This is a genomic window from Rhizobium album, from assembly GCF_003122325.1.
In the GTDB taxonomy this organism is placed as follows: domain Bacteria; phylum Pseudomonadota; class Alphaproteobacteria; order Rhizobiales; family Rhizobiaceae; genus Metarhizobium; species Metarhizobium album.
This window is the reverse complement of sequence record NZ_QFBC01000011.1, coordinates 1-56,990: the sequence shown is the minus strand read 5'-3', so window position 1 is coordinate 56,990 and position 56,990 is coordinate 1. Positions and strand designations below refer to the sequence as shown.

The following is a 56,990-nucleotide window of genomic DNA, read 5'->3' as shown; positions in this document are numbered from 1 at the left end:
GGATCGAGGTCGATCGCCAGCACGCGGTGCCCGGTCAAGGCCAAATGCTGGGCGAGATGGGCCGTCGTCGTCGTCTTGCCGGAGCCGCCCTTGAAGTTGACGACCGCGATCACCTGCAGGCGATCACCCGGCTTGCGATGCGGCACATATTTCTTGGCGTCGGACTTGCCGTTCTTGTCGAGGTAATGCCTGAGTTCCAGCATCTGCTCGGCCGTGTAGAACCGCCGCCCGCCGGTCGAGGTCACCGGCACCGGGCCTTTTCCGTCGAGATGCAGGCGCTTGAGATTGTTCGGGCTGACGCCGAGATAATGCGCCACCTCGGCCATAGCAAACAGCCGCAGGGTCTTCTTGGCGTTCGGCGGAAATTTCTCGACTCGCAGCTGATCCAGCTTGCGGGAGATCTCCGCTCCCTGCATGAGGATCTTGTCGTCAAACTCGAATGACGGCAAAGGTAACATCGCGTTCATCGTCACCAACCATAATAGCGCTAAATCGGTCCTAAACCGGAAATTAGCGTCATTATCCGCGATTCGGAATTGCTGACAAGGAAAATAAGGTTAACGACATACAAAGCCGTGTACGAACGCCTTGGCAAGCGGGCAGGGAGGCGTTCCGGTCGCGTCATTTCCCCCGTCCGCGACGCGGCGCTGCGCCGGGCAAAATGAACTCGTCCGAATGCCTTTTGACACAGTGCTGGATAAAGTCGATGACGGTGCGCACGCGTGGCGTATCCTTCAGGTCCCGGTGACTGAGCAGCCAGTAATGGCGCCGCAACTCCACCTCCCCGGGCAGCACCTTGACCAGATCGGGAAACTTGCTGGCGATGAAATGCGGCAGGACGCATAGCCCCAGCCCGTTGCGCACCGCCGTCAGTTGCGCAAAGATGCTGGAACTTTGGAAGTGCGGCTTGATGCCGGGATGTATGTCGCCGAGATAATCGAGCCCGGGTGCGAAGATCATGTCTTCGATATAACCGATGAACAGATGCTGCAGCAGGTCGCCGCGCTCGCTGATCGCCTCATGCGTCGCGAGATAGTCTTTAGTCGCATAGATGTGCAGGCTGTATTCGGCGACGATCTCGGAAAAATACGGGCCTGCCTTCGGCGGGTCGAGCGCGATGGCGATGTCGGCTTCCTTGCGCGACAGCGACATGATCTGCTGGATGGTCACCAGTTCCAGCGTCGTATTGGGATGGCGCGCATAATATTCGCCGAGATGGGCGGTGAAGAAGAAGTTCGAAAACCCCTCCGGCGCGCTCAGCCTCACGACACGACGCTGCGCGGTGATGCCGCCGGCGATATCGCGTTGCAGCCTTTCGGTTTCCGCCTCGATCTTTTCGGCTGCCTCGACGAAGCGCTGGCCGACGCCGGTCAGCACGTAGCCCCGCGGATTGCGTTCGAACAGCTTCACCTTCAGGGCGAATTCAAGCCGGTCGATACGGCGGGAAACCGTGGCATGGCTGGTGCGCAATTGTCGCGCGGCCGTGCTCAGTTGCCCCGTGCGTGCAACCGCCAGCAGAAAGAGCAGGTCATCCGTCGTGAAGTGCAGCTTGCCGGTCATATGCCCTCATGTTCAAAAATGAACAGACATTGTTTGCGATTAGTTTGCCCTCAGGCTTGCGTCAATACGAATTTTCCATGATCGTAGCGCTTGCAACGATCGGCTTGAGGAGGCCGACACGCCAAATCTGCACAGACCGACTCGCACCACGAACTCTCTGGGAGGAGACATCATGCGGAAGAACATCATCGCATCTCTGGCTTTCCTGCTGGCCGGCAGCACGGCCGCACTGGCCGACGCATCGGACGGCAAGATCAAGATCGGCATCCTGAACGACCAGTCCGGCGTCTATGCGGATTTCGGCGGCAAGTCGTCCTATGAAGCCGCCAAGATGGCGGTCGAGGATTTTGGCGGCAAGGTGCTGGATGTTCCCGTCGAAGTGGTCACGGCCGACCACCAGAACAAGCCGGACATCGCCTCCAACATCGCCCGCCAGTGGTACGATACCGAGCAGGTCGATGCGATCATGGAACTGACGACCTCCTCCGTCGCGCTCGCCGTGCAGGCGATCTCGAAGGAAAAGAAGAAGATCGACATCGTCACCGGTGCGGCGACCACCGAATTGACCGGAAAACAATGCTCGCCCTACGGCTTCCATTGGGCCTACGATACCCATTCCCTTGCAGTCGGCACGGGCGGGGCGCTGGTCAAGCAGGGCGGCGACAGCTGGTTCTTCCTGACCGCCGACTATGCCTTCGGTTATTCGCTGGAAGAAAACACCGCAAATTTCGTCAAGGAAAACGGCGGCACCGTCGTCGGCTCCGTGCGCCATCCGCTGGCAAGCACCGATTTCTCGTCCTTCCTGCTGCAGGCGCAGTCGTCCGGCGCCAAGGTGATTGGCCTTGCCAATGCCGGCCTCGATACGTCCAACGCCATCAAGCAGGCGTCGGAATTCGGTATCGTGCAAGGCGGCCAGCGGCTGGCGGCACTGCTCTTTACCCTGGCGGAGGTCCACGGTCTTGGCCTCGAAGCGGCCCAGGGGCTGACCCTGACCGAAGGGTTCTACTGGAATCGCGACGACGAAAGCCGCGCCTTCGCCAAGCGCTTCTTCGAGCGCACCGGCAAGATGCCGAACATGATCCACACCGGCACCTATTCCGCCGTGCTGCAGTACCTCAAGGCCGTGCAAAAGGCGGGGACGGATGAAACCGAGGCGGTTTCCAAGGCCCTCCACGAAATGCCCGTCGACGACGTCTTCGGCCGCGGCGGCACGGTTGCCGCCAACGGCCGCATGATCCACGACATGTACCTTCTGCAGGTGAAAAAGCCCGCCGACAGCAAGGAGCCCTGGGATTATTTCGACGTGCTCGACACCATCCCCGGCAAGGACGCTTATCTCGATCCCGCCAAGAGCGGCTGCGACCTCGTGAAGTAAGCGCCATGGCTGCCTCTGCAATGCCAGGCGAAAGCAATCCGCGGGTGGTTCTCTCCGCCCGCGGTCTGCGCCGGGATTTTGGCGCCTTCACCGCAGTGAAGAATGTCGATCTCGACGTCCACCATGCCCGTGTCCACGCACTGATCGGCCCCAACGGGGCCGGCAAGACGACGGTCTTCAATCTCCTGACCAAGTTCCTGCAGCCGACGCACGGGACGATCACTTTGCTCGGCACCGACATCACCAGAACGCCACCCGACAAGGTGGCGCGCATGGGCCTGGTGCGTTCGTTCCAGATCTCGGCGGTCTTCCCGCATCTGACGGTGCTGGACAATGTCCGCGTCGCCCTGCAGCGGCCGAACAATCTTGCCGTGCAGTTCTGGCGGCCGATGTCGGCGCTCGACCGGCTGAACGACCGCGCCGACGAACTGATCGCCGCCGTCGGCCTGACCAGGGAGCGCAACGCGCTGGCCGCCGACCTCTCCTACGGCCGCAAGCGGGTTCTCGAAATCGCCACGACGCTGGCGCTCGATCCGAAGGTGCTGCTGCTCGACGAGCCGATGGCCGGCATGGGGCAGGAGGATGTCGGTGTCGTCTCGGACATCATCCGCACCGTGGCGCTTGACCGCGCCGTGCTGATGGTCGAGCACAATCTCTCCGTCGTCGCCAACATCTGCCATCACGTCACCGTGCTGCAGCGTGGCGAGATCCTGGCCGAGGGCGACTACGCCGAAGTCAGCCAGGATCCGCGGGTACGCACGGCCTACATGGGCACGGAGGAGGCGTGAGATGAAACCTTTCCTCGAAATTGCCGATCTGCATGCCTGGTATGGCGAAAGCCACGTGCTGCACGGCGTTAACATGACGGTGGGCGAAGGCGAGATGGTCACCATTCTCGGCCGCAACGGCGTCGGTAAGACCACGACGCTACGCACCATCATCGGCATCCTGCGCGAGCGGCGCGGCCGCATCGTGCTCGGCGGCAAGGACATGATGGATGTGCCGCTGCACCGGACGGCGCATCACGGCATCGGTTTCGTTCCGGAGGAACGCGGCATCTTCTCGACGCTGACGGTGGAAGAGAACCTGATGCTGCCGCCCGTCGTCGCCTCCGGCGGCATGTCGCTGGACGAAATCTTCGAACTGTTTCCGAACCTGCACGAACGCCGCAGCAGCCCCGGCACGAAACTGTCCGGCGGCGAGCAGCAGATGCTCGCCATGGCGCGCATCCTGCGTACCGGCGTGCGCGTGCTGCTGCTCGATGAGCCGACGGAAGGCCTGGCGCCGGTCATCGTGCAGCGCATCGGCGAGGTCCTCAAGAAACTCAAGGAGCGGGGCATGACCGTGCTGCTCGTCGAACAGAATTTCCGCTTCGCCAGCAAGATCGCCGACCGTTTCTACCTGATGGATCACGGCCAGATCGTCGGCACCTTCCCGGTTTCCGAGCTGCCCGACCAGATGGGCATGCTCAACAAGGTTCTGGGGGTCTGAACGATGACGACGATTTTCGGAATCCCCCTGGCGGCCCTGTTCGGGCAATTGCTGATCGGCCTGATCAACGGTTCCTTCTATGCGCTGCTCAGCCTCGGCCTCGCCGTCATCTTCGGCCTGTTGCGCGTCATCAATTTTGCCCATGGCGCACAATATATGCTCGGCGCCTTCGTCGCTTACCTGCTGCTGCAATATATCGGCATCGGCTACTGGCCGGCGCTGATCGTCGCGCCGCTGATCGTCGGCGCCTTCGGGGCGCTGGTCGAGCGGTTTTTATTAAGCCGGCTATACAATCTCGATCCGCTCTACGGCCTCTTGTTCACCTTCGGCATGGCCCTGGCGATCGAAGGCACCTTCCGCTATTTCTACGGCGCCTCGGGGCAGCCCTACGCACCGCCGGCCTTGCTGACCGGCGGCACAAACCTCGGTTTCATGTTCCTCCCCAATTATCGCGGCTGGGTCGTCGTCGTCTCGCTGATCGTCTGCATCGGCACCTGGCTGTTGATCGAGAAGACAAAGATCGGCTCCTACCTGCGGGCGGCGACGGAGAATTCCACCCTGGTGCAATCCTTCGGCATCAACGTGCCGATGCTGCTGACACTGACCTACGGCCTCGGCGCCGCGCTCGCCGCCTTTGCCGGTGTGCTGGCGGCACCGATCTACCAGGTCTCGCCGCTGATGGGCTCGAACATCATCATCGTCGTCTTTGCCGTCGTCGTGGTCGGCGGCATGGGATCGATCATGGGCGCCATCATCACCGGCTACGTGCTCGGCGTCGCCGAAGGCCTCACCAAGGTCTTTTATCCCGAAGCCTCCAACATCGTGGTTTTCGTCATCATGGCAATCGTGTTGCTCCTGCGGCCCGCAGGTCTTTTCGGACGGGATGGCTGACATGACGCATGCAGCTCAACCGTCCCCCGTCGCCGAACCGGTTCGCAACACCAAAAATGCCGCGACGGTTCAGATCGCTTTCCTTCTGGCCGGCACGCTGCTGCTCGTCCTTGCACCGCTGTTCTTCTACCCGATCTTCCTGATGAAGATCCTGTGTTTCGCGCTGTTTGCCTGCGCGTTCAACCTGCTGCTCGGCTACACCGGCCTTCTCTCCTTCGGCCATGCGACGTTCTTCGGTGGGGCCGCCTATTTCACCGCCCATGCGGTGAAGGAATGGGGCCTGCCGGTCGAGCTCGGCATCCTGGTCGGGGTAGCCGGCGCGGCGGCGCTCGGCCTGATCATGGGTTTCTTCGCCATTCGCCGCCAGGGCATCTATTTCGCGATGATCACGCTGGCGCTGTCGCAGATGTTCTTCTTCTTCTGCCTGCAGGCGGGTTTCACCCATGGCGAGGATGGCATCCAGTCGGTGCCGCGCGGCGATCTCCTCGGTTTCATCGATCTCAACAGTTCCACCAACATGTATTATTTCGTGCTGGCGGTGTTCGTCATCGGCATGGTCGTCATCTGGCGTTTCATCAATTCGCCTTTCGGCATGATCCTGAAATCGATCCGCGAAAACGAGCAGCGCGCCATTTCGCTCGGTTATTCCGTCGCCCGTTACAAGCTCGGCGCCTTCGTGATGTCGGCCGCTCTTGCCGGCCTGGCGGGGGCGATGAAGGCCCTGGTCTTCCAGTTCGCCACGCTGACGGACGTCGCCTGGCAGATGTCCGGCGAAGTCATCCTGATGACGCTGCTCGGCGGCATCGGCACTTTGATCGGCCCGATCTTCGGGGCGGGCCTGGTGGTGACGCTGCAAAACTACCTGGCGACCTCGGATTTCCCGGTGACGATCATCACCGGCGTGGTCTTCATGGTCTGCGTGCTGGTGTTCCGCCGCGGCATCATCGGTGAATTCTATGCCTCGCGCCTCGGCCGCCGGCTTGGTTTCCAGCACAGGCGGTGACATGACTTCGCGGCGCGGTTGAAGCGCCGCCTCAGGAAAAGCTTGTTGCTATTGTTTTTCGATCTGTCGGCTTTCGCGCCGGCGGGAGGGATGTTTTATGGGACATGACATGGATCGTTACGACTACATCATCGTCGGCGCCGGCAGCGCCGGCTGCGTTCTCGCCAACCGCCTTTCGGAGGATCGCGCGCGCCGCGTCCTGCTGCTGGAGGCCGGCGGCAGCGACAACTACCACTGGATCCACATTCCGGTCGGCTACCTCTACTGCATCAACAATCCACGCACCGACTGGTGTTTTTCAACGGCGCCCGAGGAGGGTTTGAACGGCCGTTCCCTGTTCTACCCGCGTGGAAAAGTCCTCGGCGGCTGCTCGTCGATCAACGGCATGATCTACATGCGCGGCCAGGCACGCGATTACGACCTGTGGCGACAGGCCGGCTGCGACGGCTGGGGTTGGGACGATGTTTTGCCGTTCTTCCGCAAATCGGAGGATTTTTACCGCGGTGCCGACAAGATGCACGGCACGGGCGGCGAATGGCGCATCGAAAAGGCGCGGGTGCGCTGGGCCGTGCTCGACGCCTTCCAGCAGGCTGCGCGCGAGGCCGGTATCCCGGTGACCGAGGATTTCAACCGCGGCGACAACGAAGGCTCCAGCTATTTCGACGTCAACCAGCGCTCCGGCATTCGCTGGAACACCTCGAAAGCCTTCCTCAAGCCGGCCCGCAACCGCCCGAACCTGACCATCCTCACCAAGGCGCAGGTGCGCCGGCTGATCATCGAAGGCAGCGAGGTCAAGGGTGTCGAGTTCCAGTTCCAGGGCGAGGCGCGCAAGGCTTACGCCTCCCGTGAGACCGTGCTCTCCGCCGGCGCCATCGGCTCGCCGCATATCCTGCAGTTGTCCGGTGTCGGTCGCGGAGACGTGCTGAAGCAGGCCGGCATCGACGTGGTGCAGGATGTCCCTTCCGTCGGTGAAAACCTGCAGGATCACCTGCAACTGCGCATGGTCTACAAGGTGCGAGGCGTGCCGACGCTCAACGAAAAGGCAAGCACCCTGCGCGGCAAGGCGGCGATCGGCCTCGAATATCTGCTGAAACGCTCCGGTCCGATGGCGATGGCGCCGAGCCAGCTCGGCATCTTCACTCGCTCCGGCCCGGACAAGGAGACCGCGGACCTGCAATACCATATCCAGCCGGTCTCCCTCGACAAGTTCGGTGAACCTGTCCATACCTTCCCGGCCGTCACCGCCAGCGTCTGCAACCTGCGCCCGCAGAGCCGTGGCCACGTGCATGTCAAAAGTCCGGACTTCGCCCAGCAGCCACAGATCCAGCCGCGTTACCTCACCGAGCAGGCGGATCGCGACGTCGCCGTCAGGTCGATCCGGCTGACCCGCACGATCATAGAGCAGCCGGCCTTCAAGCGCTATCATCCGGAAGAATACAAGCCCGGCCCGTCCTACGATACGGATGCCGATCTCGAACGCGCCGCCGGCGATATCGGCACGACGATCTTCCATCCCACCGGCACCTGCCGCATGGGCGCCGACGAGGGCAGTGTCGTCGACCCGCGGCTCAAGGCCCGCGCCCTGCGCGGACTGCGCATCGCCGATGCCTCGATCATGCCGAACATCACCTCGGGCAACACCAACTCGCCGACGATCATGATCGCGGAAAAGGCAGCGGCGATGATTATTGCGGACAACAGGTGAGGGGAGGGCAACCCTCACTTCCGCCGTTTCCTCGGCGGGAGGAGGGTGCCCGGTCGCCCAGTCGCGACGCCATGCTCCGGCCTGTTCCCAGCATTTGCAACCAATTGATTTCGTAATGTATTATAGATCCTCGGCACGCGGCCGAGGATAACGAGCGTGTCCGCTCTGCGACGTCACCAGCAGGTCGGCGACCGTCTCTTACCGGTGTTTGAAATCCGCCTTGCGCTTCTCCACGAAGGCCGCCATGCCTTCCTTCTGATCCTCCAGCGCAAACATCGAGTGGAACAGCCGCCGCTCGAAACGCAGGCCTTCCGACAGCGGCACCTGATCGGCGCGGTTGACCGCTTCCTTGACCATCATCGCCGCCGGCAGGGACATGGCGGCGATAGTCGCCGCTGTCTTCAAGGCTTCATCCACCAGCTCGGTCGCCGGCACGATGCGCGAAACAAGGCCGGCGCGTTCGGCTTCCTGCGCATCCATCATCCGGCCGGTCAGGCACATTTCCATCGCTTTCGAACGACCGACGAGCTTCGTCAGGCGCTGGCTGCCGCCCATGCCGGGCATCACGCCGAGCTTGATTTCCGGCTGGCCGAATTTTGCCGTGTCGGCAGCCAGAATGAAATCGCACATCATCGCCAGTTCACAGCCGCCGCCCAGCGCAAAACCGGAGACGGCAGCGATGACCGGCGTGCGCACCGCAGCCATCCGCTCCCAGTTGCCGAACCAGTCGCCGGCATACATGGTGGCGAATTCCTGAGCCTGCATCTCCTTGATGTCGGCGCCGGCCGCGAAGGCCTTTTCCGAGCCGGTGATGACGATGCAGCCGATGCCGGCATCCTTGTCGAACCCATCGAGGGCGGACAGCAATTCTTCCGTCAACTGGCGGTTGATGGCATTCAGCGCCTGCGGCCGGTTCAGCCGGATCAGGCCGACGCGCTCATGGGTTTCGACGAGAATGGTCTGGTAAGTCATGGTGTCAGCCTGCCTGTTCGCCTCGGATGAAATTAATGATGGCGGAAAAATCCTCGCCGCCGTGCCCCAGTTTTTCGAACAATCCATAAAGCTGTGCCGCCTGCGCGCCAAGGGGGGTCGTCGCACCGCTCGACAATGCCGCCTCCTGCGCCAGCCTCAAATCCTTCAGCATCAGCGCCGCGGAAAAACCCGGCTTGTAGTCGTGGTTGGCGGGCGAGGTGGGAACCGGGCCAGGCACCGGGCAGTAGCTGTTGATCGACCAGCACTGGCCGGACGAGGTGGAAGCCACGTCGAACAGCGCCTGATGCGAAAGCCCGAGCTTCTCGCCGAGCACGAAAGCCTCGCTGACGGCGGCCATGGTGACGCCGAGGATCATGTTGTTGCAGATCTTCGCCGCCTGTCCGGCGCCGGCATCGCCACAATGGACGATGCGCTTGCCCATCAGCTTCAGGATCGGTTCCGATCGGGAGAACGCGTCAGCGCTGCCGCCGGCCATGAAGGTCAAGGTGCCTGCCGCCGCCCCGCCGGTGCCTCCGGAAACCGGCGCGTCGAGCGAAAGGCAACCATGTTCGGCAGCGAGCGCATGCGCCTTGCTGGCGCTATCGACGTCGATGGTCGAGCAATCGATCAAAAGGGTTCCGGGCGCGGCTTCGGCCAGAAGCTCCGTCCACACCGAAATCACGTGCCGGCCGGCCGGCAGCATGGTGACGATCACATCGGCGCCCTCGATGGCAGCACGCACGGAAGCACTGATCGTCACGCCACTGGCGGCAGCCGCCTTACAAGAAGCTTCCGAGAGATCGAAACCGGAAACGGTTTCGCCACCCTTGACCAGATTGGCGGCCATCGGCCCGCCCATGTTTCCAAGCCCGATAAAGGCGATCCTGCCTGCCATGTCTTCCTCCTGTCAGCGGGCGAAAAGCGGCCGCAGATGCGGCGTCAGATAGCGCGCTATGATATCCTGTCCGACATCCGGCAGTGCCGCCGGCGCCCAATGCGGATTGCGGTCCTTGTCGATGATGGCGGCGCGGATGCCCTCGTAGAAATCGTCGCTTTTCAGCACCGCTGCGCAAGCCGCAAATTCGTGCTCGAGGCATTGTTCGATGCTGTCGCTCGCCCGGCCGAGACGCAGCAGCGCCAGCGTTACCTTCAGGCTCGTCGGCGATTTGGCTTGCATCGTCTCCGATGTTTTTTGCGCGAAGTCGCTTCCCTCGTTCGCCAGCGCCGCCAGGATCGCTTCAACGCTGTCGAAAGAAAACAGCCGGTCGATGGCGTCACGGACTTCGGCAAACCGATCGGCGGACAGCGCGGCGGAAAAACCGGCAATCGTCTTCGAGACCGTTTCCGCGGAGCTTTCAACCGGCAAGGCTGCCAGCGCCGCAAGCAGGTCCGGCAGGCGGTCGGAGGCAACATAAAAATCGGCAAGGCCACCGGCTATGGCTTCACCGGCACCGATCTGCTCGCCGGTCAGCGCCAGGAAAGTGCCGAACGCGCCGGGCGATCGGGTCAGCAGCCAGGAGGCACCGACATCGGGAAAGAAGCCGATACCGGTCTCTGGCATGGCGAAACGCGTTCTTTCGGTGACGACCCGGTGGCTGCCATGCGCGGAAATGCCGACGCCGCCGCCCATGGTGATGCCATCCATGAAGGCGACATAGGGTTTCGGGAACCGGCTGATGCGGGCATTCAGGCAATATTCCTCGCGCCAGAACGTTTCGGCGAGATCCGTGCCCGTCCTGCCGCTCTCGTGCAGCACCCGGATATCGCCGCCGGCGCAGAGGCCGCGTTCACCGGCGCCGGAGATGACGACGGCCGCGATGCCCTTGTCGGCCTCGAACCGGTCGAGTGCCGCATCGATCACCCGCACCATGTCGAGGTTCAGGCTGTTCAGCACCTTCGGGCGATTGAGCAGGATATGCCCGACCGACCCTCTCTCCGTAACGACGACGGGTTGGTCCGCCTTGACCTCGACATCCATGGTCTTGCTCCTCATTCTCCGTTGACGACCGATCGCGCGATGATCAACTGCATGATTTCATTGGTACCTTCGAGGATCTGGTGCACCCTCAGGTCACGGACGATCTTTTCGATCCCGTATTCCCCGAGATAACCGTAGCCGCCATGCAGCTGCAAGGCTTCGTTTGCAATGCGGAAGGCCTCGTCGGTGACGAATTTTTTCGCCATGGCGCAGAGGTTGGTGGCCTCCGGCGCCCCCTGGTCCAAGGCGGAGGCTGCTCGCCAGAGGAAAGTGCGCGCCACCTCCAGCCCGATCTTCATGTCGGCAAGCCGGAACTGCAACGCCTGGAAATCGACCAGCGCCTGCCCGAAGGCTTTTCGCTCGCGCATATAGGCGACCGACTTCTCGTAGGCGGCCTGCGCGCCGCCGAGCGCCGAAGCGGCGATGTTCAGACGGCCGCCGTCGAGCCCGGCCATGGCGAAACGGAAACCCTGTCCCTCCTCGCCGAGACGGTTGACGACGGGGATGCGGGCATTGTCGAAGATGACGGCGCGGGTCGGCTGGGCATTCCAGCCCATCTTGCGTTCGTTGGCGCCAAAGCTGACGCCCGGCGTTCCGGCCGGCACGATCAGCGCGGAAATGCCCTTCGGCCCGTCACCGCCGGTTCGCACCATGACGACATAAACATCGCTCGCGCCGGCACCGGAGATGAACTGCTTCTGCCCACTGACGACATAATCATCGCCATCGCGCACCGCCCGAGTTCGCAGTGCCGCGGCATCCGAGCCCGATCCCGGCTCCGTCAGGCAGTAGCTTGCCAGCGTCTCCATGGTGACCAGCCCCGGCAGCCATCGCTGCCGCTGCGCTTTGTTTCCATAGCGATCGATCATCGCCGCAACCATGGTGTGGATGGAAATATAGGCAGCGATCGAAGGACAGCCACGCGCCAGCGCCTCGAAGATCAGCACGGCATCCAGTCGCCCGAGCGCCGAACCGCCGACATCGTCGCGCACATAGATGCCGGCCATGCCGAGAGCGGCGGCCTTGCGCAAAGTATCGACGGGGAAATGCTTGTTCTGGTCCCATTCGATGGCGAAGGGGGCCAGTTCCTCCTCGGCAAAGCCGCGTGCCATCTCGACGATTGCCGATTGTTCCTCGCTCAGCGCAAAATCCATGGCTCTCCTCCGCCCAGATCCCAGCTCGATCCTGTTTTTCATTGCACAAAATTACGCACAGTTATACCCGGAAGTTCCCGCTTCCATTGTGCAGGAATTCGCATGGCCAAGCCTTTCGACTGGGATCTCGTCCGTTCGTTCCTGGCTGTGGCCCGCAGCGGCAAGCTGACGGCTGCGGCACGCAAGATGCGCATCGACCATTCGACGCTCAGCCGCCGGATCTCTGCCCTGGAGGAAAGCCTCAACGCCCGGCTGTTCGACCGGGCGCTCACCGGCTACACGCTCACAGTGGAAGGGGAGCGGCTGCTGGCCCGCGCCGAAGCGATGGAAAGCAGCGTCATCGCCATCCAGAATGACATCGCCGGCGAAAATTCGCAGGTTTCCGGCACGGTGCGCATTGGTGCGCCGGATGGGTTCGGCTCGATATTTCTCGCGCCGCGCATCGGCGAACTGGCCGCCGCCCATCCCGACCTCGATATCGAGCTGGTTGCCACGCCACGCAGCTTCAGCCTGTCGAAGCGGGAGGCGGATATCGCCATTGGCCTGTCGGAACCGCCGCACGGTCGCCTGCACGCCCGCAAGCTGACGGATTACGAACTGGGCCTCTACGGCGCCAGCCACGACGATGCGCTGCATCACGATCTCTCCTGCACGGAAGACCTCGCCGGTCGCCGGTTCGTCAGCTACATCGACGACTTGATCTTTACACCGGAACTGGACTACCTGCCGCAGATCGGCAAGGCGATCGCGCCGCGGCTGCGCAGTTCCAATCTCCTTGCGCAGGTGGAAGCGACGGCAGCCGGGGCAGGGCTCTGCATCCTGCCGCATTTCATCGCCGCCGGCGATAGGCGCCTCGTGCGACTCCTGCCACGAGAGATCCGGCTGGTACGCAGTTTCTGGATGAACATTCATGCCGACATGCGCGAACTTGCCCGCGTCAAGGTGACGGCGGCGTTCATCGCCGGCGTCGTGCGCCGGTCGGCAGCGCTTTTCCTGCCGCCGACCTAAAACACCTCAGGCGGCCATGTCGACTTCGCGGCTGCGTCCGAGTTCGCCCATCCAGGTGGAAAGCTGCGGCTGCTTCTTGATCTGATGGCCGTAGTGCCGGGCAAGCGCGGCGTTCAGGCGACCATTGCGGCCGAGCAGATGGTCGGCATAACCGATCATCACCGAATTCGGCCAGGCGCGCGGGCGGATTTCGCGCAGCCGTTCGAACAGGCGATCTTCCTCCTCGTCCGGATTGGCCTGGGCCATGAAGGACAGCATCGCCGCCGTCGAGCGGGAGATGCCCATGTGGCAATGAACCAGCAGATGCGATTCCGATACCGACAGGCCGCCGCCGGCAAAACCGGTGCCGAGCGTCAGGATGTCTTCCATGTTGTTGAGTTCCGGCATCACCTGGCCCGGCAGGCGGTCGATGATGTCGTGGAAGTGCATGATGGTGCGGTGGTGGGCATCATAGGCGTGGAAGGCCTCGATATCAGCAAGGCCCGGATCGACCAGGGAAAGGACATGGGTCACCTTGCGCGGACGCTGATCCGGCAGCTCTTCGATGCCGCAGACGGTCAACAGCGAGAAATGGGGAATTGCCATTGGAGAATACCAGTCGTGTTGTGTGGGAGTTGGGCCAGGACAGGCCTTGAGCTTACGGAGCCTTATACTCCCGTCGCACCGCGATAGAAACCCCGAAAGTGCAACCTGTCCGGACATCTTCTTCCCTATGGAAGCAGTTCGAAACCGCTTTCGGCCATCGTCTCGCCGTTCACCATCAGTTCGATGCGATGGAAACCGGCATAATGCTTGCGAGTGGTGAAATCGCGAATCAGCTGGCTGATGGAAAGATGCAGCACCTCCTTCGGCGCCAGCGACAGTTCTTTCCACTTGAAGACCTTGCGCGATGTGCCGCCCGCCTTTTTCACGTAATGTACGGCATAATCGATCACCAGCTTTTGCGGCGCAGGCGCCAGGGATGACAACCTTGCCGTCACCTGCAAGCGCTCGCCGAGCACCAGCGCCGGCGGCGTGACGGAAAAGCCGTCGATCCGGACGAGCGCCTTTTCGCCGGCGCCGATGAGGGCAAGTGCCTGCGGATCGCCCTTCTTGATCAGGCTGCGCAGGGCATGCCGGACGATCCAGGCGGTGCGGGCATCGCCGAGATCCCAGGCCCGGACACGGGCAAGCGTCAGGTCGGGATTGTCCTTGGTGATGTCGTTCAGATGATTGGCGACCGATTTGCGGACATAGAGGCTCGGATCGGCTTTCAAGGCTTCGAGGATCGGCGCCGTCGGCGTAGGATCGAGCATCAGCGGGCGCAGTTGGAAGGACCAGGGCAGGCGCGGCCGGCTGCCCTCGCTTGCCAGCCGGCGGACATGCTCGTTGTCGTCTTCAGCCCAGCCTTGCATGACGGCGAGCGTCCTCTCCATGTCGCGCTGCAGGAAATGGCGGATGGCGAATTCCGACGAGCCGAAGGCGGTGAAATATTTCAGCGCATCCATCGACAGGTCGAAATCGTCCTGACCGTACAGCGCCACGAATTCCGGCAGGGTGATCGAGGCGAAACCGTGGTTGATGTGTGGTGCCAGGGCACGCAGCCGTTCCAGCTTGCTGGCATAGGAGCCGGTCATCACCGTATCGAGCGTGACGGCGATCTGCCGAAGACGTTGCATGATGCTGAGCGCGTCGAGATTTTCACTGGCGGCCGCGAGAAATCGCTCCTGCGAAAACTGCGGGTCGATCCCGGACAGCGCCCCGGCGATATGTTCCAGCCTCGCCCGATTGAAGATCTCCTTCAGTGCGGGCGCGGCTTCGGCGGTATCGGTCATCGGCTGGCTCTCCCGGTTCGGCATCTGAAAGGCACATGGCCTTCCTCCTATGCCTGATTCGCGATCCAGAACAAAACAGGTACAACATCAAACCCGATTTTGTGACTGGACATCGCAGCGGCGCCGGGATTTGCTTCCGGCTCGATCTTGCCGCAGCGGAGGACATGTCCATGGCCGATCTTTGCCGGAAAGTGATTGCCGTTCTTTCCATTCTTGCCGTGAGTTATGGCCCGGCCCTTGCGGCATCGCCCGATCCGGTGAAAGTGGAGCATGGCATGGTGGTAACCGCCCAGGCACTTGCCTCGGATATCGGCATCGATGTGCTGAAGAAGGGCGGCAATGCCGTCGATGCTGCGGTCGCCGTCGGTTATGCGCTGGCGGTCGTCTATCCCACCGCCGGCAACATCGGCGGCGGCGGTTTCATGACCATCCGCCTCAAGGACGGCAGGACCACCTTCCTCGATTTCCGCGAACGGGCTCCGGTCGGATCGAGCAAGACCATGTATCTGGATACCGAGGGCGAGGTGGTCAAAGGCCTGAGCACCGACAGCTACCTCGCGGTCGGCGTACCGGGTTCGGTCATGGGTTTCGAGACTGCCCGGGCCAAATACGGCACGCTGTCGCGAGAGGAATTGATGGCGCCCGCGATCCGCCTGGCGAAAGAAGGTTTCGTACTGTCGCAGGGCGATGCCGTTTCGCTGCAGGGCGGGGCCAAGAAATTCAGGAAGGACAAGGCGGCCGCAGCCATTTTCCTGAAGCCGGACGGCGCCGCCTTCAATGCCGGCGACCGGCTCGTGCAGCCCGACCTTGCCGCCGCGCTGGCTGCGATTTCCGAAAAGGGACCCGATGCCTTCTACAAAGGCACGATCGCCGAAAAGATCGCCAAGGCCAGCGCCGACAATGGCGGCGTGCTGACGGTGGAGGATTTCGCAAAATACGCCGTTCATGAGCGGGAGCCGGTGCGCTGCAACTACCGTGGCTACGAGATCGCCTCCTCGCCGCCGCCATCCTCGGGTGGGCTGATCATTTGCGAGATCCTCAACGTTCTCGAAGGGTATCCGCTCTCCTACATGGGTTACGCCTCTGCCGAGACGGTGCATGTCATGGTCGAGGCGATGCGGCATGCCTATGTCGACCGTAACGCCGCGCTCGGCGATCCGGATTTCGTCGAAAATCCGGTCGAAAAGCTGCTCGACAAGGCTTATGCCAAGGAGATCCGCGACCGGATCAACCCGTTCAAGGCCGGCGTTTCCAAAGAGCTGATGCCAAAAGGTTTTGGCGAAAGCCACGAGACGACGCATTATTCGATCATCGACGACGAGGGCAACGCCGTTGCCGTCACCTATACACTGAACGGCTCCTTCGGCACCGGCATTGTCGCCCCCGGCACCGGCATCCTGCTCAACAACGAGATGGACGATTTCACCTCGAAACCCGGCGTGCCGAACCTCTATGGCCTGGTGCAGGGTGAGGCCAACGCCATCGAGCCGCACAAGACGCCGCTTTCCTCGATGAGCCCGACCATCGTTTCCAAGGACGGCAAACCGTTCATGGTGATCGGCAGCCCCGGCGGCGCTCGTATCATCACCATCACGCTGGAAGCGATCATCAACGTTATCGACCACGGCATGAATATCCAGGAGGCCATCGACGCACCGCGCATCCATCACCAGTGGCTGCCGGACAAGGTCTATATGGAACCCTTCGCGCTGTCTCCCGATACCCGCCGCATGCTGATCGCAATGGGCCACGATGTCGATATCGACCGCAACTGGCCGATCTGGGGCCAGGCGGCCGGGATTCTTGCGGGCGGGGAAAGCGTTTCGGAAATCGAAAAAGGTGGCGGCGCGCGGTACAACGGCGCCATCGACAGCCGGGCGCTGTCAGGTGCAGCAAGGGGCTACTGACCCTGTCAGTCGATATCCTTGAGGCTGTCCAGAGGCCCCGGCAAGGCCGTGCGCGGCAGCACGAGGTCCGGGCGGATGAGATGGATCTGCGGCGGCCCCGGCAATTCCTCGATCAGTTCGAACGCCTTGGCAATCATGCCTTCGACATCCTGGCGCATCATCAGCACCGGGAAGGGAAGGAACGAGGCGAAGGGATCGTAATCGTAGCAGCCGACGACGAGATCGGCGAAGTTTTCGTGCGGATGCGCCGACATGAAGCGCAACAGGCCTTCGAAATTGATCGACGAATTGATGAACAGCGCCCGCGGCAACCGTCCGGCTTTCTCGTAAAAGCTCTCGAAAGCGATACGGGCGGTATTGGGAGAATAACCGGTCGGCTGGATCGAGGCGTCGATATCGGCGCCCATCATCTCCTGCTTCACGTCGCGGAAACCACGGATACGCTCACGGCTGGCATGGTCGTTGCGACCGCCGAACAACAGGAGCTCCTCCGGCTGCAGCGGGTCGCCTGCCGAAAACTGCCGGATGATCGCCTCCGTCAGGATGCGGCCGCCGGTGTAATTGTCGCTGATGACGGAATGGGTGCGGCTGCCCGGAAGGTCGATGTTGATGTGTTTCAGCCCCGCCTTCTCGCAGACGGCATGCACGCCGTCCGGATCGGTGGCGCCGCAGACGAACAGCGCATCGATGGAATAGGAGATCAGGCTTTCCGCCGTCTCGCGCTCCTCCTGCGGATCGCGGCTGGAGCTGACGACGATCGGGCATTGGCCGTGCCGGCGCACATGCGCCTCGAAGGTCTGCGCCATCGAGGAGAAATAACGGTTGTCGTAAACCGGCAACATCAGCCCGACGAGCCCTGAGCGCGAACTGCGCAGGCCCTGGGCCTGGCGGTTGGTGGTGTACTGGTGCTTTTCGGCGAGGTCGCGGATGAGATCGGCGGTGCTTTCCTTGATGCGCCGCTTGCGCCATGTGCCGTTCAGGACCGCGCTGACCGTGGAGGGCGAAATGCCTGATATCACCGACAGATCATAGATCGTCGCCTTCTTCTTGCTGTCGTTCTTCATCCATCTCTCCTGCGGTTTCCCTTATCGCCGAAAGCCACTTGACGAAAGAATAATTCTCTTGGATATTTATTGCACCATCGATTGTGCAATAAAGAAAGATCGATTGTGCACAAGGTTGGTGCCGTTTGAGGAAGCGGCTGCTGAAGGGAGGCGGGGCATTTGTCCGCCACCCATGCCTGGAGGAGGGCGCCGCACACGCGGACGCCCGTGGCGTTCCCGCAAGGGAGCCTGTGGAGGAGGAAAAAATGAAGAGATTTCTGGTTGCCGCTCTCGCGGCTTCGCTGTCGCTTGCCGCGGCAACGATCGCTTATGCACAGGAAGGCAAGGTCGGTGTCGTCGTCAAGATCGGCGGTATCCCGTGGTTCAACGCCATGGAAGCCGGCATCAAGGAGCGCGGCGCCAAGCTCGGCGTCGATGCCAGCATGATCGGCCCGACGAGCGCCGACCCGGCCCTGCAGGTGCGCGCCATCGAAGACCTGATCGCCCAGGGCGTAAAAGTCATCGGTGTGGTGCCCAACGATGCCAAGGTTCTGGAGCCGGTGCTGAGCAAGGCCAAGGAACAGGGCATCATCGTCATCACCCATGAATCGCCGAGCCAGAAGGGTGCAGACTGGGATTTCGAACTCGCTTCGTCCACCGGCTTCGGTGAGGCGCATGGCAAGCTCTTGGCCGAAAAGATGGGCGGCAAAGGCAAATATGCCGTCTTCGTCGGTTCGCTGACCGTCCCGCTTCACAATGCCTGGGCGGATGCGGCCATCGCCTATCTCAAGAAGAACCATCCCGAGATGGAACTGGTCGGCGATCGTTACGGCGTCGCCGAAGATGTCGACAAAAGCCGCAGCACGGCGCTCGACCTGATTTCCGCCAACCCGGATCTCAAGGGCTTCCTGGCCTTCGGCAGCCAGGGCCCGATCGGCGCCGGCCGCGCCGTCGAAGAACGCCGCAAGGTCGGCGAGATCTTCGTGTTCGGTCCGTTTTCGCCGGGGCAGGGCCAGAAGCTGGTGAAATCCGACGCGATTTCCGGCGGCTTCATGTGGAACCCGAAGCAGGCCGGCGAAGTCTTCGTCACGCTGGCGCAGAAACTGATGAAGGGTGAGGAGATCAAGGACGGCGAAGAGATCGAAGGTCTCGGCGTCATCCACCCGGATTTCGAAAACCGCAACATCATCGTCGACCAGTTGGTGCCGATCAACAAGGATACGGTTGCCGATCTTGCGGCCATGGGCCTCTGATCCGTCGCCTCAGGGTTACTCCCGGCTGCTGGGCTGGCTTCGGCTGGCCCGGCAAGTCTCTCAGACATCAGAATTCACAGGCGTGCCATGAACAATCCCGCTGGCGCAGAGGGCAACGACAAGCCGCTGCTCGCCCTGCGACACATCAATATGACATTCGGCGGTGTCAAGGCGCTGAAGGATGTCAGCTTCGAAGTTCGTCCGGGCGAGGTTCATTGCCTTGCCGGTGAAAATGGCTCGGGCAAAAGCACGCTGATCAAGATCATCACCGGCGTCTACCGCCCGGAAACCGGCGCCGAAATCACCTATGACGGCCAGGCCTACAGCCATATGTCGCCGGTGACGGCGCAGGCTTCCGGCATCAAGGTCATCTGGCAGGATCTTGCGCTTTTCCCCGAAATGAGCGTCGCCGAAAACATCGCTTTCGAAACCATGGTCGGCGGCTGGCCGCGGCTGGTGAATTACGGCCGCATGCGCAATATCGCCACCGATGCGCTCGCCCGGCTCGGCGTGTCGCTGGATGTCGACCTGCCGCTGAAATCCTACGCCATTGCCCAGAGGCAGATCGTCGCCATCGCCCGGGCGCTGGTCGGCGAAGCCAGGGTCGTCTTCATGGACGAGCCGACCGCCTCGCTGACGCAATCGGAAACCGATTATCTGCTCGATATCGTCCGCAACCTTTCCGCTTCCGGCGTCGCCGTCGTCTTCGTCAGCCACCGCCTTGCCGAAGTGCTGGAAATCTCCAGCCGCATCACCGTGCTGCGCGACGGCGCGCTGGTCGGGGTCTATCCAGCGGACGGCATGACGCAATCGCGGATCACCGAACTGATGACCGGCAAGACCTTCGACCAGCAGGTCAGGGCCAAACCGAAGCAGGATCGCCCGGTCGTGCTCGAACTCGAAGGTCTGACCCGTCGCGGCCAGTTCGAGGATGTCAGCCTGACGGTGCGCAGCGGCGAAACGCTCGGCATCACCGGCCTGCTTGGCGCCGGGCGCACCGAACTGGCGCTGTCGCTGTTCGGCATGCTTCATCCGACCGCGGGTCGGATGGCACTCGATGGCCGGCCGATCTCCTTTTCCTCCAACCGCGAGGCGATTGCCGCCGGCATCGCCTATCTCTCCGAAGACCGTCTATCGCTCGGCCTGGTTCAGCCGCAATCGATCGCCGACAATCTCGTCATCGCTTCGCTGCGGAAAATCATCGCCGGCGGCCTGATCTCCGAGGACCGCAAGCGTAGCCTCGTCAAGCACTGGATCGCCGAACTCGGCGTCAAGATCGGCCTGCAGGACGATGCGATCTCGACGCTTTCCGGCGGCAATCAGCAGCGTGTCGCCATCGCCAAATGGCTGGCGACGGACCCAAAACTTCTGATCCTCGACGCCCCGACCGTCGGCGTCGACGTCGGCGCCCGCGCCGGCATCTTCGATATCGTCGCCCGGCTGGCGGAAACCGGCCTCGCCATCATCCTGATTTCGGACGAGGTGCCGGAGGTCTATTTCAACGCCGACAGGGTGCTGCACATGAAGAAAGGCCGCATCGTCGGCGAATACGATCCGCGCCAGGCGAGCCTCGCCGAGATCGAGGAGGCGGTCTATGCATAGCTACATCCGAACCCATGCAACTGAATCCGCCCTGCTGCTGGTCATCCTGCTGATCAGCCTGTTCCTGTCCTTCGCGACGGAGAATTTCTTCACGCTCGGCAATGCCTTCGACCTGCTCAATACCAGTTCGGTCAACATCATCTTCGCGGTCGGATTGCTGGTGGTGCTGATCGCCGGCGGCATCGACATCTCCTTTGCGGTCGCCGCTTCCGTCGTCCAGTACGTCACGGCGGTGATGCTCGGCTGGATCGGCGGCGGCAACTGGCTGTTCGGCTTCCTGCTTGCGGGCACGGCGGGCATCGTGCTCGGCGCCTTCAACGCCTTCCTGATCCACCGCTTCCGCATCATCTCCATCGTCGCGACGATCTCCACCTTCAACATCTACTTCGGCCTGCTGATGTTCTTCACCAAGGGCGTGTCGATCTACGACCTGCCCGACTGGCTGACGACCCGCGTCGTGCTGTTCGAACATGAAATGGCCAACGGCACATGGGTGGAGATCACCCTGCCGGTGCTGGTCATGGTCGTCTGCGTCATCGCCACCTGGCTGCTGATCACCCGCACGACGACGGGGCGGCAGCTTTATGCCTTCGGCGACAATCCGGAAGGGGCGCGGCGCTTCGGCATCCCGATCGGCGCCATGCAGTTCATCGCCTTCGGCTGGTTGGGGCTGATGGCCGGCATCGCCGGTCTCGTCCAGGCGCATTATGCCCAGGAGGTCGTACCCAATGCGCTCTACGGCCGCGAGCTCGACGTTCTGGCCGCCGTCGTGCTCGGCGGCGCGCGGCTCGGTGGCGGCAAGGGCTCGGTGTTCGGCTGCGTGCTCGGCGTGCTGCTCGTGTCGATCACCCAGAACGGCCTGAACCTGATGGGCGTCTCGCCTTTCGCCTTCAAGATGATCGTCGGCGCCATCATCCTCGTCGCCATCACCCTGTCGAATACCAGCATCGAGAAGCTTTTACCCTTGGCGCGTTCGGAAGGAAAACGGCCATGAGCAAGCTTTTCGAGCGCTTGAAGGATCTCGCGGGCCCGGAAATGGCCGGACCGTCCATGGCTTTCGTCGCCGTCATGCTGATCTTCGGCATCGCCTCGCCGCAGTTCATCAGCGCCGCCACCTTCGGTTCGGTGGCGTTCCAGCTTCCCGAACTCGGGCTGCTGACGCTCGCCATGCTGCTGCCGATCCTCACCGGCGGCCTCAATCTCGCCATCACCTTCACCGCCAACATCGCCGGGCTGACGCTCGCCTGGGTGCTGCAATCCTACGGCGGCGCCGATGCCGGTGTCGGCGCGCTGATCCTCGGCGTCGTGCTCGCCCTTGCAGTGGGCGCGGCAAGCGGCGTGGTCATGGGCCTGGTCATCGCCTTCACGCGCGCCCACCCGATCCTCGTCTCGCTGTCGATGATGATTTTTTTACGCGGCCTCGGCGAGTTTCTGACCCGCGGCGGCGACATCTCCGGTTTTCCCGATTTCATTCGCCCGCTCGGCCACGGCTCGCTTCTCGGCATCCCCGTGCCGCTGATCGTCTTCGTGCTCTGCGTGCTGGCCTGGCATGTGCTTCTGACGCGGACGAAACTCGGCTTCAACACGACGATGATCGGCTCGAACATCGAGGCGGTGCGCTATTCCGGCATCAACACCCGCAAGGTCATCGTCTGGGTCTATGCACTGTCCGGGCTGATGTGCTCGGTCGCCGGCATCATCATGCTCGCCCGCTTCAACTCGGTGCGCGTCGGCCACGGCGAGTCCTATCTCTTGATCACGGTGCTCGCCTGCTTCCTCGGCGGCGTCAATCCGTTCGGCGGTTTCGGCCGCGTCATTCCGGTCTTCGTCGCGCTGATCGTGCTGCAGCTGCTGTCGTCCGGGCTGAACCTGCTCGGCGCCAACCAACACCTCGCCACCGCCGTCTGGGGCATCCTCCTCGTCGGCATCATGATCCTGCGCTGGATGGCGGGACATTTCAAGATTTTGAAAAACAGGAGATAATATCATGCAAGGATTTGGCGTTCACACCAGCATGTGGACCATGAACTGGGATCGCGCCGGCGCCGAGCGGGCCATCGCCGCCGCCGTCAAATATGAAATGGATTTCCTCGAAATCGCATTGCTCAACGCGCCGATGGTCGATGCGCCGCACACCCGCGCGCTGCTCGAAAAACACAAGCTGCGCGCCGTCTGCTCGCTCGGCCTGCCGGAAAGCGCCTGGGCCTCCGTTCGCCCGGATGCGGCCATCGAACACCTGAAGGTCGCCATCGACAAGACCAAGGAAATGGGTGCCGAAGCGCTGTCTGGCGTCATCTTCGGCGGTATCGGCGAGCGCACCGGCGTGCCGCCGACGCAGGGCGAATATGACAACATTGCCCGCGTTCTCGATGCCGCGGCCAAGCACACCAAGCCGCTCGGCATCGAACTCGGCGTCGAGGCCGTCAACCGTTACGAAAATCACCTGATCAACACCGGAAAACAGGCGGTGGAGATGATCGAGCGCGTCGGCGCCGACAATATCTTCGTGCATCTCGACACCTACCACATGAACATCGAGGAAAAAGGCGCGGCAAACGGTATTCTCGACGCCCGCGACCACCTGAAATACATCCATCTTTCTGAAAGCGACCGCGGCACCCCGGGTTATGGCAACGTCCCCTGGGACGAGATCTATGCCGCGCTGGCAGCGATCGACTTCAAGGGGGGCCTGGCGATGGAAAGTTTCATCAATATGCCGCCGGAAGTGGCTTATGGACTTGCCGTCTGGCGCCCGGTGGCCAAAGATGAGGCAGAGGTGATGGGTAACGGCCTGCCCTTCCTGCGCAACAAGGCACGGCAATACGGCCTGATCTGAGCACGGACGGGCCGGGGAGGCGAGGGTGGCAGACAGCGGCGACACATGCGTGGCGGTCATCGACATCGGCAAGACCAATGTGAAGGTCAATGCCGTGACGACGGACGGCCATGTGCTGGAAACGCTCTCCTCCACCAACCCCGTCCTGCCCGGCCCGCCGTGGCGCCATCATGACCTCGACGCGTTGCGCGACTGGGTCTTCGCGAGCATCGCAGCGCTCGCCGCCCGCCATCGCCTCGATACCATCGTCTGCTCCGGCCACGGCTCCGGTGGCGTGCTGGTCAATGAAGATCCGGGAGATGGCAGTGGCGCCGCGCTGCCGATGATTGACTACGAGCAGCCTCTGCCGCCCGGTCTCGACCAGGCTTATGCGCCGCTTTCCGGTTCCTTCTTCGACCGGGGCAGCGCCACCATGCTTGGCGCCACCCACCAGGCGCGCCAACTCTTCTGGATGCAGCGTGCCGAACCGCAGACAGTCGCGGCGGCTCGCTGGTTCCTCGGCATCCCGCAATATTGGGCCTGGCTGCTGACCGGCAATGCGGTTTCGGAATCGAGTTTCCTCGGCGCCCAGTCGCATCTGTGGAATGTCGTGGAGCAGCGCTGGGCGCCGATCGTGACACAGCTCGGCTGGCAGCGGCTCATGCCGCCATTCGCCAAGGCATGGGAAACGGTCGGCCTGCTGAGGCCGGAGATTGCCCGACGTCTTGGTCTTGCTGAAACTGCCCGGGTGCTGGCCGGCGCCCATGACAGCAGCCTGAATTTTTACCGATACCAGGCGGCCGGCCTCAGCGATGTCGCCGTTGTCTCGACCGGCACCTGGATCGTCGGTTTCAGTGACAGGACACCGGTGGCGCGACTGGACGAACATCGCGGCATGACCTGCAACAGCGACGTCTGCGGCAAGCCGCTCGGCGGCGTACTCACCATGGGCGGTCGTGAATTTGTTGCCATCGCCGGCGCCGATGCACCCGATGGGCCGGTCCTGCGCCACGCTGTGGAGCGCCTCATCGCACAGGGCACGTTTGCACTGCCCTCCTTCGGCAGCGACGATGGCCTGTTTCCCGGCAGTGCGGGACGCGGGACGATGTTTGGCCCACCGCCAGCAGACGCCATGGAGCGCAAGGCCCTCGCACTGATCTATTGCGCCCTGCTGACGACGGAATGCCTCGATGCGCTCGGCGATTGCCGCACAGTCGTTCTCGACGGCAGCTTTTTGCGCGATCCTCTTTATGCCGCACTCGTCGCCGGCCTGCTTCCGGATCGCCATGTCTTTTTCAATCGGAAAGGGTATGGCGTCGCTTCCGGTGCCGCCCTTCTCGCAGAACATGCAGAGCGCACCGCACCGGCGCCGATCGACCTCGACAAGCCGGAGCCGCTGACGACGCTCACCTCCCTGCTTCCCACCTATTCCGCACGCTGGCGCAGCCTGATCCAGAATGATCGCAGCCTGACGCCCGCCCTCACCCTTCGATGAAAGGAAAGACAATGTCCAACGACCAGAACTATGCCCTGCGTATCGAGATGCTGGAGACGTGCCGGCGCATGAACGCCTCGGGCATCAACCAGGGCATGGCCGGCAATCTCTCCGTCCGCACCGAGGACGGTTTTCTGCTGACGCCGTCCTCCATGCCCTATGATACGATGCGGCCGGAAGACTTAGTGGAGATGGACTTCAACGGCACCTATGTCGGCCCGCGCCCGTCCTCGGAATGGCGCTTCCACCGCGATATCCTGCGCGAGCGCAAGGATGTCAATGTCGTGCTGCATTGCCATTCCATGTATGCGACGACGCTGGCCTGCCACCACAAGACCATTCCAAGCTTCCATTACATGACCGGCGTCGCCGGCGGCACGACGATCCGCTGCGCCGGCTATGCCACCTTCGGCACCCAGGAGCTTTCCGACAACGCCCTGGTGGCACTCAAGGACCGTTATGCCTGCCTTCTCGGCCAGCATGGCCAGATCTCGCTCGGCAAGACGCTGGAGCGGGCGCTGTGGCTCGCCTGCGAAGTGGAAACCCTGTCGCGCATGTATCTGCAGGCGCTGACGCTCGGCGAACCACCCGTCCTGCCCGACGACGAGATGGAGCGGGTCATCGAACAGATGCGCCGCATGAGCTACGGTCGCGCGCCGGATCGCGACGAAGTGACCGACGTCGCCCGCCCGCGGCAGATCGCCTGAAAGCAGCGCGCATCAGCCGTTGGTTCCCGGCAGGCCGAAGGCCTGCTGGAAATAGCCGCGGAACGCCTGCATCGCCGGCGTGAAGGTGGAATTGGCCCGCCAGGCAAGGCCGATATCCATCGCCGGCACATGGTCCTTGAGATTGATCGTCTCGATCCGCCGGCCCTCCAGCGACCAGGGCCGGTGAACCATGTCCGAAAGGATCGCCACCCCGAGGCCGTTCGCCACCATCGACCGCACCGCCTCGACGGAGGTGGTGCGCAGCATGACCCGCGGCTGGTAGCTCGACATGCTCCAGTATTTCAGCGAGGAATGCGCCGCCTCGTCGACGGTGAGCATGATGTAGGGTTCCTCCGAAACTTCCCGCAGGCCGACCTCGTCGCGCTGCAGCAGCGGATGCTGTGCCGGCACCCACAGGCGGCGCGCCGACCCCACCACCGTTTCCGTCACCAACTGCGGGTTGAGGATGTTCGAGGTCAGCAGCACCGAGATGTCGTAGCGGTTGGCCAGCAAGCCTTCCTCGATGGATTCACGGTTCTGCTCGAAAAGCTGGATGTTGAGCTTCGGAAACAGGCGCCGCAAACGCTCGATATGCATCGGCAGGAAATAGCCGATCACCGTGTAAGTCGCCGCAACGCTCAGCGTGCCCTCGACCTCGCTCGAGACGAAATTGAGATGCGTTGCCTCGTCGACCTTCTTGAGGATATCATAGGCGTGGCTCAAGAATTGCCGGCCGGCGGCCGTCAGGTCCATTCCGTGCGGAGTGCGGGTGAACAGGCCGACGCCGACGATCTGTTCCAGGTCCTTGATCGCCGTCGTCACTGCCGACTGCGATATGGAAAGATCGACAGCCGCCTGGGAAATCTGTCCCAATTCCGCTGTCGCCACGAAGTAGCGAAGCTGCCGCAGACTAAAACCCATAAGCGATTTTCCCATTTATATATTTGAATGCGTGACATCAATTTTTCAGAAGACGCAGATGCAAATGCCGTTTTGCAGTGCAAAAGCCCTTTCAGGCCGGGATTTTTGCCTTGAAACGTCGGCGCTTGCGTCGTTGTGCGCAGCACCATGCGTCTTCGGATTTTCAGATAATGAATATATAAAAATAGAATTTTTCAAAAGATATTTTTTCACCTAGCGTCATCATGTCAAAAAATAAGCAAGCCTGCGAAAGCTTAAAAGCTAGGCACAAGAGGGAAGATCAACGTGCTCGAGGTAGTCGATATCAATTGCGATCTGGGCGAAAGCTTCGGTCGCTGGCGCATCGGAGATACGGACGATGCCGCATTGATGGGCCTGATCAGTTCCGCCAATGTTGCGGCCGGTTTCCATGCAGGCGATCCCAATCTCATGGACCAGACCGTAAGGCTTGCCGCCGAACATGGCGTCGAAGTCGGCGCCCACCCGGGTTACAACGACCTGCAGGGTTTCGGCCGCCGCAAGATCTCCGGCACCTCCAAGGAACTGATCAACGACGTCATCTATCAGGTCGGCGCCCTGCGCGAATTCGCCCGCCGCCATGGCGTGCGCCTGCAGCATGTCAAGCCGCATGGCGCCCTCTACATGGAGATGGCGGTCAATCCGGAACTGTCGCAGATCTTCGTCCAGTACATGCGCACGGCGGCCCCGGACAGCTTCGTCTTCTGCATGGGCGGATCGGCAACCCATCGCGCCGCGCTTGAAGCCGGCCAACCGGTGATCCGCGAATTCTACGCCGACCGCGATTACGGCGACAACGGCTCGATCGTCTTCACCCGCGACGCCGGCCGGCCCGACCCGGCCGTGATCGCCCGCAAGGTGGTGCGCGCCTGCAAGGAAGGCAAGGTCCGCACCGTCAGCGGCAATGACATCGCCATCGAATTCGAATCCATCTGCTTCCACTCCGATACGCTCGGCGCCTTCGAGATCGTCCGCCAGATGCGCGATGCGCTGATTGCGGAAGGCATCCGCATCGCCCCCGTTTCGGAACTGGCAAACCAGAAAAACACGCGCGGAGAACAGCAATGAGCAAGCTCGAAATCAGATCCCCTCTTCCCGGCACCTTTTATCGTGCGTCCTCTCCCGATGTTCCCCCGTTCAAAGCCGATGGCGATGCGGTCGCCAGCGGCGACACGATCGGCCTGATCGAAGTGATGAAGACTTTCCAGGAAATCCCGGCCGGCATCGACGGCAAGGCGATCACCTTCCTGGTCGACAACGAAGAGCCGGTCATGGCCGGCCAGGTCATCGCCGAGGTGGAGCAATGACCATCCGCTCCGTCCTTGTCGCCAATCGCGGCGAGATCGCGGTCCGGGTCATCCGGGCGGCCAAGGCGCTGGGCATGCGCACCGTACAGGTGCACAGCGCCGCAGACGCCGACATGCTGGCGGTCAAGCTTGCCGATGAAGCGGTCAATATCGGGCCGCCGGCACCGAAGAAATCCTATCTCAACATCGAGGCGGTCATTGCCGCCGCCAAGGCAACCGGCGTCGATGCCGTGCATCCGGGCTACGGCTTCCTGTCGGAAAACGGCGATTTTGCCGATGCCGTCGTCAATGCCGGCCTGATCTTCATCGGCCCGAGCGGCGATGCGATCCGCCTGCTCGGCGACAAGGTCGCCGCCCGCAAGGTGGCGGCAAAGGCCGGCGTGCCGACGGTTCCGGGCAGCGACGGTCGTCTCGACGACCTCGACGCGGCGAAGAAGGTGGTCGAGAAGACCGGCTTCCCGGTGATGATCAAGGCCGCCGCCGGCGGCGGCGGACGCGGCATCCGCATCGTCAATTCCATAGCCGAACTGGAAAACCAGTTTCCGCAGGCTTCGGCCGAAGCCGCCGCCGCATTCGGCGATGGCGGCCTCTACATGGAAAAGGTCATCACCAAGGCACGGCACGTCGAGGTGCAGATCCTCGGCGACGGCGAGAATTTCGTCCACTGCTTCGAGCGTGAATGTTCGCTGCAGCGCCGCCGCCAGAAGGTCTGGGAAGAGGCGCCCTCCTTCCTGCTGCCGGCCGATGTGCGCGAAAAACTCTGCGCCAGCGCGGTGGCGCTCGCTCGCGAAGTCAAGTATCGCGGCGCCGGCACGGTGGAATATCTCTACGACGAGGACGCGCAGGAGTTCTACTTCATCGAGGTGAACACCCGTATCCAGGTGGAGCATCCGGTCACCGAAATGATCACCGGCATCGATCTGGTGCAGGAAATGATCAAGGTCTGCGGTGGTGCCACCCTGTCGGTGAAGCAGGACGACATCAAGGTGCATGGCCATGCCATTGAGTGCCGCATCAATGCCGAGGATCCGGCCAAGGGTTTCATGCCGGCGCCGGGCCTGGTCACCACGCTGAAGGTGCCGGAAGGCGAGGGCATCCGCTTCGATACGATGCTCTACGAAGGCTACACCGTGCCGCCCTTCTACGACTCGCTGCTCGGCAAGCTGATCGTCTGGGCCGAAACCCGCGACGCCTGCCTCGCCCGCCTGAAGACGGCGCTCGAAGGTCTTGTCGTTGAAGGCGTGCCGACGACGATCCCGTTGCACCTGGCGCTCGCCACCGACGATCACGTCCGCCGCGGCGATTTCCACACCCGTTTCCTCGAACCCTGGCTCGAAAGCGATTTCGCGACGGCCGGCGACAAAAAAGCAGAGGTTGCCTGATGACGACACGGTATACATTCGGGGGTGACGAACATCTCTTCGTCGAATGCAGCGACGAGATGTCGCTCGAAGCCTTCTTCAAGGGCCTGTCGATGGCCAAGGGCGTGCGCGAAAGCGGCATCAAGGGCGTCACCGAGATCTGCCCCGCCAACGCCTCCTTCCAGATCAAGTTCAATCCGGATATCATCAAGCCGGACGACATCCTGCGGGAAGTCAAGGCGATCGAGGGTGCGGCCGAGAAGGCCGAGCCGGTCATCAAGACCCGCATCGTCGAAATCCCCGTCTTCTACAACGATCCCTGGACGCACGAGACGCTGATGCGTTTCCGCGAACGCCACCAGGAACCGACCGGCACCGATCTCGATTACGCGGCGAAGATCAACGACTATTCTTCGGTCGAGACCTTCATCAACGCCCATTCCGGCTCGCCGTGGTTCGTGTCGATGGTCGGTTTCGTCGCCGGGCTGCCGTTCATGTACCAGATGGTCGAGCGCCAGCGGCAGATCGAGGTGCCGAAATACCTTCGTCCCCGCACCGATACGCCGAAACTGACGGTCGGCCACGGCGGCTGCTTCGGCTGCATCTATTCGGTGCGCGGCGCCGGCGGTTACCAGATGTTCGGCATCACGCCGATGCCGATCTTCGACGCCTCGCAATCCGTCAGCTATCTGCGCGATTTCATGGTGTTCTTCCGCCCCGGCGACATCGTCAAGTTCAAGGCGATCGGCCGCGAGGCCTACGACCAGGCGGTCGAGGATGTCGATACCGGCAAATTCTCCCCGCCGATCCGCGAGGTCAGCTTCGACCTGCGCGAATACCAGAAGGACATCGACGGCTACAACGCCAAGCTGGAGGGCATGCTTTATGGCCATTAAGGTTCTTCACCACGGTCTGGCGACCACCGTCCAGGATCTCGGCCGGCCCGGCTATTTCCACCTCGGCATTCCGGTGGGCGGCGCAATGGATCGCCTGGCGATGCGTGCCGCCAACCTGCTCGTCGGCAACGACGAGGGCGCAGCCGGTCTCGAAGCTGTGTTCATGGGTCCGAAGCTGGAATTCACCGAAGACGCGCTGGTGGCCGTCACCGGCGCCGACATGCCCGCCAAGGTCGACGGCGTCGTCCAGCCCGGCTGGACCGCCTTCAAGGTCAAGGCCGGCCAGGTGCTGAGCTTCGACTTCCTGAAATCCGGCGCCCGCATCTATATCGCCGTTTCCGGCGGCATCGACGTGCCGGTGGCGCTCGGCAGCCGCTCGACCTATCCGATCGGCGCGCTCGGCGGCTACAAGGGCCGGCCGCTCGCCCCCGGCGACGAACTGCCGGTCGGCGCAGGCAGCCTCGCCTCGGAAGGCCGCGCGCTGGCGGAGGAATACCGCCGCAAGCCGGGAACGCCGGCTGCACTGCGCGTGCTGCCCGGCCTCTACTGGGACCGCCTGACCGACGAGGCGAAGGACAACTTCTTCGCCGACGAGTGGAAGGTGGCGCCGGAGGCCGACCGCATGGGTTACCGTTTCCGCGGCGGCCGCAAGCTCTCCTTCGTCGAGCGCAAGCAGCCCTTCGGCGCCGGTTCCGACCCGTCGAACATCGTCGACAGCTGCTACCCCTACGGCTCCATCCAGGTGCCGGGCGGTACGGAGCCGATCATCCTGCACCGGGATGCGGTATCCGGCGGCGGTTACTTCATGGTCGGCACAGTGATTTCCGCCGACATGGATCTTATCGGGCAATTGCAGCCGCATACGCCCGCCCGCTTCGTCAAGGTGACGATGGAGGAAGCCCTGGCGGCCCGCGCCGAACGCGCCGGCCTTCTGGAAAGGCTGCGTGCATCCCTGAACTAACGACGACCTGCATTTAACAAGAGAGGGAACAAACATGAAATCGCTACTGAAATTTGCACTCGCAACGTCGGCCCTGGCGTTGGCGATGAATGCCTCCGCACGCGCGGAATCCTGGTACCCCTATCCGGCCCAGGCGATCGAGCCGGCCTTTGCCGCCGACGGCAAGTCGGTCGACGTCGAATATTCGCCGGTCGAAAAGGCGGAGAAGCCGTGGAACATCTGCGTCTCCTTCCCGCACATGAAAGATGCCTACTGGCTCGGCGTCGATTACGGCGTCGCCGAACAGGCGAAGGATGCCGGCGTCAAGATGAACCTGGTGGAGGCCGGCGGCTACACCGAGCTCGCCAAGCAGATCAGCCAGATCGAAGACTGCGTCGCCGGCGGCGCGCAGGCTGTCGTCATCGGCGCCATCTCCTTCGACGGCCTGAACAACCTCGTCACCGAAGTCACCAAGAAGGGCATACCGGTCATCGACGTCATCAACGGCATTTCTTCGCCCGACGTCACCGCCAAGTCGCTCGTCTCCTTCTACACGATGGGCTATGAGACCGGCGCCTACCTCGCCAAGAAGCATCCGGCCGGCTCGGAAGCGGTCAAGGTCGGCTGGTTCCCGGGTCCGGCAGGTGCCGGCTGGGTGGAAGCCGCCAACAAGGGCTTCCTCGAAGCCGTCAAGGGTTCGGCCGTCAACGTTCTCGATCCGAAATTCGGCGATACCGGCAAGGAAGCGCAGCTGAAGCTGGTGGAAGACGTGCTGCAGGCCGAGCCCGACGTCCGCTACATCGCCGGCACCGCCGTGACGGCGGAAGCAGCCCAGGGTCTCATCCGCGAACGCGGCCTCAAGGGGCAGGTCGACCTGCTCGCCTTCTACATGACGCCCGGCGTCTATGAAGGCATCAAGCGCGGCTTCATCCTCGCCGCACCGGCCGACTCGATGGTCATCCAGGGCCGCATCGCCATCGACCAGGCGATCCGCGCGCTGGAAAAGAAGGACTTCGTCAAGCATGTCGGCCCGAAGATCTTCGTCGTCGATCCGAGCAACGTAGAAACCGTGCCGCAGACCAACATCCTGCCGCCGGATGGCTACAAGCCGGTTTTCAACGTAAACTGATCGCGTGACACGGACCCGGCCAGTTAGGCCGGGTCCTTCTCCCGACCGAGGATTTTTGGATGCCAAGCTCCGCACCGCTCGTGGAGATGCGCCGGATTACCAAGACGTTTCCGGGTGTCACCGCGCTTGACGGCGTCGATTTCACGCTGCTTTCCGGCGAAGTGCACGTGCTCTTCGGGGAGAACGGCGCGGGCAAATCGACCCTCATTTCCGTATTGTCAGGCGTCTATCCGCAGACATCGGGCGATCTCAGGATCGATGGCGAGGATATCGCCCTGTCGTCGGTCAAGGATGCCAAGAAACATGGCATTGCCGCCGTTTTCCAGGAATTTTCCCTCGTGCCCACCCTGACGGTGGCGGAAAACATCTTCCTGGGGTCCGAGCCGATGCGCGGCCCCTTCGTGGATCGCCGGGCCATGGTCATCCAGGCCCGCAAGCTTTTCGCCGACCTCGACTTCCCCATGAACGTCAAGGCCCGCGTCGTCTCCTTGTCGCGCGCCGAACAGCAGATGGTCGAAATCGCCAAGGCGATCCATTCGCAGGCGAAGATCCTGATCCTCGACGAGCCGACGGCGTCGCTGACCGAACGCGAGACCGAAACCTTGTTCCGCATCGTCCGCGAGGCCAAGGCCCGCGGCGTCGGCATCATCTATATTTCCCACCGCATCCAGGAATTTTCCGCCATCGCGGACCGGATCACGGTGCTGCGCGACGGTCGCCTGATCGGCACCGTCGGCGTGCATGATCTCACGCCCGCAGGCCTCGTCGAAATGATGACAGGCCGGGCGATCGACGAGATCTATCCTCCGATCACACGGCAACCGGATGGCCCGATCCTGCTCTCCCTGCGCGGCTTGAAAGCGTGGGGCGTGAGCGGTGCCGATATCGACGTCCGCGCCGGCGAAGTTTTGGGGGTCGCGGGGCTGGTGGGCAGCGGCAAATCGCGCACCTGGCGGGCCGCCCTGGGGGTCATCCCCATGACCGCCGGCTCGGTAACCCTCAAGGGCGAGGATGTCAGCGGCAAACCGACCCGGCGTTTTCTGAAGAACGGCGTTTTCTACCTGCCGCCCGATCGCAAGGCCGAAGGCCTGATGCTCGGTGCAACGACGCGCCAGAACGTCAATCTCGGCCTGATCGACCGCGAGGATTCCAACGGTTTCCTGAAGATGCTTTCGCCCGGAAAGATGCGCGGCATCGCCGATCGCATCGCCCGCAAGGTGGATCTTTCCGACGCCTACATGGCGCGGACGATTTCCAACCTCTCCGGCGGCAACCAGCAGAAAGCCCTGTTCGGCCGCGGCTTCGGCCAGGACTATGACGTCTATATCTTCGACGAACCGACCGTCGGCGTCGACATGGGCACGCGTGCGGCGCTCTACAGACTGATCAAGGAAATCGCCGAGGCCGGCAAGGCCGTCGTTGTCATCTCCTCCGATCTTCCCGAGGTCATGAACCTCGCCCACCGGCTCGTCGTCTTTTCGGCCGGCCAGATCTCGGCGGAGCTTTCCGGCGACGACATCGACGAACAGACCATCCTGAAAGCGTTCTTTGCAAACGAAAGGCAGACCGCATGAGCACCAGTGCGCCCGTGGCCGCCGAAAGCGGCGCCAAATCCTCCTTTTCCCCGGGGAAGGCCGTCAAGGCCCTGTTCATCCGCGCCGGCGTGCTGCCGTTTTTCCTGATCGCGGCGCTGATCATCTTCTCGCTGGCATCGACCCAGTTCCTGACGGTGCAGAACATCACCAATGTCGCCCGCCAGTCGGTCTATCTGATCCTCGTCTCGCTCGGCCAGATGCTGGTGCTGATCACCGGCGGCTTCGACCTTTCGGTCGGCACGGCGATCGCCATCACCTCGGTCGTTTCCGCCTCAACCATGGTGGCCATGGCCGGCGTCTTCCCGGATGCCATCTGGCTCGCCATCACCATCGGCCTGGCCGCCGGTTTTGGTGCTGCGCTGGTGATGGGCCTCGTCAACGGCGCCGGCATCGCCGGCTTCGGCGTCTCGCCCTTCATCATGACGCTCGGCGTGCAGTCGGTCGGCGCAGGCATCGCGCTGTTCATCACCGGCGGCGTGCCGGTCGGCGGCCTGCCTTATGAATTCAGCGATTTCTTCGGCTTCGGCCGCATCTTCGGCGTGCCGGTTCCCGTCCTCGTGGCGCTGATCGTCATCGTGCTGATGTGGGTGCTGATGAACCGCACCCGCACCGGCGCCCGCATCTATGCGATCGGCGGCAACATCAAGGCGGCGCATCTCTCCGGCATCAACACCCGCAAGACGCTGTTCATCGCTTATATCATCTGCTCGCTGCTCGCCTCGCTGGCCGGCATCCTGCTGACGGCGCGTGTCGAAAGCGGCGAGACCAACCTCGGCGGCACCATCGCGCTGGAATCGATCGCCGCCTGCGTCATCGCCGGCGTGTCGCTGCGCGGCGGCATCGGACGGGTGGAGAGCGTGGTGCTCGGCGCCTTCTTCATCGTGCTGGTGCAGAACGGCATGAACATCATGCAGATCGGCTCCTACATGCAGATGGTCCTGCTCGGAAGCCTGCTGATCCTCGCCGTGGTCATCGACCAGCTGCGCTACAAGATGCTGATCGGCGGACGGTAACCCGCCTCCGGTTTTCGCCCATCATCCTGCCCAACCCCACGGAAGGACAAGACGCCATGGCCCATGCCGACAACCTCTACATCGCTGCCTCCGTTGCCGATGCCGTCGCGGTCCTCGCCGACCGTGCCGGCACCGCCACACCGCTGGCCGGCGCCACGTGGGTGATGCGGGCACCGCTGCGCCGCGAACCGCTAGCCCATTCCTACGTGGCGATCTCGCAGATCGAGGCGCTGCAGCGGATCGACATTTCCGAAGACGAGGCGGTGATCGGCAGCTGCGTCACGCATGCAAGATTGGCCGAGGCGCTTGCCGGACGGGGCGATCTCGCCGCCCTGGCGACGGCCGCAGCCAAATCCGCCAATCCGGCCGTAAGGCAGGCGGCAACGGTCGGCGGCAACCTCTGCACCGCCGATTTTGCCGCCGCCGATCTCGTTCCGGCGCTGCTCTGCCTCGATGCTGCCGTGGAGCTGGAAGGGCCGGGCGGCCTGCAACGCCTGCCGCTGCAGGAATTCCTCAGCCTTCGTCACGCGCTGCCTGTGGGCTCGCTGCTCTGTCGTATCGTCGTGCCGCGGTCGGCGGCACGCTCGGCCCATGCCCGCCTGCCGCTGCGCAAGGCCGGGGATTATCCGGTGGCCATCGCCAGCCTGTCGATCGAACAGGACGACAAGGGCATCGTCACCCGTGCGGCCGTTGCCGTCGGCTCGGTCGAACCGGTGGCGCGGCGATGGCCGTCGCTCGAAACCGCGCTGGTTGGCCGGCCGCTCAACACCGCATGGATAGGCGTGCAGGCCGAACGGTTGGCCGAGGAGTTTACCGGCCGTGACGGTATCGAGGCACCCGGTTGGTACCGCGTCAAAGTGCTTCCAACGCTCGTCCGCCGCGCCGTCGAAGCACTTTCGGCGCAAACCGCCTGAAACGGAGAGAGACCATGCCGATCACACTCATCGTCAACGGCGAGGAACGGGCCACCCAGGCCGCCCCGATGACGCCGCTTCTCGACGTGCTGCGCGAGGAATTTTTCCTCACCGGCGCCAAGGCCGTCTGCCGCGAAGGATTTTGCGGCGCCTGTACCGTGCATGCCGACGGCATCGCCCGCATGTCCTGCCTGATGCCGGTCGGCCTTGCCCAAGGCTGCGCCATCACGACGGTGGAGGCGATTGCCGCCGATGGCGTGCTCTCGCCACTGCAGCAGGCGCTCGAAGACCATGATGTCGTGCAATGCGGCATGTGTTTCCCCGGCATGGTGATGAGCCTCACCAAATTCCTCGAACAGAATGCCCATCCGAGCCGCGACGAGATGAAGACGGCGCTCGCCGGCAATATCTGTCGCTGCACTGGTTACGAACGCATCATCGATGCCGTTCTGGCACTCACCAACGCCCCTCAAGCCGCGGAGTGAAATCGATGTCCGATCCGGCCAACGCAGTGATGAATTTCCCGCGTCGGGATGCGCGCGACAAGCTTCTCGGCCGCACCCGCTACACCATCGATCACGTCCGCCCCGGCGTGTTGCACGCCGCGCTGCTGCGCTCCGAAGTGCCCTCGGCGCGCATCCTGCGTATCGATACGTCCATCGCCCGCAAGATGCCGGGCGTGCGGGCCATCGCCACCGCTGAACATGCTCCCGGCCTGCACGGCATCGGCATCGCCGACCATCCGCTCTTCGCGCAGGACGTCATCCGCTACGACGGCGAGCCGATCGCCGCCGTCGCCGCCGATACGCTGGAGCAGGCCCGCGCCGCCGCGGCCGCCATCGTCGTCGAGCTGGAAGAAATCCCGGCGGTGATCAGCATGGCCGAGTCGCTTGCACCTGGCGCACCGCAGATCCACCCCGACTGGAAGAAATACGAGGTGCTGGTCGAAGGTGCTGCCCGCGGCGGCAACGTCGCCTGGGAAGCCACCGTTGCCCGCGGCGACACCGACGCCGCCTTCGCCCGGCCGGACGTGCAGATCATCGACAGCACCTACCGGGTCGGCCGCCAGAACCACGTCTCCTTCGAGCCGCGCGCCGTCGTCGCCTCCTTCGAGGACGGCCGGTACCACATCCAGACCTCGACGCAGGTGCCGTGGACCGTGCGCAACATGACGGCGCGCATCCTGCAGGTGCCGGCCTCGCATGTGCGTGTCACCGTGCCGGCCGTCGGCGGCGGTTTCGGGCTGAAATTCGATTGCTCGCTGGAACCCTACGCCGCCGTGCTGGCGCAGATGTCCGGGCGGTCGGTGTCGCTGGTCAACAGCCGGCAGGAGGAGATGCTGACCTGCCTCTGCCGCGAAAACGCCGAAATCCGCATCCGCTCGGCGGTGACGAAGGACGGCGAGATCGTCGGCCGCGAGGCGACCGTGCTGATGGATTGCGGTGCCTACGGCGGCGAGCAGATCTTCCTGACGACGATGACCGCACACACGCTCGGCGGCAACTACAAGCTCGGTTCCGTGCGCCTGTCGAGCCGCGCCGTCTATACCAATACGGCCCCGAACGGCGCGTTTCGCGCCTGCAACGGTGTTTACAACACCTTCGCCCTGGAGCGGCATACGGAAGAGATCTGCGCCGCTCTCGGCATGGATTCGCTGGAGTTCCGCCGCCGCAACGTCCTGGGCGACAAGGATCTCGGCGCCACCGGCCAGGTCTTCGAAGGCAATGTGCTCGGTCCGATGCTTGAGCGCATGGCGGCACTGCGCGAAAAATCGCCCTCGCGGAAAACTGAAGCCGGCGACCGGCTTTACGGCCGGGCGACGACGGTCGGGACCTGGTTCATCTTCATCGGCCCGTCCTCGGCCACCGTCAATCTCAATGCCGATGGCAGCGCCACGCTGGTCACCTCCGGCGTCGAGATCGGCTCCGGCACCATGATGCAGTCGCTGCCGCAGATCGTCGCCAACAGTCTTGGTCTCCGCCCGCAGGATGTCATCGTCAAGACGGCGGATACGGATGCGTCGGGCCTCGACCTCGGTGTCGGCGGTGGACGCACCACCGTCTCCATCGGCGCCGCCAGTTCCGCCGCCTGCGAAGAAGTCCGCAAGAAGCTGCTGTCGGTCGCCAGCGAAATGCTGCAGACCAAGCCGGAAAAGCTGGTGTTGACCGGCGGGCGCATCGAAATCGCCGGCATCAAGGGGTCGGGCACCACCATCGCCAAGGTGGTGGAACGGGCCCAGCAGGTCATGGGACCAGTCTCCGGCAGCGGCGCCTTCACCGCGCCGGGCGTGCCGTCGATGCCGGGCTGCGCCGCCGGGCACTTCATCGATGCCATCGATATCCCGGTGTTTGCCGTGCACGAATGCGAAGTCGCCGTCGATCCCGATACCGGCCATGTCGAGGTGTTGAGCTACAAGGTGGTGCAGGATGTCGGCCGCGCCCTCAATCCGCGCGCCGTGCTCAGCCAGATCCAGGGCGGCGTGGTGCAGGGCATGGGATATGCGCTGCACGAGGAAGTGTCGATCGACGCCCATGGCCGCATCGAACAATCCGGCTTCGAAACCTACCGGCTGCCGCTGGCGCTCGACGTCGTGCCGGTCGAGATCGACCTTTACGAAGGCGCGCCGTCCATCGGCCCGCTCGGCACCAAGGGGGCAGGCGAGGTGCCGATCCTGAACGTCGGCGCCGCCATCGCCTGCGCCGTCTCGAACGCCACCGGAAAACGCGTGCAGGAGCTGCCGTTGACGCCGCCGCGGGTGCTCGCCTTGTTGCTGGATCGCAACGAACCGCTGGATTTTCCGCATATCAGCCCGACCTGGCACGACAACATCATCCATACCGGCATCCACGCTTCGCTTTGATATCAAAGACATACAGGCGGCGTCCCTCCTTCGCCGCCTGTTGATGACGCATCCTCCTGATCATGCATGCCTCAATGCTGCCGATTTGGATCGATTTACGATGGTGTGCGTTATCCCCGCAGCATTCTTCCGCTGCAGTCGCCGGGGCCTCCCTCCGGCGACGATCCCCAAAGGAGAGACACATGAAGAAGACCCTGGCCCTGTCGATGCTCGCCGCATCGCTTTCCCTCGCCGGCGGCACCATCGCTTACGCAGCCGACATGACGGCCGCTCCCACCTACGAGACACCGCCCGGAGAGCGTGACGGTGTGAAGATCGGCTATCTCGATTGCAGCATCGGCGGTGGCGTCGGTTATGTCCTGGGCTCCGCCAAGGGCATGGAATGCGCCTTCAAGCCCGCCCGCAACAGCGAGCCGCTGGATCATTATTCCGGCGTGGTTCGCAAGCTCGGCGTCGATCTCGGCTTCACGACGCGCAGCCGGCTGATCTGGGCCGTCTTCGCGCCGACCGCCGGTTATCACCAGGGTTCGCTCGCCGGCCTCTATGAAGGCGCGACGGCCGAAGCCACGGTCGGCGCCGGCATCGGCGCCAACGTGCTGATCGGCGGCACCAGCGGCTCGATCCACCTGCAGACCATCAGCGTCACCGGCCAGCTGGGCCTCAACGTCGCCGCCGGCGGCGCGTCGATGACGCTGACGCCGGTGGATTAAGACATCCTGTCGGAAAAAAATCCTCCCGGCGGGCGGGGGCCTGCGCGGGAGGAGACAGGGGAAAGGTCAGCCGCGCGACGTCGAACCGACGACCGGGCCGCTGGCGACACGGCCGGTCTCGCGGGCAAGCGCCACGATGATCGCCAGCATGATCGCCTCGGCGATGGCGAAGGCCAGGAAGGCGCTGGCGAAGGAACCGCCCGACACCTTGATGACCACGCCCATCATCCACGGCGAGATGAAGGTGGAGAGGATGCCGAAGATCTCAGCATATCCCACCGCCGCCGTCGCCAGTTCGTCCGGATATTTTTTGCTGAGCAGGGCGAAGATCGCGCCGCCGCCGAAGAGCGCGATGCCGCTGAGCAGCGCCATGATCACCAGCCAGACGAAGGGCAGGGCGGACATGGTGCCGATGGTGAACATCACAGCCACCAGCAGCGCCAGCACGGTGCCGAACTTGATCATCGCCGCCTTGCCCATACGGTCGGAGATGTAGCCGCCGATCACCAGGAAGAACACCTGCGACAAGCCCATCAGCGTGCCGATCAGCGCCGCGTCCTCGACAGGCATGGCATGGATGGTGATGTAGGCCGGGATCACCCAGGTAGCCGTGCCGGCGATCGCCATGGTGCAGGCCGAGATACCGAGGCCGCCGACGATGATCCAGCGCGACTTGAAGATGCTGGAAAGCGAAACATTGGCGGTGCGGTCCTTTTCCGGCTCCCAGAGGAAACCCGAAATGCCGATATGGGCGGGACCGTTGCGGGTGAACAGCACGACACAGACGGCGACGATCAGCGTGCCGGCAGCGAGGATGCCGAAGAAGGTGCGCCAGCCATAAGCGATGGTCAACGGAATGCCAAGGGCGAAATCCAGCGTGATCGCCAGGCTGTAGGCGGCAAGGATGAGGCCGATGACGCTGCCGCGGCGCGCCTGCGGGAACCAGCCGACAATCAGCTTCATGTTGCCGAGGAAGATCGCGGCATCGAAGAAACCAACGAAGAGGCGCAGCGCGATCAGCTGGCCGTAGCTCTGGACATAGACCTGGGCCACCATGCCGAGGCCGGTGCCGGCCAGGCCGATCAGCAGCATGCTGCGGGCAGTCATGCTCTTGCTCACCTGCGACCAGACGATCATGCCGAGACCGTAGGTCAGCGCAAAGATGCCCTGCGCCAGGCCGGCCTGCGCCGGATCGAGCTGCAGCGTTTCCGAGATGAACGGAATGACGGCGGCGAAGGCGTACCAGTCTGCGGCCAGGAACATTTCACATAGCAGCGCCAGCGTCAGCATGCCGATCTGCCAGCGTTTTATTCTGGATTTGTCGAAATCCGATAACATTTCCCATTTCATTGGTCGGGTTCCCCTTGTTTGAAACGAATGCATCCGCGGCTGCCTTTTCGCGGCAGCTCTTCAGGTGTTGCCGGTGCGACGGTGGTTTCCCTTCCGCCCGCCGCTCCGAAAAAGCTCAGGCGCCGGGCGGCGGCAGGAAATCCACCTCATGTTCGGCAGCGATACGCACCACCTCGGCCGGATCGCCGACATTGTGGATGCGTTCGAAAAGGCCGCGCAGCTTGCCGGTCGGGGCGACCCAGAACACACATTTCACGATGGTGTCCTTGGAGTTGTTGAAGATGCCGTGCGACTGGCCCATGGGCAGGCGGATGGTGTCGCCGGGCTTGGCGGAAGCTTTCTCGCCGTCGAGAAGCAGGTCCAGCTCGCCTTCGAGAAGATAGATGAACTCGTCCTGTGTCGGATGGATATGCGGCGGCACGAAGGTGCCGGGCGGCAGCACCGCATGCCAGGCCATCGAGGCATCCGATTGCTGTTTCAGCGTGTAGGTCTGGCCTAAAATGCTCCAGACGATACCTTCGTAACTTTCGCTGCTTTTGGTCACGCCGGCCGGCATGGAAACCATGGTCTGTCCTTTCTGATTGCTGGCAATGGTGTCTGCGGTGAAGAAGGCGAGCAGGCTGTCCGCCGCCTCCGGCCGTTCCTCGAAGAGCAGGTGACCGGTCTCCGGGAAAAATTCGGCACTGGAATTGGGAATGAGCTTCAGCCAGGTGTCCGCCGCGCCGGCCGGGCGCATGCGGTCGGCGCTGCCCCAGAGAAGCAGGGTGGGTGCGGCGATGCGCGGCAGCCAGCGCTCCAGCTTCGGGTTGCCCTGCGGGTCCTGCGCAAGCAGGCGGCCAAGCCCCATCATCTCGCGGCCGAGCGCTTGATTGAAGGCTGGGTCCGGCCCCTTGGGGAAATAGCTGACGGCCACCATCGGATCATGCGTCAGGTATCCCGGCAGATCCTGAGGGGCGACGACCGAGAGGTCCGGCACGGGATGCTCGTTGACGACCAGTCCGGCCGGGGCGACGAGAGCGAGGCGACGAATTTTTTCACCGAACCGGGCTGCATATTCGGCGGCGATCCAGCCGCCGAGCGAAAAGCCGGCCAGATCGATATCGGAGAGGCCCAGCTGATCGAACAGGGTCGCATAATGCAGCACGTAATCGTCGATCGTCGTCGCACGGTCGTCATCGGCGGACTCGCCAAAACCCGGGTGATAGGGGATGAGAACACGGCGGTTGGATGCGATCCGCTTGGCGAACTCGAAGCCCGGAAAGGTACCGGCGCCATGCAGGAAGACGATCGGTTTTCCTTCGCCGATGCCGTAGACGACGGTGCGGATGCCGTTCACGTCTATTTCGGAACGGTCGAAACCGTCCATGGCGGCAAAGAACAGGGCGCTGGCGGTCTGTAGCATGGCAGATCTCCTATTCTGCGGCTTCAAGGCAATGGTGATGGACGAGGCGCGCGAGCTGGCCGCTGGCCGCGGCGATGCGCTGCAGAACGAGCGGGCTGGCCGGGCGGCCATCCTCGAAATCCGCCTCGCTGGCATAGACCGCGGTCGGCACGGTGCAGGCTTCGAAGAAACCGAAGAGCGGCCGCAACTGGTGCTCGACCATCAGGCAATGGCGGGTGCCGCCACCGGTGGCCGTCAGCAACACCGGCCGGTCGATCAATGCCGCCGGCTGCACCAGATCGAAGACATGCTTGAACAGGCCGCTATAGGAACCCTTGTAGACCGGGGTGCCGACGATCAGTGCATCGGCGGTCTCGATCGCCGTGATCAGCGCAGCCGCCTGCGGCGACAGCCGCCCATATTGCAGCGCATCGAGCTCCAGGCCCGCCAGGTCGAATATCTCGGTATCGATGTCATGGCGATCGGCAAGCTGGCCGGCCACCGCCTCCACCAGCGCTCGCGTCTTGGACGGTCTCTGCGTGTTGCCGCAGAAACCTATGACCTTTGGTCCAGTCATCGGCATCATACTCCCAGTCGGGCTGCGTCGCTTTCTTGGCTGTTCGCGGCCCGTGAAATTCCCACGGCTGCGAGTATTCGGCCGGACTTGACCAACAACAATTCCCCCAAATGGGGGCGTTGAACGCTCGCGGCATGACGGGAAGACTGATGGGGAATTGGCATCTCCGCCTTGGGGCGGCCGTGTCAAAACGCCAAGAAAAACAAAGCCAAGAGGGTGAATCCATGAACAGTTCCGTCACCAAGCTGAAGGAATCCCGCACCGAAACGTTTCAAGGCATGCTGGCCAAGGTGGAGAGCATCCTGCCCGCGATCGAAGCCGCTGCGGAAGAAAGCGAAGCGCTCAACCGCCTCTCGGACACCACATTCGAACTGCTGAAAGCCAATGGCCTCTACAGCATGCTGATGCCGAAGGAACTCGGTGGCGCGGAACTGCCGCATGTCGATGCCATGCGGCTTGCCGAGCGTGTCGCCTGGGCGCATGGCTCTGCCGGCTGGTGCGTCGTGGTCAACAATGCCGTCGGCGGCGTGCTGTCGGTCCTGCTGCCCGATGACGGCGCCGAGGAAGTGTTCGCCGGTGGCGCCGATACCATGGTGGCCGGCAACGGCGTGCCGCGCGGTTTCGCCCGCAAGGTCGAAGGCGGCTACATGATCAAGGGCCACTGGGCCTATGGCAGCGGTATCCATCATGCCAAGTGGATCCACTCCGGTTGTTTCCTCACAGACGACGACGGCACCATGCTGAAGCTGCCGAACGGTGCGCCGCGCATCGTCGTCACCCACCATCCGCGCGACACGATCGTGCTCAAGGGAAATTGGGACGTGCTCGGCCTGCGCGCCACCGGCAGCTTCGACTACACGCTGAAGGACGGTCCGGAACTGTTCGTGCCGGATCGCTGCTGCTACGATTTCGCCGTTGCCGAAGCCCAGCGCGGTGGCAAGCAATCGACGCTCGGCCTCGTCGGCTACACCGCCTGGGGCCATACCAGCTGGGCGCTCGGCGTCGGCCGGCGCATGCTGGACGAACTGGCGAAACTCGCCTCCAAGCGCATCGACGCTTTCGGCAAGATGAACGAAGGCGGGGTCTTCAAGTTCGAGTTCGCCCGCGCCGAAGCCAAGTATCGCTCGGCCCGCGCTTTCATCTACCAGTCCTGGGGCAGCCTGGCGGATACGTTTGCCCATGGTGGCGAAGCCTCCGTCGAGCAGATCGCCGATATCAAGCTGGCGCTCCGCCATATCCACGACGTCATTTCCGAGGTCAGCACCTTCGCCCACCGTGCGGCCCGCGGCGCCTCGCTGCATGACGGCGTGATGCAGCGCTTCTACCGCGACATCCATTCCGGCACGCAGCATATCCTGATGGCGGATGAGGTAGTACAGGAATGCGGCCGCGTCTATCTCGGCGCCTACGGCCCGAATGCGAAATGGGAGGTCTTCGGCGTCAACGGCTGATGCCGTTCACATTTCCGTCATAAGGCGCTTGCTTTTGGTCAATTTTGCCGCAAACTTCGGCTTACGGCAAAAAACTCAAGAGGGGAGGGGCAAAAAAAGCCCCTCGAAAAAGCGCCGTCGACAGGAAGGACAACGGATGAATCCGGGTGATGACGTGACACTCGTCCCGCCGAGGGATTGCATCGGCGATGCGGTTTTGAGCATCGCCGCCAGCCGCTCGCTGCAGACGCTCGGTGATGCCTGCCGCAACGGCATCAACCGTTTTATCGGCATGGGCGCCATCGGCCTGTATTTCCTCGACGAGCACAAGCCTTATCTGTTCTACAGCAAACAGGCGCCGGAAGGTTTCATCCGCGAATATGGCGACACGTCCTACCGCAAGGACCCCATTCTCGAACATGTCGTCGATACCGGCCGACCCATCGACGGCGCCGAATTGCTAGGTGCCTCGGGCTGGCCCCTATGCGACAATTTCGGCCTGCTCAAGCGCTGGGGTTTCACCCACTGCATGGCCGGTCCGCTCTATGTCGAGGACCGCATCGTCGGGGTGATCTACACGGCGACCGGCGGCAAGACGGCCACCTATCCGCAGGAAGCCCGCGACGGCATGGAGCTTCTCTGCCGCGCCGGTTCACTGGCGCTGACCAACATGGTCGAGACCGGACGATTGTCGAGCCGGCCGATCGCCTGGGCGGAAAAAACCCACCCGCTCGGTCTTGGCCGCGCCAGCCGCGATTTTTCTGAAAACGAGACGATCAAGCAATTGCCGGAACGCTCCCGCGAGGTGGCGCTGCTGCTCTGCCATGGGCAGTCGAACAAGGAAATTGCCCGCTCGCTCGGCATTTCCGCCTACACGGTCAAGGACCACATCGCCCGGCTGTGCAAGCGCCTCGAGGCGCATAACCGTACGGAACTGGTGCAGCGCATGTTGCGGGCGCATTGAGGCGCCTGTCCTTGCTTGAGAGAAGCGCTTGTGACGGTGGCGCCGAAAAGGGCTGAAAAGCCGCACCGGTCCGTCATCTTCGGCCTCGTGCCGAGGATCTGCCTGCGACTGCCAAGCCACTGACGATGAAGAATATATCTGAGGTGCTTCGATCCTCGGCACGAGGCCGAGGATGATGTCGAGACGTTGGAACGGTCGATCCGCAAGCTGGCCACCTGGCTGGCCGTGGATGCCCCATCGATCGCTCTCCTCGGATATCAATCCGGCCAGCGCAGCGCCGCCGCCGTCGATTTTGTCGGTGTCAGCATGGCATTGTCCGGGCGCGACGGCGCCTCGATCAAGCGAACGATCTGATCGGCAACCGTGTGTTCCTCGCCGGGATGCAGATTGCACGGATCGAGGTAAAAATGCCCGCGCTCGACTTCGTGATTGCGCACGATGATCGGCGGCGAAGAGGCGGCGAGCGCCTGCGCCAGGCCGGCGGCGGTAAAGCCGCTTTCCGGCAGCACCTTGATTTCCAGCCGGTCCAGCGGGTTGCTGGTCGGATCGGGGATGATACGTACGGCAAGGCCCTTCAGTCCGGCAAGGCGCGCCAGCCAGAGATCGAGCGCCGATTGCTCGCGGGCGCGGATGCCGGCGTGGTCGCGCTTTTCCCAGACCTCCAGCGCCGCCATGACGCCGGCAATGCTTTCCTTGCCCACCTTCATGCCGCGGCCGATGCCGCGGTTCTGCAGGTAACCGGCACGCACCAGATCCTTGCGGCCGGCAACGATGCCGCTGGTCGGCCCGCTCAGGAACTTGTGGCCGCTGTAGATGGCGATGTCGGCGCCGGCGGCAAGGAAGCCGCGCAGATCATATTCGGAAGCGGCATCGACGATGACGGGTACGTTCTTGGCGTGGCAGATCTCGATGAATTCAGGCAGGGACAGCATGCCGTACTGCACCGTATGATGCGCCACGACGTACAGTGCCGCCGCGGTCTTTTCGGTAATCGCCTCGTCGACATGGTAAGGCTGCGTGACGCTCACCGTGCCGGCAAGAACCGCCCTGGCACCACACATGCGGATCGACTGGTCGATGACACCGCCGTAATTGACCACATGGCCCATCTGGACGATGACCTCGTTCTTCAGGCCGGTCGTGTCGTCGGGCAGGCGTTCGATCGCCAGGAGCCGCGTGCCGGTCATCGAGCCGGCAATCGACATCGCGATGCTGCTGGCGGCGGACGCCGTGACGAAACCGGCCTCGGAACCGGTCAGGCGGGCGATGACCGCGCTTGCCTTGCGTTGCAGGTCGTCCATCTCGACGAATTGCGGGGCGATCTCAGCCATGGCCTTGATCGCTTCCGGCACGATGATCGAGGCGCCGAGCGCCGTCATCGTGCCGGAAACGTTGATGATCGGGCGAAGGCCCAGCCGTTCGCGGATGGGTTCGTTCGACAAGGTGTCCTGAATGGTGCTCATGATGGCTCCCTCAATTGTGCAGTTCGAAAATGGCTTCGATTTCGACGGTGATGTTGTTCGGCAGCGATCCGACGCCGATGGCCGAGCGGGCATGCTGCCCGGCCTCGCCGAACACCGCCACCATCAGGTCGGAACAGCCGTTGATGACGGCCGGATGTTCGGCAAAGTCAGGTGCGGCATTGACCAGGCCGAGCAGCTTCACCACCCGCTTCACCTGGTCGAGGCCGCCGACGCTCTCGGCGACGACGGACAGCAGGTTGAGGCCGGTCAGCCGTGCATGCTCGTAGGCTTCGGCCGTGGTCACATCGATGCCGACCTTGCCCTTCATCAGCGTGCCGTCCGCCTTGGCCGGTCCCTGGCCGGAAACATAGAGCATCGAACCGGCCCTGACGGCGTTGCGGAAATTGCCGATCGGAGTCTGTGCCGGGATGAGGTCAAGTCCGAGCGAACGGAGGCGGTCGCTATGGGTCATCGAAGGGCTCGCATTGGCTGGATTGAAGGGCTGGGATCAATGGGCCGTCGCGCTGAAACGCGACAGGAAGGAACGCAGACGGTCGTTTTCGGCGGCTGCCGCCTGCAGCTGGTCGGGCGGCACCACGGCGGACACCATGCCGTCCGCCATGAAGACGATGCGGTGGCTGGCGTCGCGGGCAAAGGCGATCTCGTGGGTGACCATCAGCATGGTCATGCCATCGCCGGCCAGCTGGCGCACGACGTCGAGCACCTCGCCCACCAGTTCCGGGTCGAGCGCGGAGGTGATCTCGTCGAGCAGCAGGATCTTTGGTTCCATCGCCACGGCGCGGGCGATGCCGACACGCTGCTGCTGGCCGCCGGACAGTTCGCCCGGCAGGCTGTCGGCCTTGTGGCCAAGCCCGACGCGGCCGAGCCAATGCAACGCGATCTCGCGCGCTTCCCGCTTCGGTTTCTTGCGGACCCGACGCAGGCCGAGCATGACGTTTTCCGCCGCCGTCAGATGCGGGAAGAGGTTGAAGGACTGGAAAACCATGCCGGTTTCGGCGCGCATGCGGGCAAGATCCACCTCGCCGCGACGGCGGCGCTGCGGCCCGTCGTTGCGATAGCCGACCTCGGTGCCGTCGATCCGGATCGAACCGCCGTCATAGGTTTCGAGAAAGTTGACGCAGCGCAGAAGCGTGGTCTTGCCGCTGCCGGACGGGCCGATGACGGTCACCACCTCGCCCTTCGAGACGTGCAGGTCGACGGCTTTCAGCACCTGGTGCTTGCCGAAGGATTTTGCCAGCTGGCGGATATCGAGGAGATGTTCTGAAGCCATGGTCTCAATCCCGGATATAGGAGTAGCGGCGCTCCAGCATGCGGCTGAGGCTGGAGAGGCTGTAGTTGATGGCGAAATAGATGAAGGCGCCGAGCAGGTAGAGCGGCATCGGCTCGTAGGTACGGCCGATCACCTGGTTGATCGCCTGCATCAGATCGACGACACCAAGCAGGGACACCAGCGCCGAGCCCTTGATGGCATCGGTGACACCGTTGATCCACGGCGGCAGGAACCGGCGCACCGCCTGCGGGAAGATGACGAACCGCAACCGGTCGGAGAAGACGAGGCCGATGGACATCGCGCCTTCCATCTGCCCGCGCGGAATGGAGCCGATCGCGCCGCGTACATATTCGATCACCTGCGCCGTCTTGAACAAGGTGAGCGCCAGCACCGCCGCCCAGAACGAACTCATGTTCAGGCCGAGCTGCGGGAAGCCGTAATAGACGACGAAGATCAGCACCAGGATCGGTATGCCGCGGATGCAATCGCTGAAGATGCGCACCATAAGCGCCACCGGCCAGGGGCCGTAGACGAGGCCGACGCCGAAGAGCACGCCAAGGAAAAGCGACAGCGCGACGACGATCGCCGAGACAAGCAGCGTGATGTAGAGGCCGTGGCCCAGGAAGGGGATGGCGTAGAGGATCTGTTCCATTCAGCGCTCCACCCGAAAGCGGCGCTCGACCTGGCGCAGACCGAAAAGAATGGCGTAGCCGGTGACGAGATACATGATGGTGGTGACGATATAGACCTCGACGATGCGGAAGGTGGAAAAATTGATCCACTGTGCCCCGTAGGTCAGCTCCGGCACGGCGATGACGGAGGCTACGGACGTATCCTTGAACAGCGAGATGAAGGTATTCGACAGGGCCGGCAGGGTGATGCGTGTCATCGTCGGCAGCCGCACGTCGATCAGCCTTTGCCACGGCGTCAGGCCGAGTGCCTTGCCGGCATCGAGTTGCCCGCGCGGCACCGCTTCCAGTCCCGAACGGAAAACCTCGACCAGATAGGCGCCGGCATAAAGCGACAGGGTCAGGACGAAGGAGGTGGTCGGGCCGTAGGCGATGTCGATGGCGGTCGGCAGGCCGTAGAAGACGAGATAGACCAGCAGGATCAACGGCACGTTGCGGATAAACTCGACATAAGCGGCGATGATCGCCCGCACGACGCGGCCTGCCGAAACATACCAGACTGCCAGGACAAGCCCGATCAACGCGCCGATGGCGATGGAAATGATCGCCAATTCGAGGCTGAGCAGCAGGCCGCCCCACAGCTTGTCGAAATGCCGCCAGATCAGATTAAAACTGAGATGATATCCCATGGATGGTCGCACCCTCGCCGGGAACTGCACTGGCCGTCCCGACCGCCGGCAACGCTGTCACGCGCCGGCGGCCGGACGGAATGGGATCAGATGCTCGGGAAGCCCGGCACGCGTGCTGGCGGTTCCAGGCCGAAATACTCCTTGAAGGCGGCATCGTAGAGCGCATTCTCATGGCCGAACATGGCGATCGAGAAGCTGTTGTTCACGAATTGCAGCCAGTCGAGGTCGCCCTGTTTGAGCGCGGCGCCGTAGAGCATGGCGTTCCACGACTTGCCGGCGTCGAAATAGCGGTTGGCATCGCGTGCTACCATCCAGCGCACCGTCGACAGATCGACGGCGGCGGCATCGACGCGCTTGGCTTCCAGCGCCTGGATGACGTTGGCCTGGGTATCGATCTGCATCACCTGCGCTTCCGGCAGCACCTTGTGGATGCTCTCTTCCGCATCGACGTTCTGCAGGATCGAGATGCGGGTGGCGCTGCCGCCGGCAAGCAGCTGGTCGAAGGTCTTGATCTCCGCATCCGGGCGGGCGAGCAGCGCCACACCTTCCACATAATAGGGGCGCGAGAAATTGATCAGCTGTGCGCGCGCCGACGACATGGTCATGAACTGGATGGTGATATCGACCTTGCCGGTGGTGACGTTCGGAATGCGCTGTGCGGCATCCTGCTTGACGAACTCCACCTTGGTCGGATCGTCGAACAGGCCCTTGGCAAGGATGCGGGCCATGGTGACATCCATGCCGACGAGTTCGCCGGCATCGTTTTCGAAATGCCACGGCGCATTGGTGCTGCCGGTGCCGACGATCAGGTGCCCACGGTCGATGATGGTGCGCAACTGGCTGTCGCCTGCCGCCTGCGCCGCGGCCTCCTTGCCGCTCATGGCAACCAGTCCGATCGCTCCTGCAGCGGCAACGCCGCCCATTCCAAGTTTCAGAAATTCACGACGCTGAGAAATATCACTCATCCTGGCCTCCAGTTTTCCGTTAAGGTTCCCGTAGAGCTTTGCGAAACTCTTTTTGTCTGATATACAGGACAACAATCCCGTATTCAGGACGATACAGATCGGGATGCCACTTGGCAATCCGCAACGAAAGAAAATGTGATGGATTTGGTCTTGAGTGCATTGATGGAACAGAAACAGGATCAGAACGGCCGCGAGCGAGGCATCGACCGCGTACTGAAGCTTTTCGCCTATCTCAACGATTACGGCCGGCCGGTGCGTGTCGCCGATCTTCCCAAGGCGCTCGGTGCGCCGCGCTCGACGATCTACGAGCTGGTCCGGGTGCTGACGGAAGCCGGGCTTCTCGAAGTCAGCGGCGAGGACAACCGCGTCTTCTTCGGCAAGCTCATGTATCTCTACGGCACGAACTACGTGCGCGAAAACGATCTCATTCACCGCGGCACGGCGGAGGTGGACCGGCTGTCGCGGGAAACCGGGGAAACAAGCGAACTCTGCGTGCTTTATCGCAACAAACAGGCGATCATCCACATGAGCCCGGGGTCGCGGCCGATGCGCATCAGCTCGGAGGTCGGCTCACAGATTTCCATCCCCTGGACGGCGTCGGGCCGGGTGCTGCTTGCCCATGCGACGGCCGATGAAATCGCCGAGCGCATCACCCCGGACGATCTCCTGCTTCCGGACGGACGTCTCCTGGCGCTCACTGATTTCGTGCAATCCTGCCACGACGCCCGCGGGCGCGACATCGTCGTCACCCGCGGGCTGATCAACTCCTTCACGCAATGTTTTGCCGCGCCAATCATCGGCCCGAGCGGCCGGCCGGAAGCGACGATCTGCCTTGTCGTGCCCATCGACATCAACGAGGCCCAGTCGGAACGGTTGCAGGAAACCCTGATTGCCAGCGGCCGCAAGCTTTCCGTGCAGGCGGCGCGGCGGTGAAGGGTCAAACGACACATCGCCGGCAGGCCCATGGGCCTGCCGGATCCGTTCTACGCTTGTAGACAACGGCTTTTGCGCCGTGTTCAGGCACCGGATGCGGCCGGTGACAGCGCCTGGCGCAATTTTTCCTCCTGCTCCGGCGAGAGCGACGTCTTGATGACGCGCCCCTGCAGGCCGTGCAGCTCCGCCATGACTTTCTCCGGCTGCACCTTGCGGATCAGCACGAACAGGGCCGAACTGTTGTTCGGAATGGTCTCGCCCAGCGATTTGATGAAGGTGTCGTCAATGCCGTAATCGCTCAGCGAGCCCGACAGCGCGCCGGCCCCGGCACCGATTGCCCCGCCGATGGCGAAGCCGGCCAGCGGATTGAGGAACAAAAGGCCGACAAGGCCACCCCAGATGCCGCCGGACAGCAATCCCGACGTCACGCCGATGGCCGTGAGATTGACGCTTTGCTTGAGATGCACCTTTCCGGACGCATCGCGAACCACGACGACGGCGTCCTCCAGATCGACCAGATATTCTTTTTGCAGGGAGTTCAACTTGACGAGAACGCGATCGGCTTCCTCCGGATTGTCAAAGCCGACGACGACGAGTTCGGACATGGTCATCTCCTGATGATGAGAGTTCAACGGTATAGATATAGGGTGGCCGCATCTCCCGACGATGTCATTTGTGGCATCCGGCGCAGCCTGCGACGAAATGGCGCCTCGGTACACAACCGCCGGGACATGACAAGATCAGAGACGGCAGGCTGGCCACGACCATACAGGAAAACGCGGACAAAGATTGCCCATGGCGTCCGGTTGGGATGCCGAAAACGGCAACATATTGAATCATCACCATGATTTCGCGTCCGGCTCGCGAGCGGTGCGACGCGTTGAAACAGAACTCCTTTCCGCTTACTATGATGTTCGGACAGGATACATTTGTGAGACGCCCCTTTGCCGACCATTGATCGCAGCACACCCATTCCGCTATATTTCCAGCTTGCCGAAATGTTGCGGGCGCAGATCACCTCGGGAGAATTTGCCAGTGGCGACAAGCTGCCGTCGGAACATGAGCTCTGTTCGCATTACGACGTGTCGCGTAGCGTCGTGCGCCAGGCGCTGCAATCGCTGTCCCAGGACGGGCTGATCGAAACGGAGCGTGGACGCGGCGCCTTTGTGCGCGAGCGCAAGGTGCCGATCACCCTGACCCAGAAACTCGATCCGCTGCAGGAGGGCATGGCGAAGGCCGGCTTCAAGCTGACCACCAAGATCCTGCAGCAGCGCCTGATCGCTGCCCCGAGCCACATCGTCGAACGCATCGGCGATGAAAAGGCGATCTTCCTGGAGCGGCTGCGGTATGCCGATGGCAAGGTGCTGCTGGTGGTGCAGAACTACCTGCCCTATAGCCGCGTGCCGCAGCTCCTGGAATTCACCGGCCTCGAAAACACCTCGCTCTACAATTATCTGCGCAACGATCTCGGCATCATCGTCTCCACCGGCAAGCGGTTCATCGAGATCGGCCGCGCCGACAACCATATCGCCCGGTTGCTGGAGGTCGAACCCGGCTCGCAGGTGCTGTTCAACCGCGAACTGACCTATGACCAGTCGGGAAATGCCGTGGAATATTACGAATCCTGGCACCACCCCGACCGCACGCGGCTGACGATCGACCTCTACCGCCAGAACGGCTGAATCCGTATCATCGCTGCTTGAGTTGCCGGTAGGTGGCGCGGAAGCGCCCGAAGAGGGCGTCCAGTTGCGGCCAGGACTGCGGCTCGATCAGCGGCCCGATCGTTTCGTTCTCGGGCAGGTCGTCCTCGTCGGCCCAATGGCCGGCAACGATGCCGCCGAGATAGGCCGCGCCGATGGTGGCATTGCCGGCGTCGACCACCGGCCGCATCGGCAATTGCACGGTATCGGCAAGCAGCTGGCGCCAGCGCGGATCGGTACTGCCGCCGCCGGTGAGGAGCATGTGGTCCGCGGCGACACCGGTCTGTTTCATCGCATCCCAGCTGTCACGCACGGTAAAGGCGATGCCCTCGAAAACCGCGCGGATCATCTGCGCCCGACCGCAGCCGAGGCGCATATCGACCCAGGCGGCCGACGCGTTGGGATCGAGCAGCGGCGCCCGCTCGCCGCCGACATAGGGCAGGAAAAGCGCGCCGCCATTGCCCGGATCGGGCTCGAAGGCAGCCTTGTACATGTCCTCCCAGGAAGCGCCGAGTGCGGCGCGCGCCCATTCGAAGGCCGTGCCGCCATTCTGCATCGCCGCCATCTTGTAGCGGACGGAACCGCAGCCGCGATAGGTGTTGTAGAACGGCTGGATGTCCGGGGTGATCCGATCAACCAGCGTCATGATCTGCATGCCGGAGCCGACCTGCAGCACGGTGGCGCCCGGCCGCGTCTGGCCGAGGCCGAGCAGGCAGGCAGCCGTATCGGCAAGGCCTGCAGCGATGGGAATTCCGGCGGGCAGGCCCAGCGTTTCGGCGGCCTGCGGGCGCAGCGTGCCGCCGCTTTCGGTCGAGCCGATGATATCGGGCAACATGTCGCGACGGATACCGACGGCGCGGATCATCGCGTCGGACCAACCGTCCGCCGCCATGTCGTAGAGCAGCGTCATCGAGGCATCGCTGGGTTCGGTGGCGCAATTGCCGGTCAGTTGCAAGCGCAGCCAGTCTTTCGGGGAAAGGGCGATGCTGGTCTTTTCCAGCACGGCCGGTTCGTTGTTGCGCATCCACAAGAGCGCCACCGCCGCCATGCCGGAAACGACGGGATTGGCAAGCGGCAACCGGACCGCTTCCGGCAACGCAAGGATTTCACCGACTTCCTTTACCGTCCGCACATCCGGCCAGAGAATGGCCGGCCGCAGCACCTTGTGGGCCGCATCCAGCGGCACGATGCCATGTGCCTGGCCGGAGAGGCCGATGCCGGCGATATCCGCCGCATGGCCGGCGCAACAGGCGTGCACCGCCTCGACGGTCTGGTGCCACCATTCGTCCGGCAGTCCCTCGGCGTAACCCGGCTGCGGCGAGTGGACGGGATAGGCGCGGCTCGCCTCGGAAACCGGTCGCCCGGCCTCGTCCACCAGCATCGCCTTGACGGAACCGGTGCCGAGATCGATCCCCAGGAACTTCGCCATGCCTTCCTCCTCTGCCCGGCACATCATGGATGCACGGTTCTACCGTGCTCCTCGCCCGCGGTATACCGCGGACAATTCACACCAATGACGCCTCAGGCAGATCCCGAAGCCAGCAGCGCCCGCGCCTCGCGGACGACACGGTCCGCGGTGATGTCGAAATGACGGTAGACCTCTGGTCCCGGCGCCGACTCGCCAAAACTGTCGATGCCGATCACCGTGCCCGGCCCCTTGAGGAACTGGTACCAGTAGATCGGCGACGCCGCCTCGACGAACACCGTCGGCACGCCCGCCGGCAGCACCGACTGGCGCCACTCCGCCGGCTGGCGCGCAAATATATTGCCGTTGGGCATCGACACCACACGGACACGCAGACCGTCGCCGCGCAGCGTTTCCGCCGCTTTCAGGGCAAGATCGAGTTCCGATCCGGTGGAAACCAGCACGGCATCGAGCTGCCCGGCAGCTTCGCGGGAGACAACGTATCCGCCACGCCGGATGGCCTCCACATCCCCCGCCGCATGCTGGACCGCGGCACCGTCCTGGCGCGCGGCGACGATGACCGTCGGCCCCTTGGCCCGCACCGCCTCGTCCCAGGCGACGAGTGCCTCGAGCTCGCTGCCCGGCCGCCAGAGCGACATGCCGGGAATGGCGCGCAGGGCGACGAGCTGTTCGCAGGGCTGGTGCGTCGGCCCGTCTTCGCCGACACCGATGGAATCATGCGTATAGAGAAAGATCGACCGCAGCTTCATCAGCGACGCCATGCGCACGGCGTTGCGGCTGTAATCGCTGAAGACGAGATAATGCGCCCCGAAGGGGATCAGTCCGCCATGGGCCACCATGCCGTTGATGATCGCCGACATGCCGAATTCGCGCACGCCGTAATGCAGGAAATTGCCGGAAAAATCGTCCGGGCGGATGGATTTCGATTGCCCCGTCCAGGCGAGGGTCGACACAGACACGTCGGCCGAACCGCCGATCAGCTCCGGCAGGTGCGCAGAGAGCGTCGCAAGCACCTTGCTGACCGCCTTGCGCAGAGGCTGCCGGACGGGCGCCGCCGCCAGCAGGCCGGCCGTGTAATCGCTCACGGTTTTCGCCAGCGCCGGCGCGGTTTCGCCGGCCATGCGCCGCTTGAATTCTGCGGCAAGTTCCGGATGGGCGCGGGCGTAACCGTCGAATAGCGTGTTCCATTGCGCCTCGGCATCGCTGCCGCGCTTGCGCGCATCCCAGCCTTGCGCCGCCTCCTCCGGCAGCACGAAAGCCTCGTGCGGCCATTTCAGCTGCTCGCGCGTCAGCGCCACTTCCGCCGCGCCGAGCGGCGCGCCATGCGCCTCTTCCTTGCCCTGCTTGTTGGGCGAGCCGAAGCCGATGACGGTGCGGCAGCAGATCAGCGTCGGGCTGCCCTTGTTGGCATGCGCGGCGCTGATCGCCGCATGCACCGCGGCGGCGTCGTGACCGTCGATCATGTCGATCACGTGCCAGCCGGCTGAGCGGAAGCGCAGGGCGGTATCGTCGGCAAACCAGTCCTGAACTTCGCCGTCGATGGAAATGCCGTTGTCGTCGTAGAAGACGACCAGCTTGTCGAGTTTCAGCGTACCGGCCAGCGAGGCCGCCTCCTGGGAAATGCCCTCCATCATGCAGCCGTCGCCGGCAAAGACATAGGTATGGTGATCGACGATCGGAAAACCGTCACGGTTGAATTCCAGCGCCAGCTTGCGTTCGGCGAGCGCCATGCCGACGGCACTGGCAAAGCCCTGGCCCAGCGGGCCGGTGGTCAGTTCAACGCCGGGCGTGATGCCATATTCCGGATGGCCCGGCGTCTTGGAATGCATTTTGCGATGGCTGCGCAGATCGGCAAGGCTCAGATCATAGCCGCTCAGATGCAGCAGCGAATAGGTCAGCATCGAGCCGTGACCGTTCGATTGCACGAAACGGTCACGGTCATACCAGCCCGGATTGCCCGGATTGTGCTTGAGAAAATCGTTCCAAAGAACTTCTGCAATGTCCGCCATGCCCATCGCCGTGCCGGGATGGCCGGAATTTGCCTCCTGCACGGAATCGATGGTCAGAAAACGGATCGCATTGGCCAACAAACGATGGTCACGACGTCCCACGGTGCCTCCTCGCGCCTGGTCTGCGCAATCTTATTATCCTGTACGTACATCTAGACAAAGCGGTACAGGTTGTCAAACGGCGCCGTGGGCACGCGGCAAGCGCGTTACGCCGTTTCCACCAGCCAATTGCGCATCAGCGGAACATCAGCCGGCGAGAGATCGTGCCCCGCACCCGTCACCTGCAGCAACCGGGCATTCGCGCCGGCGGCCGTCAGCCCCTGCAGCAACGGCTCGGCCTGTGGCCGGAACGGATCGTCCTCTCCGGCGAGCAACAGCACGTTCGTGCCGTTCAGGTCGGCGGCTGGCGGCTCCGTCAGGACCGGGACGGGTCGCAGCAGGACGACGTTGCGCAACCGCTGCGGATAAAGGAGCAGGAAGGCCGCAAGGAAATTCGCCCCGTTCGAGTGGCCGAGGAAAATGCTTCTTGCCATATCGATGTCGTAGACCCGTTCCGCTTCGTCAAGGAAAGCCGCCAGGGCTTCGGCTTCGCTGGCGATATCCTTCTGGTCGAAGGAGAGCGGCCCGAAACGGCGGAACCATCGCGGCACACCCTCTTCGGTGCTGCGGCCGCGCAGGGCAAGCAGGGTGGCATCCGGCGCCGTCCGCCGCGCCAGCGGCAGCAGGCTCATCTCGTTGCCACCGGA

Annotated in this window: 54 protein-coding genes and 1 pseudogene (1 of these 55 running past the window's edge); 31 read left to right on the top strand and 24 right to left on the bottom strand. The window is 63.2% G+C overall.

Annotated elements, in window-relative coordinates:
- Together repA and DEM27_RS21165 are read right to left on the bottom strand one after the other, a co-directional pair.
- Positions 1-467 carry the 5' end (the start) of a plasmid partitioning protein RepA gene (gene repA, locus DEM27_RS21170; protein WP_109460374.1) on the bottom strand. Its footprint begins 730 nt before the window's first position, so only the first 467 of its 1,197 coding nucleotides appear in the window; it begins with the start codon at positions 465-467; its stop codon lies off the left edge, out of view.
- Positions 468-621: 154 nt separating this feature from the next.
- A complete protein-coding gene (locus DEM27_RS21165) occupies positions 622-1,560 on the bottom strand; it encodes a LysR family transcriptional regulator (RefSeq protein WP_109460245.1) in 939 nt (312 codons plus the stop codon).
- Positions 1,561-1,732: 172 nt separating this feature from the next.
- Here DEM27_RS21165 and DEM27_RS21160 point away from each other — a divergent pair, with 172 nt between their 5' ends.
- The 6 genes from DEM27_RS21160 (at position 1,733) to DEM27_RS21135 (ending at position 8,025) form a co-directional block, all read left to right on the top strand.
- On the top strand, positions 1,733-2,935 hold the full coding sequence (locus DEM27_RS21160) for an ABC transporter substrate-binding protein (RefSeq protein ID WP_109460244.1): 1,203 nt from the start codon (positions 1,733-1,735) through the stop codon (positions 2,933-2,935).
- Between the two features lie 5 nt (positions 2,936-2,940).
- Entirely contained in the window at positions 2,941-3,723 is a 783-nt protein-coding gene (locus tag DEM27_RS21155) for an ABC transporter ATP-binding protein (RefSeq protein ID WP_109460243.1), read from the top strand.
- A gap of 1 nt (position 3,724) precedes the next feature.
- The gene (locus DEM27_RS21150) at positions 3,725-4,426 is read left to right on the top strand and encodes an ABC transporter ATP-binding protein (protein ID WP_109460242.1); all 702 of its coding nucleotides are present in this window, start codon (positions 3,725-3,727) and stop codon (positions 4,424-4,426) included.
- A 3-nt stretch (positions 4,427-4,429) separates the two neighbouring features.
- Positions 4,430-5,317: a branched-chain amino acid ABC transporter permease gene (locus DEM27_RS21145; RefSeq protein WP_109460241.1), complete on the top strand. Its 888-nt coding sequence runs from the start codon at positions 4,430-4,432 to the stop codon at positions 5,315-5,317.
- Complete coding sequence (locus DEM27_RS21140; RefSeq protein WP_420028845.1) at positions 5,310-6,320, top strand: branched-chain amino acid ABC transporter permease; 1,011 nt, start codon at positions 5,310-5,312, stop codon at positions 6,318-6,320. The genes DEM27_RS21145 and DEM27_RS21140 overlap by 8 nt, the downstream gene beginning before the upstream one ends.
- Positions 6,321-6,429: 109 nt before the next feature.
- A complete protein-coding gene (locus DEM27_RS21135) occupies positions 6,430-8,025 on the top strand; it encodes a GMC family oxidoreductase (protein WP_109460373.1) in 1,596 nt (531 codons plus the stop codon).
- A 198-nt stretch (positions 8,026-8,223) separates the two neighbouring features.
- Here DEM27_RS21135 and DEM27_RS21130 read toward each other — a convergent pair whose 3' ends face one another.
- The 4 genes from DEM27_RS21130 to DEM27_RS21115 are packed head-to-tail and all read right to left on the bottom strand — an operon-like array spanning position 8,224 to position 12,129.
- A complete protein-coding gene (locus DEM27_RS21130) occupies positions 8,224-8,997 on the bottom strand; it encodes an enoyl-CoA hydratase (protein WP_109460239.1) in 774 nt (257 codons plus the stop codon).
- 4 nt (positions 8,998-9,001) lie between these two features.
- The gene (gene mmsB / locus DEM27_RS21125; RefSeq protein ID WP_109460238.1) at positions 9,002-9,892 is read right to left on the bottom strand and encodes a 3-hydroxyisobutyrate dehydrogenase; all 891 of its coding nucleotides are present in this window, start codon (positions 9,890-9,892) and stop codon (positions 9,002-9,004) included.
- A 12-nt stretch (positions 9,893-9,904) separates the two neighbouring features.
- Complete coding sequence (locus DEM27_RS21120) at positions 9,905-10,975, bottom strand: enoyl-CoA hydratase/isomerase family protein (RefSeq protein WP_109460237.1); 1,071 nt, start codon at positions 10,973-10,975, stop codon at positions 9,905-9,907.
- Positions 10,976-10,986: 11 nt separating this feature from the next.
- Positions 10,987-12,129, bottom strand: a complete 1,143-nt coding sequence (locus DEM27_RS21115; RefSeq protein WP_109460236.1) for an acyl-CoA dehydrogenase family protein — start codon at positions 12,127-12,129, stop codon at positions 10,987-10,989.
- A 102-nt stretch (positions 12,130-12,231) separates the two neighbouring features.
- Between DEM27_RS21115 and DEM27_RS21110 the strand changes: the two genes are divergently transcribed.
- A complete protein-coding gene (locus tag DEM27_RS21110) occupies positions 12,232-13,137 on the top strand; it encodes a LysR family transcriptional regulator (protein WP_109460235.1) in 906 nt (301 codons plus the stop codon).
- 6 nt (positions 13,138-13,143) lie between these two features.
- Here the strand turns inward: DEM27_RS21110 and DEM27_RS21105 are convergent, their stop codons facing one another.
- The gene (locus DEM27_RS21105) at positions 13,144-13,722 is read right to left on the bottom strand and encodes a tyrosine phosphatase family protein (protein WP_109460234.1); all 579 of its coding nucleotides are present in this window, start codon (positions 13,720-13,722) and stop codon (positions 13,144-13,146) included.
- A gap of 125 nt (positions 13,723-13,847) precedes the next feature.
- Positions 13,848-14,951, bottom strand: a complete 1,104-nt coding sequence (locus tag DEM27_RS21100; RefSeq protein ID WP_109460372.1) for a DNA alkylation repair protein — start codon at positions 14,949-14,951, stop codon at positions 13,848-13,850.
- 170 nt (positions 14,952-15,121) lie between these two features.
- Between DEM27_RS21100 and ggt the strand changes: the two genes are divergently transcribed.
- On the top strand, positions 15,122-16,858 hold the full coding sequence (ggt, locus tag DEM27_RS21095) for a gamma-glutamyltransferase (RefSeq protein WP_109460371.1): 1,737 nt from the start codon (positions 15,122-15,124) through the stop codon (positions 16,856-16,858).
- 5 nt (positions 16,859-16,863) lie between these two features.
- Here ggt and DEM27_RS21090 read toward each other — a convergent pair whose 3' ends face one another.
- Positions 16,864-17,922 carry a LacI family DNA-binding transcriptional regulator gene (locus tag DEM27_RS21090; protein WP_109460233.1) on the bottom strand — a complete coding sequence of 353 codons (1,059 nt, stop codon included), beginning with the start codon at positions 17,920-17,922 and terminating at the stop codon, positions 16,864-16,866.
- Positions 17,923-18,167: 245 nt separating this feature from the next.
- Between DEM27_RS21090 and DEM27_RS21085 the strand changes: the two genes are divergently transcribed.
- The 7 genes from DEM27_RS21085 (at position 18,168) to DEM27_RS21055 (ending at position 25,773) form a co-directional block, all read left to right on the top strand.
- Entirely contained in the window at positions 18,168-19,154 is a 987-nt protein-coding gene (locus tag DEM27_RS21085; RefSeq protein ID WP_109460232.1) for an autoinducer 2 ABC transporter substrate-binding protein, read from the top strand.
- Between the two features lie 87 nt (positions 19,155-19,241).
- Positions 19,242-20,756: a sugar ABC transporter ATP-binding protein gene (locus DEM27_RS21080; protein ID WP_109460231.1), complete on the top strand. Its 1,515-nt coding sequence runs from the start codon at positions 19,242-19,244 to the stop codon at positions 20,754-20,756.
- Positions 20,749-21,750: an ABC transporter permease gene (locus DEM27_RS21075; RefSeq protein ID WP_109460230.1), complete on the top strand. Its 1,002-nt coding sequence runs from the start codon at positions 20,749-20,751 to the stop codon at positions 21,748-21,750. Before DEM27_RS21080 ends, DEM27_RS21075 begins: the two co-directional genes overlap by 8 nt.
- Positions 21,747-22,739: an ABC transporter permease gene (locus DEM27_RS21070; RefSeq protein WP_109460229.1), complete on the top strand. Its 993-nt coding sequence runs from the start codon at positions 21,747-21,749 to the stop codon at positions 22,737-22,739. The genes DEM27_RS21075 and DEM27_RS21070 overlap by 4 nt, the downstream gene beginning before the upstream one ends.
- A gap of 4 nt (positions 22,740-22,743) precedes the next feature.
- Positions 22,744-23,592, top strand: coding sequence for a sugar phosphate isomerase/epimerase family protein (locus DEM27_RS21065; RefSeq protein ID WP_109460228.1), 849 nt, complete (start codon positions 22,744-22,746; stop codon positions 23,590-23,592).
- 25 nt (positions 23,593-23,617) lie between these two features.
- Positions 23,618-25,066 (top strand): FGGY-family carbohydrate kinase, encoded by a 1,449-nt coding sequence (locus tag DEM27_RS21060; protein WP_109460227.1) that lies wholly within the window; start codon positions 23,618-23,620, stop codon positions 25,064-25,066.
- 11 nt (positions 25,067-25,077) lie between these two features.
- A complete protein-coding gene (locus tag DEM27_RS21055; RefSeq protein ID WP_109460226.1) occupies positions 25,078-25,773 on the top strand; it encodes a class II aldolase/adducin family protein in 696 nt (231 codons plus the stop codon).
- A gap of 12 nt (positions 25,774-25,785) precedes the next feature.
- On the opposite strand, the gene DEM27_RS21050 is transcribed toward DEM27_RS21055, so the two are convergent.
- A complete protein-coding gene (locus tag DEM27_RS21050) occupies positions 25,786-26,694 on the bottom strand; it encodes a LysR family transcriptional regulator (protein ID WP_109460225.1) in 909 nt (302 codons plus the stop codon).
- 285 nt (positions 26,695-26,979) lie between these two features.
- On the opposite strand from DEM27_RS21050, the gene DEM27_RS21045 reads away from it, so the two are divergent.
- From DEM27_RS21045 to DEM27_RS20990, 12 genes are all read left to right on the top strand, one after another.
- Positions 26,980-27,780, top strand: a complete 801-nt coding sequence (locus DEM27_RS21045) for a 5-oxoprolinase subunit PxpA (protein WP_109460224.1) — start codon at positions 26,980-26,982, stop codon at positions 27,778-27,780.
- Complete coding sequence (locus tag DEM27_RS21040; protein WP_109460223.1) at positions 27,777-28,019, top strand: acetyl-CoA carboxylase; 243 nt, start codon at positions 27,777-27,779, stop codon at positions 28,017-28,019. Before DEM27_RS21045 ends, DEM27_RS21040 begins: the two co-directional genes overlap by 4 nt.
- Complete coding sequence (locus DEM27_RS21035; RefSeq protein WP_109460222.1) at positions 28,016-29,401, top strand: acetyl-CoA carboxylase biotin carboxylase subunit; 1,386 nt, start codon at positions 28,016-28,018, stop codon at positions 29,399-29,401. The genes DEM27_RS21040 and DEM27_RS21035 overlap by 4 nt, the downstream gene beginning before the upstream one ends.
- On the top strand, positions 29,401-30,276 hold the full coding sequence (locus DEM27_RS21030) for a 5-oxoprolinase subunit B family protein (RefSeq protein ID WP_109460221.1): 876 nt from the start codon (positions 29,401-29,403) through the stop codon (positions 30,274-30,276). The genes DEM27_RS21035 and DEM27_RS21030 overlap by 1 nt, the downstream gene beginning before the upstream one ends.
- Positions 30,266-31,237, top strand: coding sequence for a 5-oxoprolinase subunit C family protein (locus DEM27_RS21025; RefSeq protein WP_109460220.1), 972 nt, complete (start codon positions 30,266-30,268; stop codon positions 31,235-31,237). The genes DEM27_RS21030 and DEM27_RS21025 overlap by 11 nt, the downstream gene beginning before the upstream one ends.
- A 34-nt stretch (positions 31,238-31,271) precedes the next feature.
- Positions 31,272-32,345, top strand: a complete 1,074-nt coding sequence (torT, locus tag DEM27_RS21020) for a TMAO reductase system periplasmic protein TorT (RefSeq protein WP_109460219.1) — start codon at positions 31,272-31,274, stop codon at positions 32,343-32,345.
- A gap of 59 nt (positions 32,346-32,404) precedes the next feature.
- On the top strand, positions 32,405-33,919 hold the full coding sequence (locus DEM27_RS21015) for a sugar ABC transporter ATP-binding protein (RefSeq protein WP_109460218.1): 1,515 nt from the start codon (positions 32,405-32,407) through the stop codon (positions 33,917-33,919).
- Positions 33,916-34,953, top strand: coding sequence for an ABC transporter permease (locus tag DEM27_RS21010; protein ID WP_109460217.1), 1,038 nt, complete (start codon positions 33,916-33,918; stop codon positions 34,951-34,953). The genes DEM27_RS21015 and DEM27_RS21010 overlap by 4 nt, the downstream gene beginning before the upstream one ends.
- Positions 34,954-35,009: 56 nt before the next feature.
- A complete protein-coding gene (locus DEM27_RS21005) occupies positions 35,010-35,867 on the top strand; it encodes an FAD binding domain-containing protein (RefSeq protein WP_109460216.1) in 858 nt (285 codons plus the stop codon).
- A 14-nt stretch (positions 35,868-35,881) separates the two neighbouring features.
- Complete coding sequence (locus DEM27_RS21000; RefSeq protein WP_109460215.1) at positions 35,882-36,352, top strand: (2Fe-2S)-binding protein; 471 nt, start codon at positions 35,882-35,884, stop codon at positions 36,350-36,352.
- Positions 36,353-36,357: 5 nt separating this feature from the next.
- Complete coding sequence (locus tag DEM27_RS20995; RefSeq protein WP_109460214.1) at positions 36,358-38,727, top strand: xanthine dehydrogenase family protein molybdopterin-binding subunit; 2,370 nt, start codon at positions 36,358-36,360, stop codon at positions 38,725-38,727.
- A 182-nt stretch (positions 38,728-38,909) separates the two neighbouring features.
- Positions 38,910-39,437: a DUF992 domain-containing protein gene (locus tag DEM27_RS20990; protein ID WP_109460213.1), complete on the top strand. Its 528-nt coding sequence runs from the start codon at positions 38,910-38,912 to the stop codon at positions 39,435-39,437.
- Between the two features lie 66 nt (positions 39,438-39,503).
- Here DEM27_RS20990 and DEM27_RS20985 read toward each other — a convergent pair whose 3' ends face one another.
- From DEM27_RS20985 to msuE, 4 genes and pseudogenes are all read right to left on the bottom strand, one after another.
- A complete protein-coding gene (locus DEM27_RS20985) occupies positions 39,504-40,775 on the bottom strand; it encodes an MFS transporter (protein WP_245445996.1) in 1,272 nt (423 codons plus the stop codon).
- Between the two features lie 127 nt (positions 40,776-40,902).
- Complete coding sequence (locus DEM27_RS20980) at positions 40,903-41,352, bottom strand: cupin domain-containing protein (protein WP_109460370.1); 450 nt, start codon at positions 41,350-41,352, stop codon at positions 40,903-40,905.
- Positions 41,353-41,427: 75 nt separating this feature from the next.
- Positions 41,428-42,153: pseudogene (locus DEM27_RS20975) on the bottom strand (alpha/beta fold hydrolase); the annotation flags it as partial.
- Between the two features lie 46 nt (positions 42,154-42,199).
- Positions 42,200-42,745, bottom strand: a complete 546-nt coding sequence (gene msuE / locus DEM27_RS20970; protein ID WP_280954529.1) for an FMN reductase — start codon at positions 42,743-42,745, stop codon at positions 42,200-42,202.
- Positions 42,746-42,969: 224 nt separating this feature from the next.
- Here msuE and DEM27_RS20965 point away from each other — a divergent pair, with 224 nt between their 5' ends.
- Both DEM27_RS20965 and DEM27_RS34705 read left to right on the top strand, forming a co-directional pair.
- Positions 42,970-44,196, top strand: coding sequence for an acyl-CoA dehydrogenase family protein (locus DEM27_RS20965; protein ID WP_109460211.1), 1,227 nt, complete (start codon positions 42,970-42,972; stop codon positions 44,194-44,196).
- A 136-nt stretch (positions 44,197-44,332) separates the two neighbouring features.
- A complete protein-coding gene (locus DEM27_RS34705) occupies positions 44,333-45,139 on the top strand; it encodes a LuxR C-terminal-related transcriptional regulator (protein WP_245445992.1) in 807 nt (268 codons plus the stop codon).
- Between the two features lie 257 nt (positions 45,140-45,396).
- On the opposite strand, the gene DEM27_RS20955 is transcribed toward DEM27_RS34705, so the two are convergent.
- From DEM27_RS20955 to DEM27_RS20930, 6 genes are all read right to left on the bottom strand, one after another.
- Positions 45,397-46,602, bottom strand: coding sequence for an aminotransferase class V-fold PLP-dependent enzyme (locus DEM27_RS20955; protein WP_109460210.1), 1,206 nt, complete (start codon positions 46,600-46,602; stop codon positions 45,397-45,399).
- A gap of 10 nt (positions 46,603-46,612) precedes the next feature.
- Positions 46,613-47,074, bottom strand: a complete 462-nt coding sequence (locus tag DEM27_RS20950; RefSeq protein ID WP_109460209.1) for a RidA family protein — start codon at positions 47,072-47,074, stop codon at positions 46,613-46,615.
- 36 nt (positions 47,075-47,110) lie between these two features.
- Positions 47,111-47,893 carry an amino acid ABC transporter ATP-binding protein gene (locus DEM27_RS20945; protein ID WP_165823516.1) on the bottom strand — a complete coding sequence of 261 codons (783 nt, stop codon included), beginning with the start codon at positions 47,891-47,893 and terminating at the stop codon, positions 47,111-47,113.
- 4 nt (positions 47,894-47,897) lie between these two features.
- On the bottom strand, positions 47,898-48,545 hold the full coding sequence (locus DEM27_RS20940; RefSeq protein ID WP_109460207.1) for an amino acid ABC transporter permease: 648 nt from the start codon (positions 48,543-48,545) through the stop codon (positions 47,898-47,900).
- Positions 48,546-49,211, bottom strand: coding sequence for an amino acid ABC transporter permease (locus DEM27_RS20935; protein WP_109460206.1), 666 nt, complete (start codon positions 49,209-49,211; stop codon positions 48,546-48,548).
- An 86-nt stretch (positions 49,212-49,297) separates the two neighbouring features.
- A complete protein-coding gene (locus DEM27_RS20930; protein ID WP_109460205.1) occupies positions 49,298-50,176 on the bottom strand; it encodes a transporter substrate-binding domain-containing protein in 879 nt (292 codons plus the stop codon).
- A gap of 162 nt (positions 50,177-50,338) precedes the next feature.
- Here DEM27_RS20930 and DEM27_RS20925 point away from each other — a divergent pair, with 162 nt between their 5' ends.
- On the top strand, positions 50,339-51,109 hold the full coding sequence (locus DEM27_RS20925; protein WP_245445990.1) for an IclR family transcriptional regulator: 771 nt from the start codon (positions 50,339-50,341) through the stop codon (positions 51,107-51,109).
- An 83-nt stretch (positions 51,110-51,192) separates the two neighbouring features.
- Here the strand turns inward: DEM27_RS20925 and DEM27_RS20920 are convergent, their stop codons facing one another.
- Positions 51,193-51,714 (bottom strand): DUF1269 domain-containing protein, encoded by a 522-nt coding sequence (locus DEM27_RS20920; protein ID WP_109460203.1) that lies wholly within the window; start codon positions 51,712-51,714, stop codon positions 51,193-51,195.
- A gap of 339 nt (positions 51,715-52,053) precedes the next feature.
- Here DEM27_RS20920 and DEM27_RS20915 point away from each other — a divergent pair, with 339 nt between their 5' ends.
- Positions 52,054-52,791, top strand: a complete 738-nt coding sequence (locus tag DEM27_RS20915; protein ID WP_245445988.1) for a GntR family transcriptional regulator — start codon at positions 52,054-52,056, stop codon at positions 52,789-52,791.
- A gap of 7 nt (positions 52,792-52,798) precedes the next feature.
- On the opposite strand, the gene DEM27_RS20910 is transcribed toward DEM27_RS20915, so the two are convergent.
- From DEM27_RS20910 to DEM27_RS34085, 3 genes are all read right to left on the bottom strand, one after another.
- The gene (locus DEM27_RS20910) at positions 52,799-54,238 is read right to left on the bottom strand and encodes a xylulokinase (RefSeq protein WP_109460202.1); all 1,440 of its coding nucleotides are present in this window, start codon (positions 54,236-54,238) and stop codon (positions 52,799-52,801) included.
- A 92-nt stretch (positions 54,239-54,330) separates the two neighbouring features.
- On the bottom strand, positions 54,331-56,346 hold the full coding sequence (gene tkt, locus DEM27_RS20905) for a transketolase (RefSeq protein WP_165823515.1): 2,016 nt from the start codon (positions 56,344-56,346) through the stop codon (positions 54,331-54,333).
- A 104-nt stretch (positions 56,347-56,450) separates the two neighbouring features.
- Positions 56,451-56,990, bottom strand: a 540-nt coding sequence (locus DEM27_RS34085; protein ID WP_165823514.1) for an alpha/beta hydrolase, incomplete at its 5' end; no start/stop codon positions are given.

Coding starts and splice junctions, on each gene's coding strand:
- DEM27_RS21165 (WP_109460245.1), bottom strand. CDS start 1,560: ATGACCGGCAAGCTGCACTTCACGACGGATGACCTGCTCTTTCTGCTG.
- DEM27_RS21160 (WP_109460244.1), top strand. CDS start 1,733: ATGCGGAAGAACATCATCGCATCTCTGGCTTTCCTGCTGGCCGGCAGC.
- DEM27_RS21155 (WP_109460243.1), top strand. CDS start 2,941: ATGGCTGCCTCTGCAATGCCAGGCGAAAGCAATCCGCGGGTGGTTCTC.
- DEM27_RS21150 (WP_109460242.1), top strand. CDS start 3,725: ATGAAACCTTTCCTCGAAATTGCCGATCTGCATGCCTGGTATGGCGAA.
- DEM27_RS21145 (WP_109460241.1), top strand. CDS start 4,430: ATGACGACGATTTTCGGAATCCCCCTGGCGGCCCTGTTCGGGCAATTG.
- DEM27_RS21140 (WP_420028845.1), top strand. CDS start 5,310: ATGGCTGACATGACGCATGCAGCTCAACCGTCCCCCGTCGCCGAACCG.
- DEM27_RS21135 (WP_109460373.1), top strand. CDS start 6,430: ATGGATCGTTACGACTACATCATCGTCGGCGCCGGCAGCGCCGGCTGC.
- DEM27_RS21130 (WP_109460239.1), bottom strand. CDS start 8,997: ATGACTTACCAGACCATTCTCGTCGAAACCCATGAGCGCGTCGGCCTG.
- mmsB (WP_109460238.1), bottom strand. CDS start 9,892: ATGGCAGGCAGGATCGCCTTTATCGGGCTTGGAAACATGGGCGGGCCG.
- DEM27_RS21120 (WP_109460237.1), bottom strand. CDS start 10,975: ATGGATGTCGAGGTCAAGGCGGACCAACCCGTCGTCGTTACGGAGAGA.
- DEM27_RS21115 (WP_109460236.1), bottom strand. CDS start 12,129: ATGGATTTTGCGCTGAGCGAGGAACAATCGGCAATCGTCGAGATGGCA.
- DEM27_RS21110 (WP_109460235.1), top strand. CDS start 12,232: ATGGCCAAGCCTTTCGACTGGGATCTCGTCCGTTCGTTCCTGGCTGTG.
- DEM27_RS21105 (WP_109460234.1), bottom strand. CDS start 13,722: ATGGCAATTCCCCATTTCTCGCTGTTGACCGTCTGCGGCATCGAAGAG.
- DEM27_RS21100 (WP_109460372.1), bottom strand. CDS start 14,951: ATGACCGATACCGCCGAAGCCGCGCCCGCACTGAAGGAGATCTTCAAT.
- ggt (WP_109460371.1), top strand. CDS start 15,122: ATGGCCGATCTTTGCCGGAAAGTGATTGCCGTTCTTTCCATTCTTGCC.
- DEM27_RS21090 (WP_109460233.1), bottom strand. CDS start 17,922: ATGAAGAACGACAGCAAGAAGAAGGCGACGATCTATGATCTGTCGGTG.
- DEM27_RS21085 (WP_109460232.1), top strand. CDS start 18,168: ATGAAGAGATTTCTGGTTGCCGCTCTCGCGGCTTCGCTGTCGCTTGCC.
- DEM27_RS21080 (WP_109460231.1), top strand. CDS start 19,242: ATGAACAATCCCGCTGGCGCAGAGGGCAACGACAAGCCGCTGCTCGCC.
- DEM27_RS21075 (WP_109460230.1), top strand. CDS start 20,749: ATGCATAGCTACATCCGAACCCATGCAACTGAATCCGCCCTGCTGCTG.
- DEM27_RS21070 (WP_109460229.1), top strand. CDS start 21,747: ATGAGCAAGCTTTTCGAGCGCTTGAAGGATCTCGCGGGCCCGGAAATG.
- DEM27_RS21065 (WP_109460228.1), top strand. CDS start 22,744: ATGCAAGGATTTGGCGTTCACACCAGCATGTGGACCATGAACTGGGAT.
- DEM27_RS21055 (WP_109460226.1), top strand. CDS start 25,078: ATGTCCAACGACCAGAACTATGCCCTGCGTATCGAGATGCTGGAGACG.
- DEM27_RS21050 (WP_109460225.1), bottom strand. CDS start 26,694: ATGGGTTTTAGTCTGCGGCAGCTTCGCTACTTCGTGGCGACAGCGGAA.
- DEM27_RS21040 (WP_109460223.1), top strand. CDS start 27,777: ATGAGCAAGCTCGAAATCAGATCCCCTCTTCCCGGCACCTTTTATCGT.
- DEM27_RS21035 (WP_109460222.1), top strand. CDS start 28,016: ATGACCATCCGCTCCGTCCTTGTCGCCAATCGCGGCGAGATCGCGGTC.
- DEM27_RS21030 (WP_109460221.1), top strand. CDS start 29,401: ATGACGACACGGTATACATTCGGGGGTGACGAACATCTCTTCGTCGAA.
- DEM27_RS21025 (WP_109460220.1), top strand. CDS start 30,266: ATGGCCATTAAGGTTCTTCACCACGGTCTGGCGACCACCGTCCAGGAT.
- torT (WP_109460219.1), top strand. CDS start 31,272: ATGAAATCGCTACTGAAATTTGCACTCGCAACGTCGGCCCTGGCGTTG.
- DEM27_RS21015 (WP_109460218.1), top strand. CDS start 32,405: ATGCCAAGCTCCGCACCGCTCGTGGAGATGCGCCGGATTACCAAGACG.
- DEM27_RS21010 (WP_109460217.1), top strand. CDS start 33,916: ATGAGCACCAGTGCGCCCGTGGCCGCCGAAAGCGGCGCCAAATCCTCC.
- DEM27_RS21005 (WP_109460216.1), top strand. CDS start 35,010: ATGGCCCATGCCGACAACCTCTACATCGCTGCCTCCGTTGCCGATGCC.
- DEM27_RS21000 (WP_109460215.1), top strand. CDS start 35,882: ATGCCGATCACACTCATCGTCAACGGCGAGGAACGGGCCACCCAGGCC.
- DEM27_RS20995 (WP_109460214.1), top strand. CDS start 36,358: ATGTCCGATCCGGCCAACGCAGTGATGAATTTCCCGCGTCGGGATGCG.
- DEM27_RS20990 (WP_109460213.1), top strand. CDS start 38,910: ATGAAGAAGACCCTGGCCCTGTCGATGCTCGCCGCATCGCTTTCCCTC.
- DEM27_RS20985 (WP_245445996.1), bottom strand. CDS start 40,775: ATGTTATCGGATTTCGACAAATCCAGAATAAAACGCTGGCAGATCGGC.
- DEM27_RS20980 (WP_109460370.1), bottom strand. CDS start 41,352: ATGGTTTCCATGCCGGCCGGCGTGACCAAAAGCAGCGAAAGTTACGAA.
- msuE (WP_280954529.1), bottom strand. CDS start 42,745: ATGACTGGACCAAAGGTCATAGGTTTCTGCGGCAACACGCAGAGACCG.
- DEM27_RS20965 (WP_109460211.1), top strand. CDS start 42,970: ATGAACAGTTCCGTCACCAAGCTGAAGGAATCCCGCACCGAAACGTTT.
- DEM27_RS34705 (WP_245445992.1), top strand. CDS start 44,333: ATGAATCCGGGTGATGACGTGACACTCGTCCCGCCGAGGGATTGCATC.
- DEM27_RS20955 (WP_109460210.1), bottom strand. CDS start 46,602: ATGAGCACCATTCAGGACACCTTGTCGAACGAACCCATCCGCGAACGG.
- DEM27_RS20950 (WP_109460209.1), bottom strand. CDS start 47,074: ATGACCCATAGCGACCGCCTCCGTTCGCTCGGACTTGACCTCATCCCG.
- DEM27_RS20945 (WP_165823516.1), bottom strand. CDS start 47,893: ATGGCTTCAGAACATCTCCTCGATATCCGCCAGCTGGCAAAATCCTTC.
- DEM27_RS20940 (WP_109460207.1), bottom strand. CDS start 48,545: ATGGAACAGATCCTCTACGCCATCCCCTTCCTGGGCCACGGCCTCTAC.
- DEM27_RS20935 (WP_109460206.1), bottom strand. CDS start 49,211: ATGGGATATCATCTCAGTTTTAATCTGATCTGGCGGCATTTCGACAAG.
- DEM27_RS20930 (WP_109460205.1), bottom strand. CDS start 50,176: ATGAGTGATATTTCTCAGCGTCGTGAATTTCTGAAACTTGGAATGGGC.
- DEM27_RS20925 (WP_245445990.1), top strand. CDS start 50,339: ATGGAACAGAAACAGGATCAGAACGGCCGCGAGCGAGGCATCGACCGC.
- DEM27_RS20920 (WP_109460203.1), bottom strand. CDS start 51,714: ATGTCCGAACTCGTCGTCGTCGGCTTTGACAATCCGGAGGAAGCCGAT.
- DEM27_RS20910 (WP_109460202.1), bottom strand. CDS start 54,238: ATGGCGAAGTTCCTGGGGATCGATCTCGGCACCGGTTCCGTCAAGGCG.